The organism is Spirosoma sp. KCTC 42546, assembly GCF_006965485.1.
Classification (GTDB): domain Bacteria; phylum Bacteroidota; class Bacteroidia; order Cytophagales; family Spirosomataceae; genus Spirosoma.
Map to the genome: position 1 here is coordinate 3,632,588 of NZ_CP041360.1, position 57,671 is coordinate 3,690,258.

Annotated in this window: 45 protein-coding genes (1 of these 45 cut by a window edge); 20 read left to right on the forward strand and 25 right to left on the reverse strand. The window is 48.1% G+C overall.

Going from position 1 to position 57,671, the window contains the following annotated elements; translation table 11 throughout:
* Window positions 1-7: 7 nt before the first annotated feature.
* From EXU85_RS14780 to EXU85_RS14790, 3 genes are all read left to right on the forward strand, one after another.
* Window positions 8-1,582: a serine hydrolase gene (locus EXU85_RS14780; protein WP_142772828.1), complete on the forward strand. Its 1,575-nt coding sequence runs from the start codon at window positions 8-10 to the stop codon at window positions 1,580-1,582.
* Between the two features lie 124 nt (window positions 1,583-1,706).
* Entirely contained in the window at window positions 1,707-2,255 is a 549-nt protein-coding gene (locus EXU85_RS14785) for a YceI family protein (protein WP_142772829.1), read from the forward strand.
* 148 nt (window positions 2,256-2,403) lie between these two features.
* A complete protein-coding gene (locus tag EXU85_RS14790; RefSeq protein ID WP_142772830.1) occupies window positions 2,404-4,092 on the forward strand; it encodes an amidohydrolase family protein in 1,689 nt (562 codons plus the stop codon).
* A 77-nt stretch (window positions 4,093-4,169) separates the two neighbouring features.
* Here the strand turns inward: EXU85_RS14790 and EXU85_RS14795 are convergent, their stop codons facing one another.
* The 8 genes from EXU85_RS14795 to EXU85_RS14830 form a co-directional block, all read right to left on the reverse strand.
* A complete protein-coding gene (locus EXU85_RS14795; protein WP_142772831.1) occupies window positions 4,170-6,545 on the reverse strand; it encodes a gliding motility-associated C-terminal domain-containing protein in 2,376 nt (791 codons plus the stop codon).
* 289 nt (window positions 6,546-6,834) lie between these two features.
* Entirely contained in the window at window positions 6,835-8,040 is a 1,206-nt protein-coding gene (locus EXU85_RS14800) for a DUF3570 domain-containing protein (RefSeq protein ID WP_142772832.1), read from the reverse strand.
* A 12-nt stretch (window positions 8,041-8,052) separates the two neighbouring features.
* Window positions 8,053-8,283, reverse strand: a complete 231-nt coding sequence (locus EXU85_RS14805) for a DUF4266 domain-containing protein (protein WP_142772833.1) — start codon at window positions 8,281-8,283, stop codon at window positions 8,053-8,055.
* 22 nt (window positions 8,284-8,305) lie between these two features.
* A complete protein-coding gene (locus tag EXU85_RS14810; RefSeq protein WP_142772834.1) occupies window positions 8,306-9,259 on the reverse strand; it encodes an FAD:protein FMN transferase in 954 nt (317 codons plus the stop codon).
* Window positions 9,256-9,699 carry a thioredoxin family protein gene (locus EXU85_RS14815; protein WP_142772835.1) on the reverse strand — a complete coding sequence of 148 codons (444 nt, stop codon included), beginning with the start codon at window positions 9,697-9,699 and terminating at the stop codon, window positions 9,256-9,258. The genes EXU85_RS14810 and EXU85_RS14815 overlap by 4 nt, the downstream gene beginning before the upstream one ends.
* Window positions 9,700-9,733: 34 nt before the next feature.
* Window positions 9,734-10,261, reverse strand: coding sequence for a Rieske 2Fe-2S domain-containing protein (locus EXU85_RS14820; protein WP_142772836.1), 528 nt, complete (start codon window positions 10,259-10,261; stop codon window positions 9,734-9,736).
* A gap of 497 nt (window positions 10,262-10,758) precedes the next feature.
* Window positions 10,759-11,175, reverse strand: coding sequence for a hypothetical protein (locus tag EXU85_RS14825; RefSeq protein WP_142772837.1), 417 nt, complete (start codon window positions 11,173-11,175; stop codon window positions 10,759-10,761).
* A 20-nt stretch (window positions 11,176-11,195) separates the two neighbouring features.
* Window positions 11,196-11,468 carry a hypothetical protein gene (locus EXU85_RS14830; RefSeq protein ID WP_168207796.1) on the reverse strand — a complete coding sequence of 91 codons (273 nt, stop codon included), beginning with the start codon at window positions 11,466-11,468 and terminating at the stop codon, window positions 11,196-11,198.
* Window positions 11,469-11,882: 414 nt separating this feature from the next.
* On the opposite strand from EXU85_RS14830, the gene EXU85_RS14835 reads away from it, so the two are divergent.
* Window positions 11,883-14,360, forward strand: coding sequence for a glycoside hydrolase N-terminal domain-containing protein (locus tag EXU85_RS14835; protein WP_142772839.1), 2,478 nt, complete (start codon window positions 11,883-11,885; stop codon window positions 14,358-14,360).
* Window positions 14,361-14,447: 87 nt separating this feature from the next.
* Here EXU85_RS14835 and EXU85_RS14840 read toward each other — a convergent pair whose 3' ends face one another.
* The 4 genes from EXU85_RS14840 to EXU85_RS14855 all read right to left on the reverse strand — a co-directional run bounded on the left by EXU85_RS14840 (window position 14,448) and on the right by EXU85_RS14855 (window position 19,070).
* The gene (locus tag EXU85_RS14840; RefSeq protein WP_142772840.1) at window positions 14,448-15,800 is read right to left on the reverse strand and encodes a DUF4270 family protein; all 1,353 of its coding nucleotides are present in this window, start codon (window positions 15,798-15,800) and stop codon (window positions 14,448-14,450) included.
* 11 nt (window positions 15,801-15,811) lie between these two features.
* Complete coding sequence (locus EXU85_RS14845; protein WP_142772841.1) at window positions 15,812-16,162, reverse strand: DUF4907 domain-containing protein; 351 nt, start codon at window positions 16,160-16,162, stop codon at window positions 15,812-15,814.
* 63 nt (window positions 16,163-16,225) lie between these two features.
* Window positions 16,226-17,299 (reverse strand): kelch repeat-containing protein, encoded by a 1,074-nt coding sequence (locus EXU85_RS14850; RefSeq protein ID WP_142772842.1) that lies wholly within the window; start codon window positions 17,297-17,299, stop codon window positions 16,226-16,228.
* 301 nt (window positions 17,300-17,600) lie between these two features.
* On the reverse strand, window positions 17,601-19,070 hold the full coding sequence (locus EXU85_RS14855) for a S41 family peptidase (RefSeq protein WP_142772843.1): 1,470 nt from the start codon (window positions 19,068-19,070) through the stop codon (window positions 17,601-17,603).
* Window positions 19,071-19,404: 334 nt separating this feature from the next.
* Here EXU85_RS14855 and EXU85_RS14860 point away from each other — a divergent pair, with 334 nt between their 5' ends.
* From EXU85_RS14860 to EXU85_RS14880, 5 genes are all read left to right on the forward strand, one after another.
* Window positions 19,405-19,920 carry a gluconate 2-dehydrogenase subunit 3 family protein gene (locus EXU85_RS14860; RefSeq protein ID WP_142776721.1) on the forward strand — a complete coding sequence of 172 codons (516 nt, stop codon included), beginning with the start codon at window positions 19,405-19,407 and terminating at the stop codon, window positions 19,918-19,920.
* 116 nt (window positions 19,921-20,036) lie between these two features.
* The gene (locus EXU85_RS14865) at window positions 20,037-21,749 is read left to right on the forward strand and encodes a GMC oxidoreductase (protein WP_142772844.1); all 1,713 of its coding nucleotides are present in this window, start codon (window positions 20,037-20,039) and stop codon (window positions 21,747-21,749) included.
* Between the two features lie 213 nt (window positions 21,750-21,962).
* A complete protein-coding gene (locus EXU85_RS14870; RefSeq protein WP_142772845.1) occupies window positions 21,963-23,282 on the forward strand; it encodes a sorbosone dehydrogenase family protein in 1,320 nt (439 codons plus the stop codon).
* An 80-nt stretch (window positions 23,283-23,362) separates the two neighbouring features.
* Window positions 23,363-24,088 carry a DUF72 domain-containing protein gene (locus tag EXU85_RS14875; RefSeq protein ID WP_142772846.1) on the forward strand — a complete coding sequence of 242 codons (726 nt, stop codon included), beginning with the start codon at window positions 23,363-23,365 and terminating at the stop codon, window positions 24,086-24,088.
* A 92-nt stretch (window positions 24,089-24,180) separates the two neighbouring features.
* Entirely contained in the window at window positions 24,181-25,071 is an 891-nt protein-coding gene (locus EXU85_RS14880) for a sugar phosphate isomerase/epimerase (protein ID WP_142772847.1), read from the forward strand.
* A 479-nt stretch (window positions 25,072-25,550) separates the two neighbouring features.
* On the opposite strand, the gene EXU85_RS14885 is transcribed toward EXU85_RS14880, so the two are convergent.
* Window positions 25,551-26,834: an acetyl-CoA hydrolase/transferase family protein gene (locus EXU85_RS14885; RefSeq protein WP_142772848.1), complete on the reverse strand. Its 1,284-nt coding sequence runs from the start codon at window positions 26,832-26,834 to the stop codon at window positions 25,551-25,553.
* A 337-nt stretch (window positions 26,835-27,171) separates the two neighbouring features.
* On the opposite strand from EXU85_RS14885, the gene EXU85_RS14890 reads away from it, so the two are divergent.
* Complete coding sequence (locus tag EXU85_RS14890; RefSeq protein ID WP_142772849.1) at window positions 27,172-27,696, forward strand: acetylxylan esterase; 525 nt, start codon at window positions 27,172-27,174, stop codon at window positions 27,694-27,696.
* Here EXU85_RS14890 and EXU85_RS14895 read toward each other — a convergent pair.
* The 5 genes from EXU85_RS14895 to EXU85_RS14915 form a co-directional block, all read right to left on the reverse strand.
* The gene (locus EXU85_RS14895) at window positions 27,693-29,093 is read right to left on the reverse strand and encodes a GH1 family beta-glucosidase (protein ID WP_142772850.1); all 1,401 of its coding nucleotides are present in this window, start codon (window positions 29,091-29,093) and stop codon (window positions 27,693-27,695) included. The genes EXU85_RS14890 and EXU85_RS14895 overlap by 4 nt on opposite strands.
* Before the next feature lie 111 nt (window positions 29,094-29,204).
* Window positions 29,205-29,609 (reverse strand): hypothetical protein, encoded by a 405-nt coding sequence (locus EXU85_RS14900; RefSeq protein WP_142772851.1) that lies wholly within the window; start codon window positions 29,607-29,609, stop codon window positions 29,205-29,207.
* Window positions 29,610-29,916: 307 nt separating this feature from the next.
* Window positions 29,917-30,363, reverse strand: a complete 447-nt coding sequence (locus EXU85_RS14905) for a hypothetical protein (protein ID WP_142772852.1) — start codon at window positions 30,361-30,363, stop codon at window positions 29,917-29,919.
* A 120-nt stretch (window positions 30,364-30,483) separates the two neighbouring features.
* Window positions 30,484-31,497, reverse strand: coding sequence for a bile acid:sodium symporter family protein (locus tag EXU85_RS14910; protein ID WP_142772853.1), 1,014 nt, complete (start codon window positions 31,495-31,497; stop codon window positions 30,484-30,486).
* An 80-nt stretch (window positions 31,498-31,577) separates the two neighbouring features.
* Window positions 31,578-32,408: a helix-turn-helix domain-containing protein gene (locus tag EXU85_RS14915; RefSeq protein WP_142772854.1), complete on the reverse strand. Its 831-nt coding sequence runs from the start codon at window positions 32,406-32,408 to the stop codon at window positions 31,578-31,580.
* Window positions 32,409-32,513: 105 nt separating this feature from the next.
* On the opposite strand from EXU85_RS14915, the gene EXU85_RS14920 reads away from it, so the two are divergent.
* Window positions 32,514-33,422, forward strand: coding sequence for an SDR family oxidoreductase (locus tag EXU85_RS14920; RefSeq protein WP_142772855.1), 909 nt, complete (start codon window positions 32,514-32,516; stop codon window positions 33,420-33,422).
* An 84-nt stretch (window positions 33,423-33,506) separates the two neighbouring features.
* Here the strand turns inward: EXU85_RS14920 and EXU85_RS14925 are convergent, their stop codons facing one another.
* Together EXU85_RS14925 and EXU85_RS14930 are read right to left on the reverse strand one after the other, a co-directional pair.
* Entirely contained in the window at window positions 33,507-34,598 is a 1,092-nt protein-coding gene (locus EXU85_RS14925; RefSeq protein ID WP_246859564.1) for a glutaminyl-peptide cyclotransferase, read from the reverse strand.
* Between the two features lie 22 nt (window positions 34,599-34,620).
* Window positions 34,621-38,058: a methylmalonyl-CoA mutase family protein gene (locus EXU85_RS14930; RefSeq protein WP_142772856.1), complete on the reverse strand. Its 3,438-nt coding sequence runs from the start codon at window positions 38,056-38,058 to the stop codon at window positions 34,621-34,623.
* A 252-nt stretch (window positions 38,059-38,310) separates the two neighbouring features.
* Between EXU85_RS14930 and EXU85_RS14935 the strand changes: the two genes are divergently transcribed.
* Complete coding sequence (locus tag EXU85_RS14935; protein ID WP_142772857.1) at window positions 38,311-39,192, forward strand: TraB/GumN family protein; 882 nt, start codon at window positions 38,311-38,313, stop codon at window positions 39,190-39,192.
* Here EXU85_RS14935 and EXU85_RS14940 read toward each other — a convergent pair whose 3' ends face one another.
* The 3 genes from EXU85_RS14940 to EXU85_RS14950 all read right to left on the reverse strand — a co-directional run bounded on the left by EXU85_RS14940 (window position 39,193) and on the right by EXU85_RS14950 (window position 41,357).
* On the reverse strand, window positions 39,193-39,684 hold the full coding sequence (locus EXU85_RS14940) for a hypothetical protein (RefSeq protein WP_142772858.1): 492 nt from the start codon (window positions 39,682-39,684) through the stop codon (window positions 39,193-39,195). It abuts the gene before it with no gap.
* Between the two features lie 124 nt (window positions 39,685-39,808).
* Window positions 39,809-40,444: an isochorismatase family cysteine hydrolase gene (locus EXU85_RS14945; RefSeq protein ID WP_142772859.1), complete on the reverse strand. Its 636-nt coding sequence runs from the start codon at window positions 40,442-40,444 to the stop codon at window positions 39,809-39,811.
* Window positions 40,445-40,526: 82 nt separating this feature from the next.
* Complete coding sequence (locus EXU85_RS14950; protein ID WP_142772860.1) at window positions 40,527-41,357, reverse strand: hypothetical protein; 831 nt, start codon at window positions 41,355-41,357, stop codon at window positions 40,527-40,529.
* Between the two features lie 296 nt (window positions 41,358-41,653).
* On the opposite strand from EXU85_RS14950, the gene EXU85_RS14955 reads away from it, so the two are divergent.
* The 7 genes from EXU85_RS14955 to EXU85_RS14985 all read left to right on the forward strand — a co-directional run bounded on the left by EXU85_RS14955 (window position 41,654) and on the right by EXU85_RS14985 (window position 53,001).
* Entirely contained in the window at window positions 41,654-42,334 is a 681-nt protein-coding gene (locus tag EXU85_RS14955) for a sigma-70 family RNA polymerase sigma factor (protein WP_246859565.1), read from the forward strand.
* Between the two features lie 25 nt (window positions 42,335-42,359).
* Complete coding sequence (locus tag EXU85_RS14960; RefSeq protein ID WP_142772861.1) at window positions 42,360-43,379, forward strand: FecR family protein; 1,020 nt, start codon at window positions 42,360-42,362, stop codon at window positions 43,377-43,379.
* Window positions 43,376-46,864 carry a TonB-dependent receptor gene (locus EXU85_RS14965; RefSeq protein ID WP_142772862.1) on the forward strand — a complete coding sequence of 1,163 codons (3,489 nt, stop codon included), beginning with the start codon at window positions 43,376-43,378 and terminating at the stop codon, window positions 46,862-46,864. Before EXU85_RS14960 ends, EXU85_RS14965 begins: the two co-directional genes overlap by 4 nt.
* 111 nt (window positions 46,865-46,975) lie before the next feature.
* Window positions 46,976-48,406, forward strand: a complete 1,431-nt coding sequence (locus EXU85_RS14970) for a RagB/SusD family nutrient uptake outer membrane protein (protein ID WP_142772863.1) — start codon at window positions 46,976-46,978, stop codon at window positions 48,404-48,406.
* A 147-nt stretch (window positions 48,407-48,553) separates the two neighbouring features.
* Window positions 48,554-50,560 (forward strand): FAD-dependent oxidoreductase, encoded by a 2,007-nt coding sequence (locus tag EXU85_RS14975; RefSeq protein WP_142772864.1) that lies wholly within the window; start codon window positions 48,554-48,556, stop codon window positions 50,558-50,560.
* A 169-nt stretch (window positions 50,561-50,729) separates the two neighbouring features.
* Entirely contained in the window at window positions 50,730-51,941 is a 1,212-nt protein-coding gene (locus tag EXU85_RS14980) for a pyridoxal phosphate-dependent aminotransferase (protein ID WP_142776724.1), read from the forward strand.
* Between the two features lie 259 nt (window positions 51,942-52,200).
* The gene (locus EXU85_RS14985) at window positions 52,201-53,001 is read left to right on the forward strand and encodes a TIGR00730 family Rossman fold protein (RefSeq protein ID WP_142772865.1); all 801 of its coding nucleotides are present in this window, start codon (window positions 52,201-52,203) and stop codon (window positions 52,999-53,001) included.
* A 103-nt stretch (window positions 53,002-53,104) separates the two neighbouring features.
* Here EXU85_RS14985 and EXU85_RS14990 read toward each other — a convergent pair whose 3' ends face one another.
* A complete protein-coding gene (locus EXU85_RS14990) occupies window positions 53,105-53,680 on the reverse strand; it encodes a DUF2911 domain-containing protein (protein WP_142772866.1) in 576 nt (191 codons plus the stop codon).
* A gap of 169 nt (window positions 53,681-53,849) precedes the next feature.
* Window positions 53,850-56,477, reverse strand: a complete 2,628-nt coding sequence (dnaB, locus tag EXU85_RS14995; protein WP_142772867.1) for a replicative DNA helicase — start codon at window positions 56,475-56,477, stop codon at window positions 53,850-53,852.
* A 360-nt stretch (window positions 56,478-56,837) separates the two neighbouring features.
* On the opposite strand from dnaB, the gene EXU85_RS15000 reads away from it, so the two are divergent.
* Window positions 56,838-57,671 carry the 5' portion of a PhoH family protein gene (locus tag EXU85_RS15000; protein ID WP_142772868.1) on the forward strand. The gene runs 132 nt beyond the window's last position, so 834 of the gene's 966 nt are visible here — the first part of the coding sequence; its start codon is at window positions 56,838-56,840; its stop codon lies off the right edge, out of view.

Sequence of the window (57,671 nt, forward strand, 5' to 3'; positions counted from 1 at the left end):
ACCTGCCATGAAACAGACTATCCTCTTTTTTACGCTGCTTGTCAGTGTCTGTATGAATCAGCCCGTATGGGCACAATCCAAAAAAAAGACGGTTGATCCCGTTGCCCGCTACGATGCCTATGTGCAGCAGGCTGTCCGCGACTGGCAGGTGCCTGGCCTGACGGTTACGGTCGTGAAGGATGGCAAAGTGCTGCTGAAAAAGGGCTACGGGGTCCGAGAAATGGGAGTCACGGGCTCTGTTGATACACAAACCCTTTTTGCCATGGCTTCTACAACCAAGGCCATGACGGCTGCCTGTATTGGTATGCTGGTCGATGAGGGTAAACTTCAATGGGATGACCCCGTTGTCAATTACCTGCCCGATTTTCTTTTTTATGATCCGGCTGTTACGAGGGAGGTACGGGTGCGGGATTTACTGATTCACAACACAGGCGTAGGTAATGCAGATGTGCTTTGGGCAAGCATGCAGATATCCTCCGACGAAATTCTGCATCGGATGCGGCTCATTAAACCGTCGTATTCGCTACGGTCGAGCTTTATTTATCAGAATATTATGTATTTGGCCGCGGGTAAGGTCATCGAAAAAGTAAGCGGGATTCCCTGGGATGTCTTCGTTCGAACCCGAATTTTTGAGCCACTGGGCATGCGCAGAACAAAGGCTCTCTTTAAGGAAGTAGCGGACGAAGTAAATCGGGCAAAACCCCATATTGAGATAAACGATACGATTCGTGCTGTAAACAGTCGGATTGAGGAGGGATTAGTCGATGCGGTTGGACCGGCGGGCTCGATCTGGACTTGCCCGGATGATGTTGCTTCCTGGATGATCTGTATGCTCGATAGTAGCCGATACACAATCGGTGGAACGAGTAAAACTTTATTAAAACCGGCTACCTGGGCCGAGTTGTTCAAACCGCAGACACTGGTGACTGACAGTCAGTTTTACCCGACCCAATACCTGACAAAACCCGTTTGGAAAACCTATGGCCTGGGTTGGTTTCAGCAGGACTACCGCGGGCAACGGGTGAATTTCCATACCGGAAGCCTGACGGGTATGGTTGCCATTCACGGACAATTGCCGGATCAGAAAGTAGCTGTGTATGTGCAGGGAAATCTCGACCATGCCGAACTTCGCCATGCACTCATGTATCGTGCCTTCGATGAGTTTGGACGGCCCGACGCCCGGCTTGGCGTTGACCGCGACTGGAGCACAGAGTTTCGGCAATTGTATGGCGCATTAAAACAACGGGCCAAACAGGCGGAGCGAAAAGTAGATAGCACCCGTGTGCTGAATACAAAACCCTCTCTGCCCTTAACGGCGTACGTAGGTTCGTATGCCGACCCACTGTATGGAAAAGTAGTGGTGACGCAGAAAGACGGGAAACTCTATGCATCCATCAATAACCTGTTGACTGGCTATCTCGAGCACTGGCATTTCGATACCTTCCGAATGGTATTCGATCAGTTCTGGAATGGTAAAGAGCCCCTAAGCTTTATACTTGACATGAAAGGGAAGGTAGCACTAGTAAAGGGCGCTGGAATGGAACTGACTAAAGTTCCGGAAGACGCTCAGAAAGGCAGGTAGGTCTGTCGGGCGAGAGTATCAGTAGGGCTTGAAAAAAATAATTCAAAAATTTGAAACATTTCAGTTAAATTAAATGTATATACATCAAATACGTCAACACGAAATTTTATAAACGACTATAACTATGGCAACTGAAACCGCCACCGCTACTACCTGGGCCATTGACCCTACGCACTCTGAAGTGCAGTTTAAAGTAAAACACCTTGTAATCTCGACCGTAACGGGATCATTTGGGGTCTATGAAGGTCAGGTTGAAACATTCGGTGATGATTTTACCAATGCTAAAATCGCCTTCTCTGCAGACATAAGCAGCATCAGTACGGGCCAGGAACAACGGGATGGTCACCTGAAATCAGCTGATTTCTTTGATGCCGAGAACTTCCCTAAACTGACCTTTGTATCAAACTCGATGACCAAAACCGGTGATGATACCTATACCCTTACCGGCGACCTGACCATTCGTGGTACAACGAAGCCTGTAACCCTAAAGGTTGAACACGGTGGACAGATGCAGGATTTTTATGGTCAGACTAAAGCTGGTTTCGAGCTGGTAGGCACGATCAAGCGTAAAGAGTTTGGTCTGACCTGGGATGGTGTTACCGAAGCGGGTGGCGTTGTTGTAAGTGACGATGTTAAACTGGTCATGAATATTCAATTAACGAAGCAGGCTTAATAGGCTTCTGGGTATATAAGAGAATAAGTAGGTCCGGTACAAGCTATATCCTTTAGCTTGTACCGGACCTACTTATTTTTTGAAGATAACCGATGATCAATCAGTTGTTTTCTGTCAATCACTATATTGGATTGATAAACAACCTGCTATGCGATTTACATATCTTCTTATCTTATTCATGGCCTATACGGGCCAGGTGCTCGCTCAATCGGCCAAACCTACTAACAATAGATTCGATATTCTCATCCGCAATGGACTTATCTACGATGGATCGGGACAACTCCCTAAGCCCGGTGATGTAGGCATTCGTGGAGACCGGGTAGTTGCGATTGGTAATCTCGCTACGGCAAAAGCTAGTTCAGTAATTGATGCGCAGGGTAAAGCGGTAGCTCCGGGTTTCATAAATGTATTGTCGCACACAGGACTTGAGTTTCTGCGGGATGGTCATTCCATGAGCGATACCAAACAGGGAATTACAACCGAGGTTTTTGGCGAAGACTCCTGGGGACCCCTTAGTACGGATACGCAACGGGAGCAGGTTAATCTGTATTTAAAACCATACAACCTGACCTGCGATTGGACAACGCTGGCCGAGTTTTTAACTAAGCTTCAAAAGAAAGGCATTACACCCAACATTGCATCCTACCTCGGGGCTGCCCAGGTTCGTCAGGTTGTATTGGGTGAAGCCGATGTAAAGCCGACTCCTTCCCAGTTAAATCAGATGCGGGCCATTGTTCGCAAGGCAATGGAAGAGGGGGCTTTAGGGATCACAACCGCCCTCATTTATCCGCCTAACTCCTTTGCGGATACGGACGAACTCATTGTGCTTTGCAAAGAAGCGAGTCGCTACGGCGGGCGTTATATTGCCCACATTCGAAGTGAAGGGGATCGGCTCGAAGAAGGCGTCAATGAACTCATTAAGATTGGACGGGAAGCGAACGTGCCGGTTGAATTGTATCATTTCAAGGCGTCTGGACAGCGGAACTGGCCTCGTATGGAGTCGACCATTACGCTGATCAACAAGGCTCGTGAGCAAGGACAGGATATAACCGCCAATATGTACACCTACACGGCGGGTGCCACCGGCCTGACCTCCTGCCTGCCACCTTATTTGTTCAATGGTGGTTTCATGGCTGGCTGGAAACGGCTACAAGATCCGGCTACTCGCCAAAAGTTAGCCGCCGAAGTGCGCCAAAGCGGGAACGATTGGGAAAATATGTTTCAGCTGGCGGGTTCAACCGATAATATTCTGCTGACCGCTTTTGAGGTGGATTCACTGAAAAAGTACAATGGGAAAACACTGGGCCAGCTAGCCGCGATCTGGCGTAAGGACCCCATCGAAACCGTCATGGATCTGATCGTTGCCGACAAAAGCCGGGTTGAGACAACCTACTTCCTGATGTCGGAAGAAAATGTGAAGAAGGGTATTCGTCAGCCATGGGTGTCGTTTGGTTCCGATGCCGCATCTATATCCGAAGATCGGAAAGACAACGGTATTGTTCATCCCCGGACGTTTGGTAATTTTGCCCGTTTACTGGGGAAATACGTTCGGGACGAGCAGGTTATGTCGTTACAAGAGGCCATTCGCCGATTGACGAGTTTACCAGCCACAAATCACAAATTACCCAGTAGAGGGTTTCTTCGTCCAGGCTACTTCGCTGATGTGGTAATCTTCGATCCGGCTACTATTGCAGACAAAGCTACATTTGCCGCCCCGTTCCAGTACGCGGTAGGGGTTCAGCATGTACTGGTTAATGGCAAACAGGTGTTGAAAGATGGCGAACACACAAACGTTTTTCCTGGCAAGGCCATCTGGGGGCCGGGCCGCAAGAAGTAGCTATGTCGTAAACTCTGAACGGTGTACCATACGCCCTATCTCCCAGATAGGGCGTATGGTACACCGTTCAGAGTTTACTAACGTACCAACATCAAACTTCCCCGAATGATCGGCTTCTGGGGTACCGTTCGTAACGTAAAGGCGTACAAACCCGCGGGTAAAGAAGTGCCGTTAAGTGTACCATCGAAGGGATGAGTATACCCCCTGCCGGATGAATAAATTACTTCGCCCCATCGGTTAAAGATGGTCACGATAGCATCCGGGAATGCTTCTATTCCGAAAAGCTCCCAGGTGTCATTCAGGCCATCGCCATTGGGGCTGAACGCATCCGGTACAAAAACTCGGGCGTAAACGGTAACGTGAATGGTGTCTTTGGCTTCGCAGCCCGTGCTATTTTTTACATCGATGGTGTAAGTGATATCGTTCTGAATATCCATCACCGTTGGGTTAGCGGCATTGGCGCTGTCCAGGAATGTAGCCGATGCCCACTGGAACTGATTCGGATTGCCGGTATAGACTGGATCCATCCTAAACGTATTGCCTGTGTACGTCGTCATGGAATCGGCTAGTTGAATCGTTGGAATAGGCGAAACGATGGCAATTCGAGTAGCCACTGTGCCAGCACATTCGGGCGCTGCCTTTACGGTATACGTCAACGGATGATTGCCAATGCCAGCCTGTTTGGGACTAAATTCACTCCCCGTTACACCTGCACCAGCAAACTCGCCACCGGGCGGGCTACCAATAAGTGTATGGACGGGAACATCAGGCCCGCAAACACCCGGAATAGAATCCAGGGTGACTGTTGGTGCAATCAGCTGGGTTAACGTCACGGGAGCCGAGGTGCCTTCACACCCAAAAATGTCAGTCGCAATAACCACATACGTTGCCGCCTGGCTGGCCGTATATTGCGAACTGCTGGTGCCCACCTTTATGTCATCTTTTTGCCAGTTGTAGCTAATACCACCACTGGCATCAAGGCGTAATGAATCTTGCGGACAAATGCGATTGAATCCCGTTGACGACTTGATAACCGCTGTCACGGCAGCTGAACGCGTTATGGTAGCGGTATCTGTATTAGCCTTGCACCCTAGCATTTTGTGGGTTAAAACCGCCCAATAGTTGCCAGGTTGACTAGTTTGAAGCGAGTCGACAGAAAGGTTTCCCGAAAGCAACTGTTTATCGCGATACCACTGATAAACCACATTCGAGTCGCTGGTTGCGTGGAGGGTGACGGTTCCTGTTGTAGCGCACAAATGACCCGTTGACGTTACTTTCGCTTCGTTTCCGATAACCGTAATCGTCAGAATCCCTGAATTACCGACTTTACTACAAACCTGCTTGGGTGAAACGACCAATGTATACTCGCCAGATTGCCGCACGGTGAGGGTTGGATTCGTTGCGCCAGACAGATTGATACCATCGCGACGCCACTGGTAGTTCCAACTGGTATCTACCGTAGCTTGTAGAATAGTTGAATCGCCCTGACAAATGGTTGTTTTAGTTGCTTTGGGCAGGTTCATGATCTGAACGGCCGGATTGGGAGTGGTTTGGGGGGGACAGTCAATAACCAGCAACTGAAAATCACGCCTTACCTCACCAATTTTTATGCCGTTTCGATATTCTTCTACCCGAACCGCAAAGACAAATAAGCCCAATTGATTGGCAGTGACTGATAATTGGCCGGTTTGCGCATCGATACCCAACGAAGGACTACCTGGTATGGCATTGGTTGGTCCAAAGCCAGACAACCAGCTTACATCGGGGTAGGGGCCCGCCGAGACCGCATTCTGTGTATTACCCGTGCCTTTCTGGTTCAGTGGGGTAATCATGGAGTACCTCAGCTCATCACCATCCGGGTCGGTACCACCAAATGGGAATGTGAAAGAGTCTCCTATACAGACATACTCCCCGTTGATCGGCCCGAAGTGAGGGGAGGAGTTCGTGAAAAGTTGCCCGTTCTGCAGAATGGCTGGAAATTCAAGGTAAAATGTAAAACCCGTTTGATCGGGGCTGCTAATGTTATTGATGCCCGCGTTCCGGTTCCGCGTCTGATACGACATGTAGTAGCCTTGCGTATCGTTATAAAGAGTTGGACTGAGTTGAATGTCTGCCTCGTAGGTAAGAACAATGAATTTCAGATTGCGCTGGGCTGCACAGAACTCGTTGGCGTAAATTACCGGCACTCGGGTTCCCGTTTGCCGGACCGTGAAACTCATCATTTGCGTATTATCACGGGTACGAAAGATGCCTAAAACACCGGTAGTAGCCTGATTGGCAGCCCCGCGGGTTCCATCTTCCAGATAATTAGTAACCGTGATGTGGAAATGGCCGGGAACATCGCCGATTGCACGCATTTCTATCTGCCCGCCAACCTGGTGGGTTGCCAACGAAACCAGGGGTGAACCCAGTGCAAACAGCAAGACTAAAAATCGAAATGTAAATAGCCTCATAGACAATCGTTCTAAATCTTCAGATCATACGCTCATTACGACTGTGATGGGGATACATTTACTCATTAAGACTTGATAAATGCCAAAAGGCTTACAAGTTACTAATTACAAAGGGAGTCTGGTAACATTGGTTTTGTGCTGTTCCAGATAAAGTAAAATTCAACTTAAATATACGCACACCTTGCCTAGGAACTTCACGGAATGCTCACTAACAAGTGATTCACTTTGTATCATGAAAAGTAAGCACTCCGTGAAGTAAGCGTCATCTACGCGCTTCGCTCGCTCATGTTTATTTTAGCTTTGCCAGTAGGGTTACGCTGTTGGCTACCATACCGGTACTTCGAATATAATGCCCATACCGAAGCTCGACACTCTGCCAGTGACCAATGCCAAATAACCCACCAGGAGGAGCCATACGGATACCCGTTCCAATGAATTGGCTGGTAAACCCTGAAATATCGTAATCACTGGTGTAGTATTTCTCCGTTGTTTTATGCTGACTGTAAGGAGCAAAATATCGAACGGCCGTTTGGTGGCTAAACCGGTAAAACGGACTTACGGAAACAAACGATGTCAGCTTGATAGGCGTCTCAAGGTTAACCGTATGCGCCTGCATACCCCAATCGTCGAGGTAATAGCGGTAAAACGTACGGATAACAACCCGGTCTCCCATAAAGTAGTGCAGCCGCAGTCCAATAGGCAGTTTCATACGGCTACCGGGTAGCTTTTCGACAGTTTCGGCACCGTCCTGAAAATAAATCCGGTGAAAAGGCGTGCTGAGTAATCCCTGCTGATAGGCGGGTTCTACGGTCAGTAAGACTTGCAGCCGTTTGTTAATTACCTGCGACAGGGACAGGCTAACATTGTACGAGTTTCGGGGCTTATAATCAACTGGATCGGTATCGCCATGAGCACCCGAGCCATACCCTTCGGGCCGAAGTTCGGGCGGTAAAATGGCTTTCCAGGTATCGAAGAAAGCACCCGCTTTCAGGCTAACTTCCCGATTGTTGTCGGCCGATGCTTTCGCAAAATTGACATTAATTCCGTAGGATTTATAATCGTACTCCGTCGAGTAAGACAAGGCGATACCCCGTGTGGTACGAGTGGCGTCGTTGTGTACATTCCAGGCAATTGACGGGTAAATGTGCGTATCACTACGCGAAGCGGAGGAAACGGTCAAGGGATCAATCTGGTCCGATGACGCCGAAGTATAATGGTCAATGTTAAAGTCGAACGTGATTGTATGCCGTCGATTCCGACGGTCGGTGGTTTTGAGCACCAGATCGAGCGATTGGGCAAAATCGGTCAGGTGTTCAGTGCCAATACCTCCCGTTACGGCAGAATTGTTGCCATCCTGTTGGTAGTAACTCGATACTAAATTAATCTCTTCAACTTTGAGTTTCCGTTTTTCGTAGGCAGGTTCAGTTGTCGTCTGGCCATAGCCCGCTCGCCATAAACTTAGCAGTACGCCAACAGATATACAGATTCTTTTCATGGTTCGCGTTTGTTAGTTACAGCCGCAGCCTCCTCCACTTTTTCCACCATTCGCCCCGGCAGCTCCTTCGCGATAGAGATAAAAATTCTGCTCGAATTTTTCTGATTTACGAGCCGATAATTCCATTTCAGCATCGTTGATCCGGCTTTTCTGATACTCTTTTACCGTGGTACAACCTGCCAGACTAAGCAAGACAAGGCCAGCTAACAGAGTTGTTTTGGGAATTGATAGGGTTAAGTTCATCGCTCGGTTTTGTACAAGTTAGTCAGGCTACAACTGGTGTTGTAAGCCGAATATTGGTTGACGTATGAAGCACATCGTTATCATCAATTACGATACAGGCAATGTGCTTCATCTGATTAATGAGGTCAAGCCCTACACGAACTCCCATAACCAGCACGGGAGTTGCTAAAGCATCGGCCAGTTCTGCATTGGGGGCAATGATGGTTACACTTTTTATACCTGATACCGGGTATCCCGTTTTTGGGTCAATTGTATGGGCATATCGCTTGCCGTTAATCAGGGCGTATTTCTCATAGCTGCCCGAGGTAGCCACGGCCATATTGCTGATGGCCAGGTAAGAGAATGCCTGCCGGGTGGCCAGGTTCGGATCGGCAATACCGATGGTCCAGGGCTGGCCGTTGGGCTGCATTCCCCAGGTTGTCAGGTCGCCGGAGGCATTCACTATACCACTTTCTACCCCCCGCTCGCGCAGAACATGTTTCGCTTGTTCGGCAGCATATCCCTTTCCAATACCCCCAAATCCGATTCTCATCCCTTTTTCCTTCAGGAATACCGTATGCTTATCAGCATCGAGTATCACGTTTCGGTAATTGATCAGCCGAATCATACGTTTGGCTGTTTTGGGATCTGGCAATGCGGTCATCGTCGTATCGAAATTCCAGAATCGTTTGTCGATTGAGCCATAGGTGATATCGAAGGCCCCCTGTGTCAGTGCCGATAATCGCAACGAACGTTCAATCAAGGCAAACACCTCCAGGTCAACCTGAACTGGCTGGATGCCCGCATTGGCATTGATCTGATTCGTTTGGCTATCGTCGCTAAAGGTTGTCAAGATTCGTTCAATGCGTCTGATTTCTTCAATGGCTGCATCGAGACAGGTGTTCGCCCAATCAGCATCCGAACTGACAACACTGAGCTCAAAACGGTTGCCCATGAGCCGTTGTACCCGTTGGTGGATACGGAGGGGAGCGGTCATTTTATGATCGACGTGACGGAGTCAATTGTTTCCAAAAAGGAAGATACGGTTAACGATTGTGGGTATCCATCCCATTCTTTCAGCACCTTGCCGTTCGCATCGAGTAAAACCGTGAGCGGAAACTTGCCTTGCTTATTGTATTTCTCCGCCAGTGTTTCATTATGCGCAATTTGACGGGCGTCTAACTGGTTTTTTGACAACCGGGGAAAATCGGCCCGAACGAGCACCAGATGATCTGCTGCATACTGGCTAAATTCTGCCGATTCGAAAATGGTTTTTTTGAGTTTGATGCAGGGCCCGCACCAATCTGAGCCCGAAAAATTCAGGAGAATGAATTTGTGTGATTGGGCTGCTTCTGTTTTCGCCTGATCAAAATTGAGTTCCCAGTTGAGCGGATTGGTCAACAGGCCAATCAGGAGGGCTGTGAGTACTAGTTTCATATTCGTTTAGATTAATTTCTCGTAAAGCAGATTTCTAGCTATAAACAACAAGTGTTTTGCCATCGGTAGCCGTCTTATAAACGGTAAGGCCTTTGCTGCCAAAGCTATTTTTACCCTTACCGGTCAAATCAAAGCGGGCGCCGTGTTGCGTACAATAAAATTCAGTTTTGTTGAAAATAATGGCCTTCTTCGGTTCATGACTGCAGGTTTGTGTTACGGCGATATAGGTACCAGAACTGGATTGTGCAACCACAATACCACTCTGGGCTATATAGCCACCCACTGTTTTGAGGGCCGCAGCTGCTGAAGCGGTGAGGTCGATTGTTAGAAGCCGATTGGTGATTTTAGTTAAGTCTGTGCCGTTCGTCGTTGCGGATGTAGGTGTTGTTGTACTTGACGTTGTTGTGGTCGATGTAGGTGTTGTAGTTGAGGTAGGTGTAGTTGTGCCAGCCAGTGTCAGGGCATCAACTACGGTATCTTCTTCCCGGATGCAGGACGTCATGGCCGCCATCAACGCGGCACCGGTAAAGCCCATCGATTTCAGAAATTCGAAGCGAGTCATAAAACTTTAGTTGGATGGTAAGCAACTGGGTATTTTTAAGCTATACGCTGAGCAATTCGGGAACGTGGCAATAGGTAATTTTTTAACTGCCTTATTAATGACTTTTAATCTGGAAAGGCGTTAATATTGGCCATAACGCCAAATCATTAGTTAACAGTATCGAAAAATTAAGAATTAATTTAAAAAGAAGCGTACAAATTTTTGAAAATTGTTGATACTATGACTTTTGCAATTAGGGCATTTGTACGATCTGAAAAGAGCAGAATTACTTAACGATAAGATGGCTTGAAGTACTTTCAGGAATGCATAGACTACCTATTTCTTTGCCATACGTAAGAATAGCCTCTTCTGTTGCAGATGACAGGTAAAAATGTTCATGTATAAATAAGGCCGGGCTCTGGTTTAATCAAAAACCAGAGCCCGGGAAATACGATGAGGAGTATGGAAATGAACGATTGTTTGTAATCCAGGTTGTTAGGCAGATTATAAAAATTGCTTCAGGATTTTCTCAATAGCCATTCTCGGGCATCCTCGTTCCCGACAAAATAGCGGCTGGCCATTGATCCGTTCTGGTTGCCTGAGGCTCTTAACAACAGGTCGGATCCCAATTTTCCGAATTGATTAAGGTCGTTCAGGATAACCGCTACCCTGGCGTGCTGAGGCATCGTATGTTCAGCGGTAGCCTGGGGTAACCAATGCTGAATGAACCAGTGTAAATCGACTGGATTGAATAAACGTAACTGCCTTAAATCAACCAGCCACCGATTAACTTGATGTCGTTTGGCTAATGCCATAATCGCCAGTGACCCGTCCCGAAAATTTTCGCTGGATGGTAAACCTGACCATGTTTGCTGCAACAGGTGTATACTACAATCAACTTCCACCCTAACATGCTCATTCTGGTAGGTTTTCATAACGATTGTATAAATGGGAGTTAATTGGTTTGTGAGGGGAGCTGGGTGAACTGTTCCCGATAAGCCCGTTGAAGCTCGGCTTCTGCAAACCGATACGCATACATGAACTTGTCATTTTCCTGTTGAATGATCCCCATATCTTCCAGTTGAAGAACATTGTTCCATATCCGCTGCAGACTGCCATAGAAACCATCTTCCGACTGTGCTACTAAAACTTGCAAGGCTGGCTGCACTGGAGCCTGCGATTGATTGGCCAGGTTGTTTATGTGTGTACGCTGCATTGTATGAGCCATTCAGGTTATCCGCTGTTTCACGGTTTAAAAGGTAACGTACAGCTACGGCATCAGCGACGGATTTAAGGCTCTTTTTAGTACTTTTTAACAAGTGAACGTATTCGTTGATTAAGCTTACAGACACGCTAATTGGACCATTTAGAACCAAAAAAGGCCAATTGTTTTTCAAAAAAGGCTCTTTCGACGTCTTTTAACCTATACGGAAAAACAAGATGTTTCGTGGCTGAAGTCAGGTCAGTAAACAATTCTTTCTAGCCCAACAATCAGGGGCAATCGTACCAATCATAAAAATCAGCGTTCTATTGCCGTGATAAAATAGGCTGCTATTGCTTTATAAAATAAACCTGTCCAATAACCCCGAACTTTCAATCGGTTGATGTAGGTGTTGTTGCCGAAATGAATCACTACTTTATTATGAAACAAATTTGCCTGCTTACTTTTTTACTTGTTTTTCCATTCCTTCTGTTTGCTCAATCAAATCTCAAACTATGGTACAACCAGCCTGCTGCGATCTGGACTGAGGCTTTGCCAGTTGGTAATGGACGCATCGGCGCAATGGTCTTCGGACGGGTAGAGGAGGAGCTGATCCAACTCAATGAAAGTACGCTCTGGTCCGGTGGACCCGTGAGTGGACCTGTTAACCCAGAATCACCAACGTATCTGCCGCAGGTTCGGCAGGCGCTGGATCGGGAAGATTACAAAGAAGCTATTGCGCTGGCTAAAAAGATGCAGGGACTGTATACCCAATCGTACATGCCACTGGGCGATCTGGTTTTGAAACAAGAGCTTAAAGGGGCAAAACCCTCCGCTTATTACCGCGATCTGGATATTCAGAAAGCCATTTCTATAACACGCTTTACGGTGAACGGTACCGAATACAAACGGGAAATCTTTAGCTCATCTCCAGACCAGGTCATGGTGATTCGATTGACGGCCAGCAAACCCGGACAGCTTACGTTCGATGCCAGTACAAAAAGTCAGTTGCGTTTCCAGAACGTGCGCAACGGAAGTAGTGAATGGATTATGAAAGGCAAGGCCCCTTCGCAGGTCGACCCCAACTATTACAGTCCCAAAGACCGGGAGCATGTTATGTACGAAGACGTAAGTGGGTGTAAAGGAATGCGCTTTCAGCTACGTATAAAAGCACTGAATAAAGGCGGGACAGTGCAGACCGATACATCCGGTATTCATGTTCGTAATGCATCGGAGGTTGTGCTACTGGTAACGGCAACCACTAGTTTCAACGGCTATGACAAGTGTCCGGATAAGGATGGAAAGGATGAGAATAAACTGGCAGAAGAAATTATCCGCAAAGCAACCGGAACGCCTTTTTTAACCCTGTTAAGTAGTCATATTGCGGACTATCAGTCGTATTTTAATCGGTTTTCGTTTCAGCTTACCGATACAACAACTACGAATGCTAATGCTACGCTACCTTCTGACCTTCGTTTAGAGGGTTATAGTAAGGGCGCTTATGACCCCGGACTGGAAACCTTGTACTGCCAATATGGGCGGTATCTGCTCATTTCCAGTTCTCGGGTGCAGGGTGTTCCAGCCAATTTACAGGGTATCTGGAACAAAGAATTACGCGCTCCCTGGAGTTCCAACTATACCATCAATATCAACACCCAGATGAATTACTGGCCGGTGGAGGTCACTAATCTATCCGAGCTTCATCTACCATTGCTGAGCTTTATAGGTTCACTAGCAAAGAATGGAGTGGGTGTTGCCAGGGAGTTTTACAACATGCACGGCTGGGTAGCTCACCATAACACCGACATCTGGGCCATTGCCAACCCCGTAGGAGACAAAGGGCAGGGCGATCCGAAATGGGCGAACTGGAATCAGGGAGCTGGATGGCTAAGTCAGCACCTTTTCGAGCATTACCGATTTACGGGCGACAAAAAATTCCTGAAAGAAAGCGCGTACCCCATTATGAAAGGGGCTGCACTGTTTTATCTGGATTGGCTTATTGAAGATAAAGAAGGATACTTAATTGTATCACCATCTGTATCGCCGGAGAATGATTTCATTGATGCAAAGGGGCAACACTCCCCTATATCAGTGGCCACAACGATGGACATGTCGATTATGTGGGATTTGTTCACCAACCTGATCGATGCATCTACTGTTTTAAACATCGAGCCTGAATTCCGCCAGCTATTGATCGAGAAACGAAAAAAGTTTTACCCGCTTCACATCGGCCATAAGGGTAACCTCCAGGAGTGGAATAAGGACTGGGAAGATGTAGACCCACAACACCGGCACGTGTCGCATTTATTTGGCTTACATCCTGGTCGACAAATTGCTCCCGTTACGACGCCCAATTTTGCTGCTGCAGCTAAGAAAACACTGGAAATTAGAGGTGATGCCGGAACGGGTTGGAGCCGCGCCTGGAAAATAAACTTTTGGGCGCGACTATTAGATGGGAACCATGCCTATATCCTGCTTCGTGAACTACTGAATTACACCAGTGAAACAGCCACCAATTATTCGAGTAGAGGTGGAGGGGGCACTTATCCAAACTTTTTCGATGCCCATCCTCCCTTTCAGATCGACGGAAACTTTGGTGGTACAGCAGGCATGGCCGAGATGCTGATCCAGAGCCATCTGGACGATATTCATTTGCTGGCGGCTCTGCCCGATGCCTGGAAAGAAGGAAACGTAACAGGGCTAAAAGCTCGGGGTGGCTTTGAAATTGGTATTCGCTGGAAAAACCACCGTCTGACCACGGCCACTATAAAAGCGCTCAATGGTGGTCTCTGTGCAATCAGAACCGCCCGGCCCGTGAAAATAAAGGGTATTCAGGCTGTGTCAAAGCAAACTAATGTAGGCTACATTACTTCGTTCACTACACAAAAAGGGGAAGGCTACGAGATAGTGGGTTTATAAACTGGTTCAACCTTTCGTTTAAACAGCGAGGGGGCAGATTTTTTAAATCTGCCCCCTCGCTGTTTAAATAATAGCCTGGCTATCCGATTACGATCCTGACGTCAGGAATAACTGCACTTTTAATTGATCGTTTGCCTTCTGCTGGTCGCCAATTGTTACCCGCTGGAGCCGATCTAGTAAGGTAAGCGATCTTCCCAGTTGGGTATCTGTCGGAATCGTTACTAGTAGAGGCTGATTGGGAAGTTTGCGCTTGATAATCTGACCGATATAATAAGTTAGATCGAATGTGTAGGAATCAACAAGGGGTAAAGCACCCGGATCAGGGCCAATTCCATATATGGAAGAGGCTTGTAGACCATATTGGGCAATGGCCGATGAGGTTCCTCCGGATCCGCCCGGTAGCGCACTCGGCAAAATATCATTCTGAATGTTAGTAAAAAAGAGTGCCAGATTGGTTGGAGGAGTAGAATTATCCCTCAAGGTTGTTCGAATGGGGCTGATTACCAGCACGGCTTTATTAAGATCGGCAAAACCATCGGGTCTGGCAAACTGATCCAGGTAAGGAATCTCCAGTCGGGTTTGCAGAAAGGCACCAGGAACAATAAATGTCGTGTTATTCGTCAAACGACTACTGACAGCATCCGATCGGTTTTTCAGGGCACTTAATGGGGTACCACTAAGATCATTCGTTAGCTGGGTAAAGTAGCCCGCCGACATTGGGAATAAGAGATTGGACTGTGTTAGGTTGACGTCAGTAGCATGATAATAGAGCCGTAAGCCGCTGGAAGCGGCTACAAAACCAGCAAACGTATTACCCGAAGCATTACAGTTGATAGCAAAGCCAGGTATGAACTCGGCTAATGTCGTTGCATCTACAATATCACCATTGACCAGCTTGTTATAAAATGACTGTGAAATATCGGCAGGCATCCGAAATGATATTTTTCGGGTGAGTGTCAGTGGCTGAGGGAGAACGGTTTTCTGGAAATAGGGCTTACTATCATATGCCACCGAGTTTGTATTGTAATAGGCCTGATAAACCAGAGGCTTGTTCAACGTATGTACACTCACATTAAACGCAGTGGTGGTATCTCCATACACATAAGCATAAGTAAGCTCCAGCACTAACGAGTCTAGTTGTTGGTTGGTTTGTCCTAAAAAAGAATTGCTGGCGTAATTAATGGCCGCAAAGCATCGGGCTGTCATGGTACCGGTTTGTGGGTCCTTCCAGCGACCAACCACTATATTATTATCACCAGAGGTGAGGAATGAATCCGGTCTCATCACCGTCGAGGTTTGTAACGTCAACGTGTCAACAGATTGCACCACCAGTTCCTGAGGATTGATGACCGACTGTCCTACGCTGAGATCGCCCGATTGACAGGAAAATAGCACTATACCGGTCAGCAGTAGCAAACCGGCGTACCAGAGAGTACGCATAATTAACGAATTCAGGGGATTGTTACGCCTAACTGGCGTAAGTCTTCATTTGTCAACGTAGGCATTGCCTCCGTTTGCTGTATTTTCTGAACTACCCAATCGCCAACCCGATGAGCCTGTTCCTGGCTGGGAAAGCCTACTAAACCAGGTTGCCCCGGTATAGTAGGTTGATGAATGACCAGCTTATTGTTATTCAATATATCATAGCCCCAACCACCAGCTGTTTTAATGACCTGAACCTGATAATGTGGCTGCCGTTTATAGACCAGGTAGGTAGTCATAACAGCTAAACTAATCAGGAACAGAATCAGACCCAGCCGGACTAACGATGGCCGGGACTGTAGTTGAGAATTGTTCGTCATGATTGACTGTACTATACGTTTGTTGACCCTGAAAAGAAAGAGTCAGTCAAACATGTATGCAGGTCAGGGAATAACTTGGATAACGGTTGGATCAAAATCCCATAAATCGTCGAAGCGACTCGAGCTGTTTGCCCCCGTTGTAACATATCCCTTGTTGTTAATCGACCAGCCCACCGCATAAGTTCGGGTAGCCCCTTCAAATACACCGCGTGTGGTCCATGTATCAGCACCTGGATCGTATTCCCAGACATCTTTGGTAGATGCGTCACCGCAAGTTATATACCCTTTCCCATTAATAGCGAACCCAACGGCATAGCTACGGGCAATGCTCGTCTGGTCGGTAATGAAGTTGAGTTTTTGCGTCCACAAATCCTGTGCTGGGTCATATACATACCAATCCAACTGATTTGAATTATTGTTGTTACCGGTTCCCACATAAGCCATGTTATTAATAACAAAAGAAACCGCACCAACACGTTTCGAGCCGCCATAGCTGGCTACTTTCGTCCAGGCATTAGCCGTAGGATCGTACGCCCACATATCCTTCAGGTAGTTACCATCGAATCCGCAGGTTACATAGCCTTTGGTGCCAATGGCAAAGGCTGTTGCTGTTTGACGAGCCGTTCCACCAAAATCAGCAACTGCTTTCCAGGTGTTGGTTGTTGGATTATACTGCCAGAAATCCTTTAGTCGGGTAGAATTGGCATCAAGCCCTGTGCCAATATAGCCATTGGTGCCAACAGCAAATCCAACACCTAGATTGCGGGCAACACCTGCAAAATCAGCCTTCTGGGTCCAGGCATTCCGACTCGCGTCATAAGCCCAGAAATCTTTCAGACGGTTATTGCTGACGTCGGTCCCTGTTCCCATGTAAGCAATTGTGCCCACAACGAAACTGGCAGCGCCAAAGCGGGCAGGGCCTTCTAGTTCAGATCGTGAATTCCAGTCGCCCAGAATGTCCACTGTGGTGGAGTTGTTGCAACCAACGAGGAGTCCTGCCCAGCCTATGCCGATCAGACCCAGTATCCAGTTGACGCGTTTGGTCTTCTTGGTAGCGTTAGAGAGAGAAGTCTCAGATGATACAGATTTCGACTGGGAGGACTTAGCCGAAAGAAATCGAAATGGTAAATGAATCATGAAAAACGAGCGTGAACGAACGAATTAAAACGTAAAGTTATAGTAATTTGCGTTAAGAACGATGATTTTGATAGTCTTACCAGTTCGAGCTAGCGAATTGAGAGCCTAACTCAGGCGAAGTCGTGTATCAAATGGGTCGTGCAAAATTACGCCAAAGGGGTGTTACTTACCAACGTGCTAGGCTCATAAAAATTCTTAATTGTTAGTGTGATATAAAGACAGGTAGAATAAAATCGAAACGACTATGAGACAAAGACTCGCTTTGTCTCATAGTCGTTGGAATTCGATTCCTTAAAAAAGCTTAAAATTTAAGACTCTTCAGTTGACGAATCATCGAATGCCCACCTGCCTTGCGTTGAATGGATGATCCAAAAGTTATGAGCGGATTCCCACTTTCCGTTGCCCGACGCCCACTAGCAACACTTCCTGAAATTTGACCGAGGGCAGTTGTCAGCAATGCTTCATTCGTGTCGCCCAGTGGTAATAAATTGATGGGTTCATCGACTTCTATATTGGGGGTGAAGCCCGTTGAATAGTCAGACTGTCCTGCACTATTGTATGATTTGAACACAATAGGCTGCATACCCCATTTAATCTTGCCCGTATCATCCGTAATTGTGATGGAGCCTACGTTTTTACCATAGGTTGTTGAGCCAATGGTTGTTACCGTCATATACGGACGTAAGCCATTGATAATGAGCTCACTGGCAGAGGCTGTCTGGTCGGTGGTGAGCACAAATACACGCGAGAGATTGCTGCCGATATTCTGTGACTTGTCGATGAAGTTCTGCACAAAGAAGCTAGCCCCATATTCCTGTTGCAGTAGGGGTGTAATGGTAGTATTCCATTCTTCCCGGAAGTAGAGTTTGCTGGAGCTAACGCCTTTGCCAATCAGGCTGGCCAGGTTCGCTGACGATGAGGTATAACCGCCTGGATTATAGCGTAAGTCCAGAACCAGTTCATTCACGCCCTGTGCTTTAAAGCTGGCAAATACGGCATCGACCTGCTTGTCATATTCATCGGCAGTGCTTCCATTCGCACCCGGCACAAACTGATTATAGACTAAATAGCCCACTTTTTTGCTACCAACGGTATAGACTGAATCCAGAAATACCGGGTTTTCCTGAAATGTAGTCGCGGTAACGCTAATTGTTTTGTCTGTATCAACCAGCGTTGATCCACTTACACTGGCAAATCCAAATGTAAAGGATGTCCCAGAAAACAACAGATCCGAATAATTGGTGGTGGACAGGGACTGCCCGTTTACTTTCGAGATGATGTCACCCCGTTTTATTCCGGCGAGTGCTGCCGGAGAACCAGGTAATACGTACAGGACCTGGGCGATAACCCCCGTAGAACCCGTTGCCCGTAGGTAAAGATTGTACTCCATACCCGTCGTTGTGGTTTGCCCACTTAATTCCGCCGTTAAGGTATTTGCATCGTTTTCAATCCACGAGAAACGGTCACCAGTAGGGTTAGTGGTGGCGTTGTAGGTATTCAGGATGGAGTCGAAAAATACATCGGGTGCCAGCGTTGTATCTGGGTTTGCTGGAATTTTGTCGTTCCAGTAATACACTTCCCGCATGTTCGATAGAATCCAGGAGTCAATGGTTTGGTTCTCACTGGTTGATACGGATGGTTGTGGCGTAACATCGTCCGTACTTTTTTTACATCCCGCCAGTGTGAGTAGGAAACCAGCTATCAGAAGATACTGAATTGACCAATTTCGGAAGGGATGTAAACGGTTTGTTCCTTTAAATACATAATTCATATCGTTCTTGTTCTATAGAGTTAGTTGAATAAAAAGCTGTCTTACTCTATAATGAATACGCGGCAGAAATACCCTTTGTTGCACAGGTATATGTTCCCGTAGGAATTTAATACCCATTTAATTCAGACCGTTGCTGTTTTGCTGACTGCGGACATTCACGAATGTGCATCCAAATAAAACGGAGTTCCCGAGTTTTATTCGGATGAAAAATTGCTTTCCAGTGGGTATGACTTATATGATAAGTAGTTGCTTTCATGTTGTATCTTTGATAGTAGATTCAATAAAATACTAGTTGTAAATAACACCTGTGGAAAGACGTAATGCCTTAAAAACAATGGCTGGTGCCGTTGGTGGGTTAATTAGCCTGCCTGCCTGGGCCAACGGCTGGACAACCGAAACAGTTGTCTCGAGCCGGCAAATCCTGTCTGGAAGTCAGACTGAGCTTCTGGCTGAGATGGTCGAAACGATTATCCCGGTTACCAGTACACCCGGTGCAAAGGCACTGAATGTTCACCAGTTTGTACAGAAAATGGTGGCAGATTGCTATCCGAAATCCGCACAGGAAAATCTCAGCAAAGGGCTCGACTCATTGAATGATCTGGCCCAGAAATCGTTCGCTAAACCCTTTACCGGGGGAGATACCACTCAACGGACCGCTCTCTTAACCCAATTGTCGCAATCGACCGATTCGGCACAGAAAGATTTTTACTCATTGGTGAAGAACCTCACTATTCGAGGCTATATGAGTTCAGAATACGTGATGACTAACCTCACACACTATGAATTTATTCCGGGACGCTATCATGGCTGTGTTCCGGTACCTGCTAAAACTGTATCTCAAGGAAAATAAAGTTCTGATTTACGGTATTCGGTTTACATCGACTGACGTACAAAATTGGTTTCGCCAGTGCGGTCAGCTACCGTAAACCAAATACGACAAACCGTAAACGACAAAACCAAACTAAAATGTCCTATTTAAACATAGACGCACAAGCCCAAAATACCTACGATGCCATTGTCATTGGCTCAGGCATAAGTGGGGGTTGGGCTGCTAAAGAATTAACGGGTAAAGGCCTTCGTACGCTCGTGCTAGAACGCGGGCGCGATGTTCGGCACGTAACCGATTATCCAACCACAAACAAACAACCCTGGGAGTTTGAGCACCGGAATCAGCTTAGGCAGGAGGTGCGGGAAGCCAATCCAATTATTAGCAAGTGTTACGCCTTTTACGAGGGAACCGAGCAGTTTTTCGTGAAAGATGCCGAACACCCTTACGTTCAGGATAAACCCTTCGACTGGATTCGGGGCTATCAGGTGGGTGGTAAATCACTAATGTGGGCACGGCAGACCCAACGGTGGAGTGACTTCGATTTTGAAGGACCTGCCCGTGATGGGTTTGCGGTTGACTGGCCCATTCGGTACGCTGACATTGCTCCCTGGTATAGTTACGTAGAGCGCTTTGCCGGTATTACGGGCAATAAAGATGGGTTGGCTACATTACCTGATGGCGAGTTTCTGCCGCCCCATGAGTGGAACTGCGTGGAGAAACATTTTCAGCAGAAAGTAGCGGCCAAGTACAAAGACCGGCATGTAATCATGGGTCGGGCAGCTCACCTGACGCAGCCGCAGCCGATCCATTTCCAGCAAGGACGGGCGCAATGCCAGCATCGTACCATTTGTGAGCGGGGTTGTCCGTTTGGTGGCTATTTTAGTAGTAACTCGTCAACCATACCCTGGGCGGCCAAAACGGGGAAAATGACCCTTCGGCCAAACTCGGTTGTGCACTCGATTATATACGATGAGAAGAAAGGCCGGGCTACGGGTGTGCGCGTAATTGATGCGAACACGAAACAGATGCAGGAGTTTTACGCCCGTATCATTTTCCTGAATGCTGCCGCGCTGAACTCAAACCTGGTACTCTTAAACTCAACCTCCAATCGCTTCCCGAATGGCTTGGGCAACGATAGCGGGATACTGGGTAAATATGCTGCCTTCCACAACTATCGGGCGGGTATTTCGGGTGAATACGATGGTAACCTCGACTCGACGACCGATGGCCGACGACCGAACAGCCCGTATATTCCCCGTTTCAGGAACGTGCTGAAGCAGGAAACGAACTTTTTGCGGGGCTACGCATCCGGTTTTTCTGCGGGCCGAATTTCGCGTTCCGACCAAAGTGGCGTAGGTGCTGATTTGAAGGAAAACCTGCTGAATCCGAAACTGGGTGGTTGGTATGTGGGTTCGCACATGATGGGAGAAACGATCCCGAAAGAAACCAACTACCTGGCGCTAGATCCCTCATTGAAAGATCCATTCGGCATTCCCCAGTTGAAAATCTCCATCGCTTACGACGATAACGACGATAAGATGGTGAAAGATTATCAGGAACAACTGACTGAAATGTTTACCGAAGCCGGGTTCAAGAATATCCGCGTACGCGATAGCCATGCTGCACCCGGCCTCGATATTCACGAAATGGGGGGCGTTCGGATGGGGAAAGATCCGAAAACGTCGATGCTCAATAAATGGAATCAACTTCATGCGGTAAAGAATGTATTCGTGACCGATGGGGCCTGCATGACCTCGACCAGCACCCAAAATCCATCGCTAACGTACATGGCTTTAACGGCCCGTGCTGCCGATTATGCCGTTAAGGCAATGAAGAAAGGGTTGGTGTAAACTATTATTTTGACAATCAATAAAGGCCAGTCGTGAGCACGACTGGCCTTTATTGATTGTGGGGCTGGCGTGGGCAATTGCCCGTGTCGTTTAATTTAGCCAGTATTCATTGGTGAATGCCCGCGCCAGCACACCATGAAAGACAGTATTTCTCAAGGTTAGCTAACTTTTGTTGGAAATCGAAAAAATATCAAATCCCAAGTTTACTAAACCATGACTAACTCTTTTTTCAGGATTGCCTGTCTGATGGCTTCACTGGTGGCACTGGATAGCCAGGCCGAAACCCATCACGGCAAGCATCCAAAGGCGCTGGCACGTACGATAAAGAAGGCAGATACACCCTTAGAATTAAAGCTCCCGGCAGGTTTTTCGGGAACTATGGTTGCTCAGGATTTAGGAGCAGCCCGACACATTGCGATCACAAAAACCGGTGATATATATGTAAAACTGGCCAAGCTAAAGGACGGGAAAGGAATCTATCGACTTCGGGATACGGACAAAGATGGACTGATTGACGAGAAAACGGGCTTTGGTGATTACCCAGGAACGGGGATTTTTATCAAAAATGGCTATCTCTATACGTCGTCAAACTCAGGCATCTATCGCTATAAACTCAACGATAGTCAGGAGGTCACGAACCCAGATCAACCCGAACTGCTGGTGTCTGGATTGCGGGAAAAAGATCGGGATAAATCGAAGTCAATAGCCGTTGATAATCAGGGGAATATTTACGTCAATATCGCGTCGGACAATGATGCGTGCCGGGAAGCAGGAACGGGAAAAGGCATGATGCCCTGCCCACTCCTGGATTCGGCTGCGGGCATCTGGCGATTTAAAACCGATGTTGCCAATCAGACCTTTGCGAGTGGTACCCGGTATGCAACCGGCCTTAAAAATGTGGTAGGCCTGGACTGGAATCCGAAAACGAACTCCTTGTTTGTCCTGCAACATGGGCGTGGTAAATTCGATGATTTTTACCCGCAATATTACACCCCACAGCAAAGCGCTGAGTTACCTGCCGAAACCATGTATGAAGTGCATCAGGGCGACGATGCAGGCTGGCCGTATATTTATTACGATCCAATTCAGAAGAAGAAAATTCTGGCCCCTGAATATGGAGGTGATGGCAAAAAAACGGGTAGTGCTAAAACGATCAATCCGGCAGTGGCTTTTCCGGCCCATATGGCCCCAAACGGTTTGTTGTTCTATACAGGTACCGCCTTCCCAGAACGCTATCGGAATGGCGCTTTTGTCGCGTTTCACTCACAAAACCAACCGATTCACAAAGGATATTTAGTAGGATTTGTGCCGTTTAAAAACGGGAAACCAGCAGGCCCCTGGGAGATTTTTGCCGATAACTTTTCGGGTATCGACCTGGAAAAACCATCAGGCCCAGTGCAGCATCGCCCCTGCGGACTGGCTCAGGGCCCCGACGGTTCCATCTACGTGACCGACGATTTAAACGGTACGCTCTTCCGAATTAGCTACAAAAGCGCGTCAAAGGGTCAGAAAATGACGGCTTCGAAAAAGTAATAACAGTCTGGTGCTTTCACAGTTCAACCCTATAAGGTTTTATAGCCTTATAGGGTTGTTTGTTTTTAAGGCAGTTGGATATGAGTATTCATATTGGTACATCGGGTTGGAGTTACGATCACTGGCAAGGCGTTTTATACCCGCACAGTACGCCCGTTCACGACCGGCTTGGCTACTACGTGCAACGCTTCCAGACGGTGGAGCTCAACAGTAGTTTCTACCGATGGCCAAAGCAGTCCACCTTTGCCAGTTGGCGACGGCGCTTACCTGATGGTTTCCAACTGACAGTCAAAGCACCTCGTGGACTCACCCACGCCAAAAAGCTCTATGCGCCTGAAATCTGGATGGAGCGAATCAAAACGTGCTGGCACGAACTGCGCGACAAACGAGCCGTTTTGCTGGTACAGCTATCACCCAATCAGGCCTGTGATTATAATCGGTTAGCCTATTTTCTGGACCAGGTACCTAGCTGGATGCGTGTTGCTGTGGAGTTTCGGCATTCGAGTTGGCAGAGCGAGTCCATTTTTGCCGTATTGGAGCAGCACCAAGTGGCCTATTGCATCATGAGCGGAGCAAAATTGCCCTGTATTCTGCGGGCTACGGCTCCATTTGTGTACGTACGGCTTCATGGCCCCGATACGGAACACCTTTATGGCGGCTCTTATTCAGATACTGATTTGCGCTGGTGGGCGGACCGTATTCAGGAGTGGGCTGGAATGGGGAAAGATGTATTTGTCTATTTCAATAACGACGGTGGTGGCAACGCCGTACGAAATGCGGAAACATTACGTTGGATAGTTGGCTAAAAACTGTCAGAACAGTAAACAAAGCCAGTCCGTATCTTTACACCCAACGCACAGACAGGTCGTCTGTGGCCTGGTAACCGACCTATTGTTTTATGAATTACTCCGAAAAGATTACCCGCCAGCAGTTTCTGAAATTGGGGGCTTTAGCTACGTCGGCAGCTTTATTGCCTCAACTCGATGCCTTTGCAGCCTCACCGAAGAAAGTTGGATTGCAGTTGTACACCCTGCGGGATCTGATGGCAAAAGACCCGGATAGTACGTTGAAAAAAGTGGCCGAAATAGGCTATAAAGAAGTAGAGCTGTTTGGGTATTCGGATGGTAAGTTCTTTGGCAAAACACCTAAAGAGTTTGCTGCCCAGTTAAAAAGCCTGGGTCTGTCGGTTCCCAGTGGTCATTACACAACGGGCAAAACGATGCCCAATGCTAAAGGAACCCTTACCAATGACTGGAAGCGCGCTGTTGACGATGCCGCAACACTCGGTCAGAAATACATGGTTTGCGCCTATTTATTCCCAGACGAACGGAAAAAACTGGATGACTACAAACAGTTTGCCGACCTATTCAACAAATCGGCGGAAGTTGTAAAAGCGGCTGGTATGCAGTTTTGCTACCATAACCACGATTTTGAGTTTAAGGAAATCGATGGAAAACTGCCCTATGATGTGCTGTTAAGCGGTACTGATAAGAACTTAGTGAAACTTGAACTTGATCTGTACTGGGCTACGTTCGCCAATCAGGATCCCGTTGCTTTGTTCAAAAAGCACCCCGGTCGTTTCCCCTTATGGCATATCAAAGACATGGAAAAAACAGCCGAACGGGCGTTTGCGCCAGTGGGTACCGGCTCCATTAACTTCCAGCGTATTTTCGATGCCAAGAAAACCGCAGGTATGACCCATTATTTTGTGGAGCAGGATGTGTGCAAACTTCCACCCCTGGAGTCGATTGCCATCAGCTACAAGAATGTGGAGAAATTGAAGGTGTAACGTTGGTCGGGTCAAGACTTTTTCAACAACTGCCAGATGAAGCGTCGACGCTTCATCTGGCAGTTGTATTTTTGAACCAATGAATTCGTCTAAAATACTACTAACGATCGGCCTGTTTTCAATCGGTTCTTTTGGTCACTGATACATTATGTACTGGCAATTTAAAGCGCCCAACTGGATTCGATCACCTATTCCGTACTTGCTGGCTTTAGGTTGTACCTGGTTGTGGATCAAAGCATCTAAATAAGGCGTAGAAGGATTCAATGGGTCTATGTGGTTGAATCGATTTTTATTTTTTGCCACTGGTGTTATCATTGGCTCCTTTCTCTATCCGTTTCATAATAACCAGCCTTTCACCGATAAAGTAGCCATTCAAATACTGCTGGCTCCAGGCATCATTTTTGTCTCGTTGATCTAATGAATAGCTAGTACCTCTTGAGCATACCAGCGCAAAAACTACTTAGATAAAATAGAATAGTCTATAAACTTCCAAAGCGGGCAAACGCCTGTCGTTCCAATTCTTCCTGATGGTCGGGGTGAGCGATGTTGATGAGGGAGCGGGCGCGCTGACGCAGATTTTGCCCGTACAGATTCGCAACCCCAAATTCAGTTACGATGTAGTGAACGTGCGCACGAGTGGTTGTAACCCCCGCACCTTCTTTTAAAAACGGGACAATTTTACTCTGGCCTTTCGTTGTTGTAGAGGCTAGTGCAAAAATTGGCTTGCCGCCCTCCGATAAGCTGGCTCCCCGTACAAAATCCATCTGGCCACCCACTCCTGAATACTGATAGGTTCCGATGGTGTCGGCGCAAACCTGTCCTGTCAGGTCAATTTCGATGGCTGAATTAATAGCAGTCACCTTTGGATTGCGCCGGATGATGGACGTATCGTTGGTAAAGCTGACCTGCTTCATGGCAACGCCAGGATTGTCGTCAATAAAATCATAGACCCGTTTAGTACCCATCACAAAACAGGAAACAATGCGGTAGGGAAGTATCACTTTATTCTCGCCGGTAATGACCCCCCGCTCTACCAGATCAATAACCCCATCCGAGAACATTTCGGTATGGATACCCAGCCCCCGGTGATGAATGAGTTCGGCCAGGGTAGCATTTGGGATGCCGCCAATGCCGAGTTGGAGAGTAGCCCCATCATCGACAAGACTGGCTACGTTTTGCCCGATTTTACGATCCAGTGCACTGATCTCACCCGGCCGTACTTCATAGATAGGTTCATCAACCTCAATCGCAGCATGCAGCATCGAAACGGGAATGAGCCCGTCCCCATGCGTGCGGGGTACGCGGGGGTTGATTTGTGCAATTACATAGGTGGCAGCATGGATGGCCGCTAATGAAATATCGACCGAAGGGCCCAGCGAACAGAACCCGTGTGCATCTGGGGGAGATACCTGAATCAAGGCCACATCAATCGGCAGGATATTTCGCTGGAACAACAGAGGGATTTCGCTCAGAAAAATGGGGACGTAATCGCCGATGCCCTGATTGAGTTGCTTCCGCATATTGGCACCAATGAAGAACGAGTTCGCGCGGAATGAATGGCGGTATTGTTCATCCAGATAGGGCAGGGGGCCTTCGGTATGCATATGGCAAACCTCCACATTGGAAAGTTCCTGTGCACGGGCCACCATTGCCTTGATGAGTACGTGGGGTGTTTGGGCAACGCTATGGATAAATACGCGGTTGCCCGACTGGATCGCCGAAACGGCTTGCTCTGGACTCGTAATCGGAAGATGAAAGGACATTGAGTAGATTGGATAGCTACGTAACTTGTAAAACCGCAAAAGTAGCCGGTGCAGTATCCCGGCAAATTGATAAGTTTCTGGCTGGTTAACTGAGTTTAATCAGTGTTTTGTACTAAATGGGTAGTTGGTCAATACTAGCTTTGATCCTAGTGTACATTTAATACCATGAGAACCACGTTAACGTTCATCATTATCAGTATTGTTAGCCAGATTGTTTACGGCCAACGCACTGAATTTTCACTGCAGGCTGGTTCGGGTTTATTCTCGTTTTACGGGCCCAGTGCGGTTAATGAAACAAGGCTCGGTATGAGCGGTTCTAGCTACCTGACTAATCCATATGGCCGCAAGAGTGGATTTAGTTATAGTATTGCCGGGCAATTTCAGCATTCAACCAAAAATAACTATCTATACGGCGATAGGCTATGAACAGCTAACGAGTCAAGTGGCTATTACGGCAATTGTTGGCGACTTTGGCTATCCTACACCAGCCAATGGCCAGGGTAACCTACAAAATCAGTATTTAAATCTGAACCCATTTGTCGGAAAGCGATTTGGTAACGAACGGTTTAGTATTGATGCAACTGTCGGCCTGGATATTGCCGTTGGTTTACTCAGTCGTGAGTTTGGTAAAGTCCAGCCAGAATACCCATTTCTACAAATGTCGGATCAGAGACGCCCGATTCCTGACGTCGACTTACGTCCTCGCCTGAACCTGACAGGCTATTACCGGATGTTCGGTTTGAGTGCCGGTTATTCGCATGGGTTATCTAATTATGCCGGGAAGCAATTGAGTACTGATGCCCTCATTTATGCTCACTTCTGGCGTGTGGGAATTGCGTATCGATTCGGGAAGCATACTTAACGGCCGACATTACCCCTGATTTGTACGTTTGTCAACAACTGCTGAAACCAGCGTCCCGATGCTTTTACGATTCGTTGTTGCGTTCTGAAATCGACATATACCAGGCCAAACCGAGGCCGATACCCTTCCGCCCATTCAAAGTTGTCCAGAAACGTCCAGGCAAAATAACCATCAACCGGAAATCCATCCTGTTTAGACCGTAACACCTGTTGCAGGTAATTCTGGTGGTAATTAACCCGGGCAATGTCGTTTACTTCTCCTCGTTCAACCCGATCATAAAAGGCGGCTCCGCTTTCGGTTATGTAGATTTTCTTGATGCCTTCGTACTGCGCAAACTGTTGTATGATCCGGTACATGCTTTCGGGGTAAACTTCCCAGCCCATCTCGGTAATGGTCTGCACATTGCGCCGGAGGGGCGACACATCTTTGGCCCACAGGTACGGCATGAAATAAGATTGCTCCACCACCGCCCGGAAATAGTGTTGTAGGCCAACGAAATCAAAATCGAAGGCGAGCCGTTCCATATCCCCAGGTTTAGCCACTTTTTTCGCAATACCTGCCAGGAAAGGTAGCTCTTTCGTTGGATAACCCAATCCCAGCGCAGGCTCAATAAAGAGCCGGTTCATGAGCGCATCCACGCGGGCGGCTGCCGCCTGATCGCTGGGGGTAAATGGATCGATGGGCGAGCAGGAAAAGGTTGTACCCACCAGCGCATCGGGCACGTTCTGTCTAACGATACGTCCGCCTTCGGCCTGTGCCAGGGCAGTATGATGAATAACCGGGAGCAGATTCCGGAAACTCCGCCGACCGGGTGCGTGCTGACCCGTAAAATAACCCAGTACAGAAAACGCCAGTGGCTCGTTCAGAATAATCCAGTGCTTCACCTTGTGGCCAAAGGATTTGGTACAAACGTCGGCAAAGTCAGCGAACCAGTCCACTATTTTTCGATTGGGCCAGCCCCCTTTCAGTTCAAGCGCATGGGGTAAATCCCAATGGTAGAGCGTGATCCAGGGGGTAATACCCAACTGAAGACAGTGGTCGATAAGTCGGTCATAAAAAGCAATCCCGGCTTCATTGATACGCCCGCCATGCATCGGACCAATGCCCTCGGGCAGAATCCTTGACCACGATATGGAAAAGCGGAAGGCATTGAATCCTAGTTCTTTATGCAGCAGGAGGTCGGATTCGTAGCGGTCGTAGAATTCGCAGGCTACATCGGCTGTTTCGCCGGTTTTGATTTTGCCTTTCTGGCGACTGAAGGTATCCCAAACGCAGGGTGTCCGCCCATCGCGGTCAACAGCGCCTTCAATTTGGTAAGCTGCGGTAGCTGTTCCCCATACAAAATCAGGGCCGAACGAACTGTGGTCAAAAGGTAACGAATCAGGCTGGTTTATCAACTGGTTGAGCGGCTATCTTGAACGCAAAAGTACCGCCTTCCTGAACGCAAAATTCCCCAACCCGATAATTTAACATACCGGATTGGGGAGGCACTTCGTAATCTGGTGGGATTAGCCCCGGCGACCATAAGGGCCAGGTTGATTTCGGTTATACCGATTCGGTTGCTGAGCGGCAAACAGCCTGTCGCGTTGCGATGATGTTAGCACGGCCAGCATATCCTGACGTTTGCGTAACTGGAGTTGACGCAGGGCATCGGGCGTCATACGGGAGGTTGCAAAGATGCGGTCGTAATTATCTTCGATCTTATGCAATTGCTTTTCCTGCCTGCGAGACAAACCGACAATGGCGTCGATACGATCTATTTTAATGTCATCCTGATACTGGTCGCGGTCGTAGCGAGAGCCACCGTATTGAGGAGGGCGATTGTCAAATGGTTTTGAATAAACGCCTTGAGCAAAAGAAACCGTAGTTGCTAAGCTGAATAAGGTGAGGGCGGTTGCAAGTATCTTTTTCATGATCAGTTGTGTTTAGTTGTTTTGTTCGTAACTGATTCTTAGAAGCGAATCGATTACAAGCGTTTAATCAGGGTATAGGCCCATCTGGCTGAATGCCAGTTTTGGGATGTTGAAACCGGTAAAATCAGAACTGAATGCCATAGTTTTTTTCGATACTATGGATACAGTTCAGGACTGAAACCAGGTGGACGTGTATGGCCGCAGACGCGTGGATGTTCCGTAGAATAAAACCTCATTCAGTAAAACGACATACGCCATATCCTGGAGATATGGCGTATGTCGTTTTACTGAATGAGGTCAGGCTGGATTAGCCCCGGCGTCCGTAAGGAACGTTCGGCTGGTTTTTGTTATAACGATTGGTTGGCTGATACTGAGCGGCAAACAGCTGATTTCGTTGTGGTACCGTTAAGACCGCCAGCGTTTCCTGACGTTTACGAGCCAGTAGCTCCCGTTTGATATCGGCTGATTGACGAGGATTGGCCAGAAGTCGGTCGTATACGTTATCAATCTTACGAATGTCTTTCTCCTGCCGACGGGATAAGTTTACCAGCGCATTCAGTTGATCAACGGTTAGATCGCCTTGAAACGGGGTATTGTTGGTATATTGGGGATGCTGGTCGTAGGAAGCATTCCGGGGAGACTGGACCCGACCTGGACGATTGTTGTCGAACGGTTTTGAATAAACACCCTGAGCGAAGGTAACTGTAGTAGCCAGGCTGAACAGGGCAATAGCGGAAATGAGTGTCGTTTTCATAATCAGTAGTTGTTTAGTTGTGCGTTACTGATTCTTAGAAGCGAACCGCTCACCAGCGTTTAATCTGGCTTTATGCCCACTTTACTGAATGCCAGTTTGTACATATTGAACCCGGTAGAATCAGGCCTGAGTGCCGTTTGTTTTTTCGAGCTGTCTGGCCATAGACTGGGCTATAATGCTGGCCACGATCAATTGGAGGGCATGGAAGATCATAATCGGGAGTAGTACAACGCCCGCCATACTTCCTGGAAACAGCACATTTGCCATTACACTCCCCTGCACCAGCGATTTCTTGGAGCCACAGAACAACGCTGTAATGCGGTCCTCGCGATTAAAATTCAGGAACCGGCTGAGAAGGGTAATCATCCCAAAAATTAGAAAGAATAAACCCAGCATCAGTGCGGCCAGCCAGAGCAAATCATCCACAGAAATCTTCTCGAATGAGTGAAGTGCAAATGATTCGCAGAAGGCGGTGTATACGATGAGGAGAATTGTGAACTGATCGAAATACCGAAGCGCTGTTTTGTAACGGGCAGCCAGCCAACCCAATCGCTGATTCAGTAAAAGACCCAATATAACGGGCAGAATAACCTGTAGCGTCAATTTCCAGATTACACCCGCCAGGTCGTATTGTCCGGTCGTCGCGACTACTAAATAGCTCATCCAGAGTGGGGTAATGAATACGCCAATCAGACTTGAAATACTGGCGTTGAAAATAGCCGCCGGAATATTGCCTCCCGCAATTGACACCATCACCACCGCCGACGAAACCGTTGACGGCAGAGCGGCAACATAAAAAATCCCCAGCCATAAGAGCTCCGTATCGGGCGTGAGCAGCAGCGAGCGGGCGACTAATACAACCGCTGGGAATACCACGAATGTAGTGAGATGGATAACCAAATGGAGCCGGTAATTACGTAATCCTTCACGCAACTGGCTAAAATTCAGTTTCAATCCATAAAAGAAAAAAATTAGGGAAACGCCGTAAGTGGCAAGGGAAGATAATGAGAAGAGACCTTTCTGAATACCCGGTTCAGGCCAGAGCTTGGCTAACCCAATCATGCCCAATAAAGCGAGAATAAACCAGTCGAGCCCAACGCGGGTAAGAAGGGAACTTAGAGATGTTTTTGCCATACGTAAACATACTGTGTAGAATAAACTTTTCGACAGGATGAACAGGACGACAATCCTGCCGAAAACTTATCCTATATCATTCAATAAAACTTGCCGGATTTGCTGATACATACGCCACCGGTGGCTATTTGTTTAAGAAACTTGCGTGGGCTGATGCCGAGAAAGTAGGTAAAGTCTTTGATGAGGTGGCTATGGTCATAATAGCCAAAAGTAAGCACAAGATCGTGCCAGTCAATGGTTGTTGGGGGCTGTTGATAAAGAAAGTGAAGCACTTTTTTGAAGCGAAGAAAACGACTAAGCTCTTTAGCTGAATAGCCTAAATACGTCTGAAAATGCGTCTGGATACGCCGGGTGGACACCTGATTTGTTTGAGCTAATAACTTTACGGGGTCCAGCGCCAAGTTTTTAAAATAGTTAACGCTGTCCAGTAGAGACAATGCGCCTGCTTCTGAGGGCTTGACAAACGTAAGCGCATAATCGGTTAATAACTCAAGCCTATCCTCTTGTTTCTGCATACCCGAAAGTTGGCTCCAAAGGTCTTGAAAACAGGATTTATCAAGCAGAATGTCAGGATCATATAACTCACCCGGTTTAAGCTGCTGCATGGGTACGCCCAAAAGACGATAGAAGCCATTGAGCGTAAAGTTCACAACAATAACATCTGCACCCGGCGGCAATGTATACGTCAGCATCTTTTGTAAGGGCCCAAGTACGGCTGTCTGATGAATAGTATGGTGGTTGTCTCCAAGGGAAAACGGTACATCAGGACCAAAATTGACAATCAGCAAAAGCTCATAATTGGGAAGCAACTGCTGCTGAATCGCAGGTTCTGATTTGTCAAGCTGAACACTGTAAAAATGACTAAATACCGTAGCCAGGCGTTCATCGGCTTCTACCAGTTGGCTGTTCATGAATAATGCCGTTTCGTTTTCTTACAATTTTTGGGAGTCGCACTGGTAGACCTTTGTCTTACAAACCAGCCAGAAACCGGCAAACCTTACTAAAAAGACAAACGTATGAATACGACCGCAAATTCCATATCACCGCCCTCCGGTGCGAAAACACCAACCCTACTCATCACCGGCGCAACGGGTAGCATTGGTGCCGAACTCACCAAACTACTAGCCGACCAGGGGGTGCCGTTTCGGGCCATGGTTCGGTCACCTAAAGATGCCCAGATGCTGGCTGCGCTTCCGGGTGCTGACGTTAGTTCAGGAGATTTTAATGACGCTGGCTCGTTAGCTACGGCTTTGCAGGGAATTGAGCGGGCATTTCTGCTAACTAATTCATCGGAACAGGCCGAAAAACAGCAACTTGATTTTGTTGCCGAAGCTCAGCGAGCTGGGGTTCAACATATCGTAAAGCTATCGCAATTTGCGGCTGATGCCAATTCGCCGGTACGTTTCCTGCGTTACCATGCGGTTGTTGAGCTGGCTATCCGGGAATCAGGCATGGCGTTTACGTTCCTGCGCCCAAATCTGTTTATGCAGGGGCTATTAGGTTTTCGATCGTCGATTGTTGAGCAGGGTAACTTCTTTGCTGCTGTTGGTGATGCCACCATCAGCCTTGTCGATGTACGCGATATTGCGGCTGTTGCGGCTGCGGCTCTGGTCGAACCCGGCCATGAAGGAAAAATTTATACGCTAACTGGTCCACAGGCACTAACGCATGCTGAAATAGCGGATGAACTCTCAAAAGCGGTAGGACGTCAGATTACGTTTATTGATGTTCCTCCAGCCGCTATGCGGGCAGCGTTGGCTGGAGTAGGGTTTCCCGACTGGCAAGCCGATGGATTGATTGAAGACTATGCCCACTACAGTCGGAATGAAGCGTCGGCGATTGAGGCTGGGGTAGAAGATGCTACGGGTAAACTCCCCAGAAATTTTGCCGATTTCGCCAGGGATTATGCGTCTTATTTTGTTTAAACACAGAGACACAGTGTACACAGAAACTTAAACCCTATTTTCAATTTCTGTGTACGCTGTGTCTCTGTGTCTAACTTTCTTACGTCAACGCAGTGCCACTAACTGTTTCGACTTCGTTTTGAGCTGGATTTTGTAGAGCGTTGGCCAATTTTTGCCTGTCACATAAAACGCGTTTTCGGCAGGTAGAAAGGCTATGCCATTCAACACATTGGCTTCCGTATCGATGCCAGCGGGCAGAATCCCTTTCATGTCGAGGTCCCCAACAACTTTCCCGGTCTTTATATCAATCTGCACAATCCGATTGGTTTTCCAGACGTTGGCGTACACATAGCCGTTCGCATATTCCAACTCATTGAGGTTCATAACAGGGCCCATGTTGTCGTAAACGGCGAGTTCGCGTTTGCGGTGAAAATCAGACGAGAGAAAAAAGAGCCGGTTGCTGCCGTCACTCAGGATGAGCGTTGAATCGGTGTGGGTCAATCCCCAGCCCTGGGTAGGATAACTAAACGTCTTCTCCAGCGTAAAATCTAGTTTATATTGAAAGCATACGCCCGATGTCCAGGTTAGCTGGTAAATTCGGTCGTTCAGAATAGTGATGCCTTCGCCAAAATATTGATTCGCCAGGGGCACCGATTTTAGAATAGTACCCGTTCGGAAGTCAACCTGCATTAGTTTAGATTGACCGTTGAGGCCGGTACTTTCGTATAAAACACCGTTATGAAACTCAAGTCCCTGGGTGAAACTGCTCGCCTGATGCGGATAGGTCGTTAGTACCGAATAGGCAATAGGACGAGGCTTCGTATCAGACCAGAATTCGATGCCTAGTGTATCTAAATGGATCGTTTTATCAGCCATAACACCCCGGACAATTAACCGGTGCAGCCCTACCAGTTCTGAGGCAGACAGGATGGAAAGCGAATTTGCCGACTTCTGAACAATGGGTGCTGCGTTGGTATCCAGTGAAACAGTAGCCTCATTCAGTGGTTGGCTCAACTGGATCGTAATTGTATCCCCGAGTGTATAGGTCGTTTTTGCCAGTGATGCAATGGGCGGCTTTGGTTCATTGGTTTCAGTCTTAGCCGTTTCCTTTTTTTGTTGACAGCCCAGAGCGAACAACACCATCAACCCACTTAAACCGATACGATAAACACTGCCTCTAATTTGATAATACGTCATTGAGTATAAAAGTCTGATTTCATTACATATTCCGCCGGTAACGGCCGCCCACGGCGTAAAGCGCGTTCGATAACTGACCGAGAGAGCATACTTTAGTTGCTTCCAGTAAGCTCTCAAATAGATTGCCATTGGCCAGGGCCGTTGCCTGCAAATTTGCCAGAGCCAGCTCGGCCTCCGTTTGGTTTCGCTCCTGAAAAGCCCGGCATGATTCCACCGCATAGCGTTTTTCTTCGTCGGTGGAGCGGATCACCTCTGCCGGAACAATGGTTGGTGAACCGGCTGGGTCGAGGAATGTATTGACGCCTACGATGGGTAGATCGCCGTTGTGTTTCAGCGTTTCGTAGTACATCGATTCCTCCTGAATCTTACTACGCTGGTACATCCGCTCCATCGCGCCCAGCACACCACCGCGCTCGTTGATGGCCAGAAATTCCTGATAAACAGCTTCTTCAACCAGGTCCGTCAATTCATCAATGACAAACGCACCCTGCAATGGATTTTCATTTTTTGTCAAACCAAACTCGCGGTTGATAATTAACTGAATGGCCATTGCCCGTCGGACGGATTCTTCGGTAGGCGTGGTGATGGCTTCGTCGTAAGCATTGGTATGCAATGAGTTACAGTTGTCGTAAATCGCCAACAGTGCCTGAAGGGTGGTACGGATATCGTTGAAAGCGATTTCCTGTGCATGCAAACTCCGGCCAGAGGTTTGAATGTGGTATTTAAGCTTCTGCGAGCGGTCGTTGGCTTTGTACTTATGTTTCATTGCCTTTGCCCAGATACGCCGGGCTACACGCCCGAGCACGGTGTACTCCGGGTCCATGCCGTTCGAGAAAAAGAACGATAAATTGGGCGCAAACGAATCGACGGACATTCCCCGACTGAGGTAATACTCAACGAATGTAAACCCATTGGAAAGCGTAAACGCCAGTTGCGAAATCGGATTGGCACCGGCTTCGGCGATGTGATAGCCTGAAATCGAAACTGAATAAAAGTTCTGAACCTGATTATCCGAGAAATACTGCTGAATATCGCCCATCATTTTAAGGGCAAATTCTGTCGAAAAGATACAGGTGTTCTGTGCCTGATCTTCCTTCAAAATATCAGCCTGTACCGTTCCCCGCACTTTTCGTAGGGCTTCGGCTTTTATCTGTTCATACACGTCTTTGGGCAGTACCTTATCTCCTGTGGTGCCCAGCAGCGTCAATCCCAAACCATCGTTGCCATCGGGTAGGGGGGCGTTATAGGCAGGGAGGGAGGAGCTCTGAGCTGAGAACACCCCCGCGACTCCCTGCTCCCCGCTCCCTGCTCCCTGCTTTTTCAACCACTTCTCACATTGCTGGTCGATGGCCGCGTTCAGGAAAAAGCCCAGTAACATGGGTGCAGGGCCGTTGATGGTCATGGAAACGGAAGTAGCCGGATCGCAGAGGTCGAAGCCGGAGTAGAGCTTTTTGGCATCGTCCAGCGTACAAATGCTGACTCCCGAGTTGCCAATCTTACCAAAAATATCGGGTCGAAAAGCGGGGTCCTCCCCATACAGGGTGACCGAATCGAAAGCGGTTGAGAGTCGTTTGGCGGGTAAGCCTTTCGATACATAGTGGAACCGGCGGTTTGTGCGCTCAGGCCCACCCTCACCCGCAAACATACGGGTTGGGTCTTCGCCCTCACGTTTGAGTGGGAATACACCTGCCGCGTAGGGAAATTCACCGGGTACGTTTTCGGTCAGGAGCCAGCGTAGGATGTCGCCCCAGTCGTGGTACCTGGGCAAGCTGACTTTCGGGATTTTTAAGTGAGATAACGTTTCAGAATACAGCGGCTGCCGGATGATTTTGTCGCGCACGTTGAACTCATAGAACTCCGCTGCGTAGCGTTTCTGAACAGCTGGCCATTGCTGCAAGAGGGTACGGCAATCAGGCTGAAGTCGGGCTTCGAGTTCATCATATATGCGTTTTAATTCATCTCCGAGGGGTGACCTGGCTGGTTTGGTGTCGTTAACTCCCCCTTCAGGGGGGCGGGGGGTATTTTTTAGTAATTTCAGTGCGCCGTCAAGCTGATACAGCTGTCGGGCCAACGTTGTTTGATCAGTTACGAACTGGTCAAACCGGCGGCTTTCCTCTACTATCTCAGCCAGGTAACGTATGCGATCGGGTGGAATGATAGTGGTTGCTGTATGGGGCATCGGGCGTGGTGTACGGATTTTGTGCTCCTCGCTGTTCCCTGCTGCCGGCTCCACGCCAACCAATTCCATCAGTTTATCAAATAGGGCGTTCATTCCCTCGTCGTTGAACTGGGCAGCTATTGTCCCCAGAATAGGCAGTTCATCGTCGCGTGTATCCCATTGATTATGATTTCGTCGGTACTGTTTCCGGACATCACGCAACGCATCCAGTGAGCCGCGTTTATCGAACTTATTGATCGCGATGACGTCGGCAAAATCAAGCATGTCTATTTTCTCCAACTGCGTAGCGGCCCCATACTCAGCCGTCATCACGTACAAGGTCTTGTCGGCATGCTCGGTAATCTCCGTATCCGACTGACCAATCCCTGAGGTTTCAACGATGATTAGATCGAACGGAGCTGCTTTACAAACATTAATGGCGTCCTGCACGTGGCGACTCAATGCCAGATTTGACTGTCGGGTTGCCAGTGAGCGCATATATACACGGCCTGGTGCACCGGCATGGGAGCTGATGGCATTCATCCGGATTCGGTCGCCGAGCAAGGCTCCGCCCGTTTTTCGTTTCGAGGGGTCGACCGAGATGATTGCCAGGGTTTTATCTAAATAGGTTCGCAGGAATCGCAGGACTAGCTCATCTACCAGCGATGATTTGCCCGCGCCACCCGTACCCGTAATGCCGAGAACAGGCGTGCTTACTTGGTTGAGACGTGGGGTTGTATACGAATCAGGATGATTTTCGGCGGTTGTAATAAGCCGGGCAATCGTTTTAGCGAGTGATGGATCTGCTTGTAGCCCGGCGTTCGGTACGGCAATCGGCAGCAATTCGTAATCACATTGACGTAATAAATCGTCAATCATGCCTTGTAAACCCATGCTTCTCCCATCGTCAGGCGAATAAATACGTGTGATGCCGTACGCATGAAGTTCGTTGATTTCCGCTGGAAGTATCGTGCCGCCCCCTCCGCCGAAAATCTTGATATGCCCTGCGCCAAGTTCATGCAACAGGTCATGCATATACTTGAAAAACTCCAGGTGGCCTCCCTGATAGCTTGTCACGGCAATGCCCTGCACATCCTCCTGAATGGCACATTCCACAATTTCGGCCACCGACCGGTTATGCCCCAGGTGAATGACCTCTGCGCCCGAAGCCTGCATCAACCGGCGCATCAGGTTAATGGCGGCATCGTGCCCATCGAACAGCGATGCCGCCGTAACGATGCGGATTTTGTGCGTAAATGCCTGCGGTTGCGGAGGGACTGATTTAGGGTGTTGAGCAATCATGGACTGGTTTATTGACTACGGCTTAGGAATAGAAATTAGTCCACCAAAGTTACGAATCGAACTGGATTGCAAACTCGTTCGGGTAAATACACCGTTTGTCCAGCCAACAGCTCACTGAACCGACTAGATTGGCTTAGAAGAGCGTTATTTGGTAGCTTTGGGAACGCTGATTCGTAAGAACGGGTAGGCTTTACCAGGCGTATTTTTAACTCATAATGATCCTAAAAATCTGCGTGCCATACGATAACGAACATGAAAAAAAATATAGCATCTAAAATTGCCCTGGCGGGCCTACTCGCAACGAGTACGTTGACTACACAAGTTCAGGCCCAGGACAAAGCATTACTGTACGAAGTAACAGGCCCCGGATTATCGAAGCCATCGTACCTGTATGGTACCTTTCATCTCATTTGCCCCAACGATCTCCAAATAACCGACGAGATTAAAAAAGCAGTTGGCGATGCCCAGCAGGTGTATCTGGAACTGGATATGGATGATCCTGCCATGATGGCAAGTATGCAGAAGGCAGTGATGATGTCGGGCGGCAAGTCGGTTAAAGAACTACTGTCTGCCGACGATTACACCGTATTAGACAATTACCTCAAGCAGAAAATGGGTATGGGACTGGCGCAAATGGGCATGTTCAAACCCATTGGGATAATGTCGATGATGTACATGACCATGCTGCCTTGTCAACCTGCGTCCTACGATATGACCTTTGCACAAATGGCAGCCGCTGATAAAAAGGAAGTTTTTGGCCTTGAAACCATTGAAGCTGAAATGGCTGCTTTAGATAAAATCCCGCTCACAGAACAGCTAAAAGGGTTGGTTGATATGGCGAAGAATCCCGATGAAGCGAAGAAGGAGTTTGCTGAATTGATCGACACATACAAAGACCATGACCTTGGCAAGCTGATGGGGTCCATGAAAACCAGCAAATTCAGCGGGGGGGATTTTTCGCAGTTTGAAGAGAGTCTACTCGGGGAGCGGAATAGCAATTGGATTCCAGTTATTGAGAAAGCTGCGAAAGAAAAACCCACCTTTTTTGCCTTCGGAGCCGGGCACCTGGGTAACGAAAAAGGAGTTGTGAATCTGCTGCGTAAAAAAGGGTACACCGTGAAGCCGTTGCAGTAACTAATACCGACGATGGGTCAAGGTGAACAGATAACCTGTATAGTTGCCCGACATGCCATTGCCACTCCAGACGGGCTGGCAGGTAACGATGGTGTTGGCTGCCTTTGCCGACGTAAATAACTGACGATCGGTTGTAACAGGGTCAATCTGGTAGCCAAGTTTAATTAATTCGGCCCGTAATGTTTCATACTGTTCTTTTGATTGCACCTGATACGTCAGAATATCCGACCGGCTATTGCGATCATACTGAATGAGCGCCAATGACTGAGATGGATCCTGAATGTACGGCGTCGGCTGGTAGGCGAACAAACAGGTCCAGCCGTTTAATCCCCCCGAACTTTTGTAACAAACAAATCCCTCCCGAAACATACAGGCGTCAAACTTATCGGCAGATGTACTCAGGCATTGAAACAGATCCGGCATGTGCACGCGCTGAGCGAACGAAGTAGAGTGCCAAAGAAAAAAGCCAAGTAACAGAGCTGAGAAGCGCATTGGTTAGGTAACGAATTATTGATAGTGAGGTAAGGTATCATTACCTCACTATCAATAATTCGGCCAGAATCTGACGGTAGTGGCATCCTGGAGCTCAGTTGACCTACTTCCTTCTGTGAACCAGTTACCGCAAAATCACCGATTCTGTATCCGTAGATACATTTTTTGCCAGCCCTGTCAGGTCAAGTTGAGTAGAGGGTGATGTATCGGCCTGAAGAACGCGCTTCATATATGCAAGGGCATCGTAGGAATGAGTTGCTTTGATAGCGGCCACACAGTCGGAGGGTACGCTGAGTGTTAAATCTCGCATAAAGGCATCATTGGCCGAAAAAAGGACGCAGGAGTCGGTACTGATACCCGTCAAGATTAGATGCTTTACCTTCAGATAGGTTAGCAACACGTCCAGCGACGTCTCGTAAAAGGCAGAGTTCTTGGGTTTAAGCACAAAATAATCGTCATGTTCAGGTTTGAGCACTTCGGCCAGATACTGTCCCCGAACGTGATCGGTTAGCACATGGTCAACAACTTCATTGAAGTTCGACCGCCATCGACCAAAATTATCGTTGGTGTAAATGACAGGTATATTGCTGGATTTGGCTCGTTGTTTTAGGGCAGCAATGGTTTCGGCCACACGGCAGGCTGGTTCTAAAAGGGTATCTCCTCCAGGAAACTCCAGATCATTGATCATGTCGATGATCAACAGAGCTACAGGTGATGAATCAGGCACATTTCCATGCAAATTTCCATTTTTAGCGTCCATACGTTACGTTAGATAGAACGGGTTATGTATATCCTTCATAACTATTTCTTCTCCCAGTTAACTCTATTTTCGCCGTCAATTGTTAGTTGGCGGGCTTGGTGGTATACTCCATAAATCGGTAAACTTCCTGCCGTACAAAGTCAAATACCTGGGCTGTCTGGTTACGCAGTTGCTTATACGCCGGGGCTGGCATAACCGGATTCGGTGTATCGGCTAATACCGGATTCGCTACGGCTCCAAGGTTGCTTACATACTGGGCAATACTGAATTCGTAGCCTTTTTCGCTGCCATTAGGGATAATTAATGACGAAAAATCCCAGCCGAGCAGGTTGTTTCGTTTAATGCGTTCTTCGCTGAGTCGCTTTAATTGACCAACGGTACCCTCATAGTCAGCACCTGGATTCCGACGACGAATCCGGTCGATCACCATCAGTTGCGTACCGTCAGGCGCGAATTTTGGTGCGTACGTACCGTCATTGATTTCCCAGATTTCTATTTTAACGACGGGAGCCGTGTTACGGTCACGCCGTTGCAGATCCGCCATTTTCTGTTGGACGCTATCGCCATAAATTCGGGCCATTGCTTCCGGCGATGCGCCTTTTATGGCCATCTCATGGGTTACAATTCGGGTTACATAGTCGTATTCGGTCTGGTTCGGGTTCGACGTGAACTGCTTGACAGTCATGTACCAGCCCTCGAGTTTACCCTCATCAACAGCGGCCTGATTTACTTTTTTCCATTCCCGTTCAACAGGTAACGCATCCTGAATGGTAAGGCCCGGATTCAGTTTGTGATAAATCAGGTACATGTAGGTTTTCTGGGGCGTTTTCGATTGGGCTGATGCGCCTGAACTACACAGAAATAAAAAGCTTAAAACGATACTAGCGTTTCGGAACGTAGACGGGGAAATCATACTAAGAGAATGGAGATTAGGTAGGCTGGTCATTTGATTTACTTGAAAAGGCATTCACGGACGTTGGTTACCTACCTGATGATGATAGAACGCGGATTTTTATGATGATTATGATTGATTTATGATTTTAAAAATGAGATGAAATTAATTGGCCAGTCACTGTTTTGAAAACCATAACCTGATCATAACCATCATGAAAAATCAGCGGGCTATTGCATTTTATAAATAAAAAATAAAAATGGATTGGGGGATTTTTCGGGCGAACTTGTCTTAGTCATACCAGACCCTTCTACTCGATGCCCGCTAACGTGATTTCTTTTCGCCCTCATACCGATCCAACACCCGTTGGGCCAACCCCGTTGCCTCGTAGTGATACCGACGCTCCTATACCTATGTCGCCGGATGGTGAACTGTTTATCCGAAATGCGTTTGCCACAGACCCACGAGTAGGGTGTGAGCTGCTCTTTCGTCAGTATTTTGCGCCCTTATGCAGCCATGCCATTCGGTTTGTTTACAACCGGCAGGCGGCAGAGGACCTGGTAGCCGATCTATTTTACACCTTTTATACCAGGGAACTGTACAAACAAATCACCGGCTCGTATCGGGCGTATCTCTATCAGGCGGTTCGAAATCGGTCCTATAACAGCCTGCGCTGGGAATTAAGTCGGCAGGAAACGTTGCCGGATGACCTTGATCGGCCTGATCTGGAAACTACCCAACCCGACCGGCTTCTGCAACAGGATGAACTCTACAGGGCCTTGGAACTGGCGGTTCAGCAGTTGCCTACCCAACGACAACGCGTGTTTTTGCTCAGCCGGTTTGAAGGTAAATCGTATAAAGAGATTGCCCTGGAAATGGGGCTGGCCCCTAAAACAGTGGAGAATCATCTGCTAAAGGCTACTTCTACGGTTCGGCAACTCCTCCGGCAACAAAAGCTGATTAGCTGGGGCCTATTGGTAGTCATGGCCTTTTCCTAAAACTCAACGATAAATCCACCATTTTATGGAACCACCTAAAGAACTGGTATTTAGCTACTTTGCTGGACGGGCTACGTCCGTTCAGCAGAAAGTTATTGGCGAATGGCTCAGTCAACCCGGTAGCCGCGAAATTTATTTTCAATGGCTCGATGAATGGGAACGAAGCTTTCCCCAATACACGCCCGATGTCACGAAGAATCTGGACCGCTTCCGTCAGCGAATCGATACACCAACGGACCTCCCCTTACAATCACAACGACTGCTGTTGACTAAGCCAGACCGGAACTGGTATAGGGGTCGTTGGCTCGTGGCCGCTACGGTTGCACTGGCTTTCCTCACCAGCGGCTGGTTTTTCCGGGACTCAGTCCTGTATTATACCGTGGCGACCGGCCCACACCAGCTTCGGTCGCTCAAATTGCCCGACGGCTCGCTGGTTTCGCTGAATAGCCGCTCAACGTTGCGGGTACCCCGTGTTGGGTATGGCTGGCTTTCCCGACGCGTTGCCTTAACGGGAGATGCCGTGTTTGATGTACAGCATTTGCCTAGTAATCAGACATTTGTTGTTCAGGCTATGGATGGACTGGATGTGGAAGTACTGGGCACCGAATTTTCCGTTCGGAGTGGAGTTGAGCGTGCAGAAGTGGTACTCAAGCGAGGTCGTGTTAACCTGCATTATGCCACCGATAATCAACCTGTTCAGGACTTGCTCATGAAGCCCGGCGATCGGGTCACGCTCGATGGACGAGGGTCTTTACAACTCCAGACCCAACCCGACACGACTCAGTTTGCCCAATGGCGGTATCGGTTGTTTAGTTTCAACAATACGCCCCTGCGGGAAGTCGCCAGCCAAATTCAGTATGTATTTGGCGTTAACGTTCAACTCACCGACCCAGCATTGGCCCGACGGACCCTGACCGGTACTATTCGCGCAGGCTCTTCCGATGAACTGGCAGATGCCCTGGCCGAACTCCTTGAACTACGAGTTAGCCATCGTGGTCAGAACCTTATTTTTTCAACTGCTTCCGAACCCCAACTCACTCAATGAGAAAACCAGTACCACTCACACTGATAACCGGTTGGTTACTCAGCGTCGGTTACGGACATACCGTAGCGCAAACCCTGGCTTTTGCCCGAACAACTCAACAAGCGCTTACTACGCAGCCGGGCAAGACCAAAAGTCTTAGTATGGCAAATCAGCCGCTCAAACAGACCCTGTTACAACTGAAAGAACATTACGGCGTCGATATTTTATTTGAAGAATCCGTAGTAGCGCGCCACCTAAGTCCGCTTGAACCGCTTGATTTGAATGCCCGCCTGGAAACGAATCTAAACGCATTACTTAAGCCCAATGGGTTGAAATTCAAGAAGCTGCGCTCGGGAGCTTATTTGATTTTAGCGCCTAAAAACAGCGATAGAGCTATTATTAGCCTGCCCGACTTACCACCCCAAACAACGGCGGGTCCCGTTCAGTTATCCGGCTTGACTAATCTGTCGGCCGCCCAGTTGACAGAGCAAGTGCCAACAGATATCCGGGTATCAGGACGCGTAACGGGCGAAACCGGAGAGGCACTGCCGGGGGTGAGCGTGGTAGTGAAAGGCTCGCCGAGGGGGACAACAACCGATGCACAAGGGCGCTATCAGCTCACTATACCAAACGACCGTATCGACGGCTCAGGCATAACACTGGTGTTTAGCTTCGTAGGCTATACCAGCCAGGAGAAAGTTATCCGTAACCAATCGACTCTTGATATTCAACTCCTGCCCGACACCAAATCGCTGAATGAGGTGGTTGTGGTAGGCTATGGACAGGTGAAAAAGAGTGACCTGACGGGTTCAGTTGCTACAGTGCCCGTGGAGGAGATTCGTAAAGTAGCCGTTACTTCACTCGATCAGGCACTACAAGGCCGGGCTGCCGGGGTACAGATTACCCAGAACTCGGGGGCTCCGGGGGGTACAACAAGCATCCGGATTCGGGGTGGCAATTCCATTCAGGGAGATAACGAACCCTTGTATGTGATTGATGGCATCCCGTTTAAAAATGATGGCGCCAACAGCGGGTCAAATTTTAACGTCCTGAGTACCCTCAATCCAAGTGATATTGAGTCTATTTCGGTCCTGAAAGATGCGTCGTCTACGGCCATCTATGGGTCAAGAGGTGCCAACGGTGTGGTAATCATTACAACCAAACGCGGGAAGGCGGGCAAATCGACCATCAATTTCGAAACCTACTACGGTGTTCAGCAGGTACGCCGGAAATACCCGGTGCTTAACGCACGGGAGTACGCTCAGTTTGTGAACGATGCCAATACAAACGAGGGCCGTCCGGCGGTATATACGCAGGCACAGGTCGATGCATTTGGCGTTGGCACCGACTGGCAGGATGAGATTTTTCGGCAGGCACCCATTGCCAACTACCAATTGTCGATGAGTGGGGGCGATGAAAAAACCCAATATTCCATTGGGGGGGGGTATTTCAAACAGAACGGCATTATTGTCAATTCCGATTTTGACCGGTACTCGTTCCGGATCAATCTGGATCGGAAGCTGACCAATAAAATTAAAATTGGGAATAGCCTGACCGTCAACCGGACCGTTACGAATCAGGCCCGTTCGGATGGGGATTTAGGGAGTGCAGGTCTGGTTACGATGGCGGCTTTACAATTTCCCTCGATCTTGCCGGTACGGAATCCGGACGGCACCTATCTGCTAACCGATCCGGCGCTCACCTTCACGGCCGACAACCCCGTTGCACTAGCCCGTGATAATAAAAACCGCACAACGGCTTATCGTATTTTTGGCAGTGTCTTCGGCGATTATCAGATCATTGATGGCTTGAACTTGCGGGTGTCGCTGGGCATAGATGCGATACTGCAAAAACAGGATTCTTACCTACCTCGCTCGGTATCAAGTGGGTTGGCGCAGGGCGGAGCCGCGTCGATCTATAATTCCCAGGCAACGACCTGGCTGAATGAGAACCTGTTGACCTATTCGCGAACCTTCAATACGGTCCATAACATAAGTGCCTTGCTGGGCTATACGCAGCAGGCCAACCGGACGGAAAGTAGCCGGGCGCAGTCTCGTAATTTCGTGAACGATAACCTGGGATCAGGTAACCTGGCGTCTGGTTCGGTACCGCTCATTCCCGAATCGGGTATTGGCACCTGGGGGCTTCAATCGTATCTGGCCCGCATTAATTACGGCTACAAGGATAAATATTTGCTGACAGCCTCGTTCCGGGCGGATGGTTCCTCTCGCTTTGGGTCCAACAAACAGAATGGCTATTTCCCATCGGCGGCCCTGGCCTGGCGGGTTTCGGAAGAAGCGTTTTTAAAGAACAACCGCGTTATCAACGACCTGAAACTTCGGGCTACGTATGGATCGACGGGTAATCAGGATGGTATTGGCAACTACCCGGCCTATTCGCTGCTGGGAACTCAGAATTACGTTTTTGGTAATACCGTGTCAACTGGGCTGGGACCAAACCAGATTGCGAACCCGGATTTATCGTGGGAAACAACAACCCAGGCCGACATGGGTGTGGATGTGGGATTCCTCAATAACCGTATCACACTGACCGCCGATGTATACCTGAAACGTACGAAAGACCTGCTCCTGAATGTGACCCTGCCGAGCACATCAGGGTATTCAAGCGCCATTAAAAACCTGGGCAAGGTGGAGAATAAAGGGGTTGAACTGAGTATTTCGTCGCGTAACATTGATGGCGCATTCAAATGGACAACGGATGTAAATTTTGCCCTCAACCGCAATAAAGTGCTGGATATTGGCGGTGCACCACAGATTTTTGCCGGCAACGTAGCCAACATCGGCCAGAACCTTAACTCCGGTATCATTCGGGTAGGGGAGCCATTGGGGTCATTCTTTGGCTACGTGACGAACGGGCTCTATCAAACGACCGATGAACTTACCGCGCTTGCTGATCCACAGGCCAAAAAGCCCGGCGATCGTAAATACCTAGACCTGAACGGCGATAAGAAAATAGACGATAACGATCGGACGATCATTGGTCGGGCGCAACCCAAATTCATTGGCGGTATCAGCAATACATTTTCGTACAAAGGAGTCGAGTTGACCGCCTTTTTTCAGGGCGTGTACGGCAATAATATTCTGAATGCGAACCGCTATGAACTGGAATACCTGAACGCCACTACAAACCAGGACCGGGATGTGTTGAACCGCTGGACGCCCACCAATACCAATACGGACATCCCACGAGCGTCTACCACCCGCCCTGCCAACCGCGTGTCAACCCGGCAGATTGAGGATGGGTCGTATCTCCGCCTGAAGAACATTCAGTTGGCCTACAATCTGCCCGCGTCGGTTCTCAAAAGCCTGAAAATCCAATCGGTTCGGGTGTATGCAACGGCGCAAAACTTCCTGACCTGGACCAGCTATTCGGGCTACGACCCGGAAGTGAACCGGTTTGGTCAGGATAGCCGGAGTCAGGGATTCGATTACGCCAGCTACCCAGCAGCTAAAACGCTTCTATTTGGCCTGAACGTGGGTTTTTAAACAAATGGACAATGTGTAATGCAAAATGTACAATGATCAATTACCGGGCTATTTGTGATTTTTACATTATACATTGTTCATTATCCATTTTACATTATTCATAATTGGACAATGAAAAAGATAGTATTCCTCCTTTGCCTGATTAGCGCCATGACCTCCTGTGAGGTGTTGAATCAAACACCAGAATCGAGTTTTACACCCGCTAATTTTTACAAGAATGCCGATGATGCCAAAGCGGCTGTAAGTGCAATCTATGATCCTCTGAACAACGCCAATATGTATGGGCAGGTGATGTGGATTTTGCAGGACCAGGCCACCGACGATGCCGAATGGGGTAACGGTCGCTCGACGGCTAATCAGCCCAAGAACGATCTCGATAAATATACGTTTACACCGGCTACCTCTACGTTTCAGTCGCTCTGGTCAACGGTTTACTCAGCCATTAATCGGGCCAATACGGTCATTGCGCGTGTACCGGGCATAGCCATGGACAACGATCTGAAAGCGCGCTATATAGCTGAGGCTAAGTTCATGCGTGGGTTCTATTACTTCACACTGGTTCGATTGTTTGGGGGCGTGCCATTGATAACAGCCGAAACGACATCGTTGAATAATCTGACTGTAGCCAGGGCATCTGTGGATGACGTGTACAAACTGATCGTTCAGGACTTTACGGAAGCCGAAACCGTTTTGCCAACGACCTATTCTACTGCCGACAGAGGACGGGCAACTAAGGGGGCTGCAAAAGCCTTTCTGACCAAAGTATACCTGACACGCCAGGACTGGGCTAATGCATCGGCTAAAGCCAAAGAAGTGATTGCGCTGGGTGTATACGACCTTTGGGCGAATTTTGCGGATGCGTTTCTGATCGCCAACAAAAATGGTAAAGAAGGGGTTTTTGAAATGCAGGCGTTGAGTGGTGGCTTCAATGAAGGAAGTTGGATGCAGGGGTATATGCGGCCCAACTTCGATCGGGTGAATGGGGTAGCTGGTTTCGGAGATGATCCTGCTACCGACAATCTGTATAAGGCCTACCGTGCTGATGATAAACGCCGAAATGTAACGCTTAAGCTCTATTCTGCATCGAGTACACCCGCGGCTCCTGCCAGCGTTTTGTTCCCCTGCTACGTTTACAAATACTTAGATCCTAGTGCTACCGGTAACAACGACGGTGGAAATAACTATCCCATCATTCGGTACGCCGATGTTCTGCTCATGTATGCCGAAGCACTGAACGAGCAAACACCGAATAATACGGACGCCTATTCAACTATCAACCGGATTCGGAACCGGGCGGGTTTGCCAAATCTGACTGCCAACCTGAGTCAGGCTCAGTTTCGGGATAGTTTATTGCTGGAACGACGGCTGGAACTGGCCTTCGAAGGGCATCGCTGGTATGATCTGGCGCGTACCAAACGATTGATCAGCGCCATGAAAGAGCAGAATCCAACGATCGCCGTCGACGAACATCATTATCTGTTCCCAATTCCTCAAACCGAACGGGATGTCAACCCCTTGTTGACCCAGAATCCGGGTTATTAGTAATCGCAAAAGATAGTGAACACAGAGCCGCAGAGAACACAAAGGATACGATTCTAATTGATTGAGGAAGTATAATTTCTCCGTTCAATTGAAAAATTCTTTGTGTTCTCTGCGGCTCTGTGTTCAATAAACCCTTTCAAATCATGTATGAAAAAACTACTAATTCTCTTTGTCTGCATTCCATTAGTAGCTAGAACTGTAGTTGCCCAGAATTCCCCGGTTACCGTTGATATCTGTGTGTATGGTGGTTCATCGGCGGGAGTTATTGCAGCTTATACAGCGAAGAAAATGGGGAAATCTGTGATCCTGATTGAGCCCGGACGGCACCTGGGTGGCCTGACTACGGGCGGACTGGGCTATACAGACATTGGAAATAAATACGCCATTTCGGGTATTGCCCGGGATTACTACCGGCGGATCGGCAAGCACTACGGTAAGTTTGAACAGTGGATTTTTGAGCCCCATGTTGCGGAAGATCTGTTTAAAGATTACGTTAAACGGGCAGATGTTAACGTCTTGTATGCCTACCGACTCGTGTCGGCAACGAAGCAAAACGGATCGATTCAAAGCATAACCCTGGAGCCCTCGTCGGGGAGTGGAGGGAATCGGGTGATCAAGGCTAAAATGTTTCTCGACTGTACCTACGAAGGGGACCTGATGGCCAAGGCGGGCGTTAGCTATACCGTTGGCCGCGAAGACAACAAGCTGTACGGGGAAACCTACAACGGTGTTCAACTGCTCGACAAGCATCAATTTGCCGATGGGGTAGACCCCTATAAAATTCCCGGCAAACCCGAGAGCGGTTTATGCTGGGGTATTAGTCCGGCGGCTTTGCAGCCCATCGGTAGCGGAAATAAACAGGTTCAGACCTATAATTTCCGTATCTGTTTGACCAGCAATCCGGCCAACATGATCCCGATCACGAAGCCAGAAGGCTACGATTCAACCCACTATGAATTGTTGTTGCGGGCTATAGAGAAAAACCCCAAGCTGGCGTTTAACACCATCCTGAAGCCTGACTGGATGCCGAATCAGAAAACGGATATCAATAATAATGGCCCGTTTTCGACCGACATGATCGGCATGAATTATGACTTTCCCGAAGGCAGTTACCAGCGTAGGGCCGACATTCAGCGGCAGCATGAATTGTATAACAAAGGCTTACTCTATTTTATCGGCCATGATCCACGGATGCGCCCTGATATTCAGGTTGAAATGCGCAAACTAGGCTACCCTAAAGACGAATACACAGACAGCGGGAACTGGTCAACCCAAATGTATGTGCGGGAAGCCCGGCGTATGATTGGCTATTATGTGATGACCCAGGCCAACTGTCAGGGGCGCAACGTAGTGACAGACGGTGTGGGAATGGCTGCGTACACAATGGATTCACACAATTGCCAGCGGATCGTGATCGAGAAGAACGGACTAAAAATGGTTAAAAACGAGGGCGATGTTCAGGTAGGCGGTTTCCCTCCATATCCGATCTCATACCGATGCCTGATTCCGAAAGAAAACGAATGTAAAAACCTGCTCGTACCGGTTTGCCTCTCAGCCACGCATATTGCGTATGGATCTATCCGTATGGAACCCGTATTTATGGTACTGGCCCAGTCGTCGGCGGTGGCAGCGAGCATGGCCATTGATGGAAAAACATCGGTACAGGCCATTGATGTGAAGAAGCTCCAGGCGGAATTAAAAACCAACCCTTTGGCGGATGGCAGTACGCCTGAAATTCTGGTGGATAACGATGATACAGCCCATACAACCCGTACGGGTGACTGGACTCGCGACAACAACCCCAAAGGCGCTTACGGGCCAAGTTATTTTACCGCGAAAGCTGCTGATGGAGAGGTGAAAACAGTTCAGTTTAGCCCTGCCGTAACAAAAGCAGGGGACTACAATATCTATATTTATTTTCCGAAGCTTATGGGGGCATCAGGTAAAACAACCATTACCGTTTCGGATGGTAAACAACGCAAAGACGTAACTATCCGTGAGGCTGATATCCGGGTCGAAGGCCAGACATCGGGTGAGTGGGTGCCACTCGGTTCGTTTACGCTAACGCCGGGTCAGAAAAGCTATGTTGAGGTATCAACGAAAGAGGCCGACGGAGTTGTAGTGGCCGACGCCGTGTTATTCGTGCCTAACTAACGGTTTCTATCTGAAATTGCGTGCTGCTTTGGTGTCGGTTACTACTAACCGACACCAAAGCAGCACGCAATTTTTTCTGTACAGGCAGTATACCTAAACTTGTCAGACAGTTCCGTACTTTTGCGGCATGGAATTAGCGTGCATAGACGAAGTAGTAGAAGTGCCTGGTATGGAAATACTTAAAAGCGATCGGCTTACCCATCTGAAATATGACATTCGGGGCCCTATTTACGAGAAATCACTTGAACTCGAAAGTCAGGGTTACAAAATCATCAGCCTGAACATTGGCAATCCTGCCACCTTCGGTTTCGACGCCCCCGACGAAATTGTCCACGATATAATTCTGAACATCCGCAATGCGCAGGGCTATTCCGACTCGCGGGGGCTATTTGCGGCCCGTAAGGCGGTCATGCACCATACCCAGAATATTGGTCTCCCAGGTATCGAAATCAACGATATTTACATTGGTAACGGGGTAAGTGAGTTGATTATGCTCTCCATGCAGGCGCTCCTCAATGAAGGGGATGAAGTGCTGGTTCCATCACCCGATTACCCACTCTGGACGGCTTCTGTAGCGTTTTGTGGAGGCAAGCCTGTTCACTATGTCTGCGACGAAGCGTCCGATTGGAACCCCGATCTGGTTGATCTGGAACAAAAAATTACACCCCGCACTCGGGCTATCGTTGTCATAAACCCGAATAATCCAACGGGTGCTGTGTACGACAAAGCCGTATTGGAAGGAATCGCCCGTATTGCCGAGCGGCATAAACTGATCGTTTTTTCGGATGAGATTTACGACCGGATTCTATACAATGGAGCTGTCCATTTTCCAATCTCCAAGATGATTAATGATACGCTCTGCATCACCATGGGCGGATTGTCGAAAAATTACCGGGCGGCTGGTTTTCGGGGCGGTTGGATGATTCTGAGCGGTGCTCGAAAACGAGCCAAGTCCTACATTGAAGGGCTGACCCTGTTAGCCAGTATGCGGTTGTGTGCGAACGTGCCTACACAATATGCTATTCAAACGGCTTTGGGAGGCTATCAGAGTATTAATGATCTGGTGGTTCCAACGGGTCGTTTATACAAACAGATGATGCTCGCTTATGAGCGGATGACGGCCATTCCGGGCGTTAGCTGCGTAAAGCCCAGAGGTGCTTTGTACATTTTTCCGAAAATTGATCTGAGCCAGTTCCGCCTGGAAGATGATGATGATTTTGTGCTGAATCTGTTGACAGAGCAAAAAGTGCTCGTTGTGTCGGGAAATGGCTTCAATTACAAACAAAATGATCACTTCCGAATTGTTTGTCTGCCAACAATCGATGAGTTGACCGTAGCCATGGATCGGATCGAGTACTTCCTGGAAACCAGGCGCAAGTAAGCGGCTATACAGGTATAGTTACACACAAAAGGGCTCGACTAGTCGAGCCCTTTTGTGTGCCATGTCATTGCAGTTGGGAGGCTAAAGGGCATTCATAAATGCATGAAACGATTTTGTTGACAAAGCTGTTAATAGATTCCTTCTCAGTAATAAATCTCGTTGGCATGGCTGACAACGAAATTTTTAATTAGTTTAGGAGACTGGTATATCTTAAAATAAGTGAGTACGATTCGCGCCCACTGCCTTTTTTAGTACATAAATGGACGAAACGAAAGAGAATGTTCATCGCTCTGAAACGCAGAGCACCGAACGAATTGCCAATGATTTACCCAAGCGCGACGAGTTACTGCTAACACCCGACGAACAACGCATTAAAGAAGCCTTTCAGGATCACGACTGGAATGAGATAAAAACTGCAGACTCCTGGGTCATCTTTAAGGTGATGGCTGAGTTTGTCGAAGGCTTTGATAAATTAGCTAAGATTGGACCCTGCGTGTCCATTTTCGGTTCAGCCCGTACCAAGCCTGACAACCCATACTACAAAATGACCGAAGAAATAGCGGCCAAACTGGTTCGGCATGGGTATGGTGTTATTACGGGCGGTGGTCCCGGCATAATGGAAGCTGGGAACAAAGGTGCCTTTGAACAGGGTGGAAAATCGGTTGGACTAAATATAAAACTGCCCTTTGAACAGCATAGCAATATTTATATCGACCCCGATAAGAGTATCAACTTCGACTTCTTTTTTGTTCGGAAGGTGATGTTTGTCAAATATGCACAGGGCTTTGTTGTTATGCCTGGCGGCATGGGCACACTGGATGAGTTGTTCGAAGCGATGACCCTGATTCAGACCCGAAAAATTGCTCGTTTTCCAATCGTATTGGTAGGGAAGTCATACTGGCAGGGGCTAATCGACTGGATTACTAATGTCATGCTGGAAGAGCAACATAATATTAATGCAGAAGATATGAAGTTGATCAGTATTGTTGATACGCCCACGGAGGCTGTCAAAGTCATTGACGAGTTCTACAATAAATACCTACTGAAGCCCAACTTCTGATAAATGTTATTGAACACAGAGCCACGGAGAACACAGAGATACAATTGATAATTCTCTGTGTTCTCCGTGGCTCTGTGTTCAATAAAGCAATGTGTTTAATACCCTAGAATGCAACTGGTACTTCAACCAGCGTATTGTCCCAGGCAATGATCATAATTGATTCCTTGACGTTATCGCCCGCCTTTTTGAACTGGATCGTTAGGTTTTCAACCAGCTCGTCTGATTTTTTAACCGGGGTTGTCACGCGCAACACGTCCAGGTTCTCTTTATAACTATAGGCACCCCATTGATCTAAGTCACTGTTGAAGATAAGCGTCCATTCGGTTTCAGTAGGAATCGCGTAAAGCGAATAGACCCCTGCTTTGATCTTTTTACCCTGAACGGTGGCGTCCGTAAAAAACTTCACCTCCGTAGCTTCATTAGCGCCTACCCGCCACACTTTCCCATATGGGGTTAGTTTGCCAAATACCTCTCGTCCATTCTTAGCCGGTCGGCTATACGTTACGCGGGCAAACACCTTATCGCCGACTTTAGCTGGGGCAAACTTGCGATCATGGGCAAAATCGTCCGGATAATAGGCCATGTCCATCGGACTTTTGTCGAGGCCTCTCAATTTTTGGGCTTCGGTAGTGGTACTGAAACAGATAAGCAGGTAGGCGAGTACACCAATTAATTTCATGTTTGTGAGATGGTAAGTGAGAAGAGAAAATGATGAATAGCTTGAAATGAGCAAACTAAAAATAGTTTAACCACAGAGGCACAGAGAGCACAGCGTTTTACCTGTAACAATATAAGTACATTAAAACTCTGTGCTCTCTGTGCCTCTGTGGTTAAAAAAACTCAGATTCTTAAAACGGAGTTTCCTGACTTGGATCGGCATTGCCGAAGTTTGTCATCGTGTTAGCTTTGCTTTTGAAAACACTTCCAGCCGACGGTGGAGCCTCAAAACTGCTTAGCCCATTCACATCAGGAGCAAAACCCTGCGCCTGAACCGGCTCGAAGTAGGAATCAAGGTCGCAGAACTTGGTGAACTTGCCGATGAATTTAAGCTGGACCGTATCAAGGGAGCCACTCCGGTTTTTAGCGATAATTACTTCCCCAATACCCACCGTCGAGTTGCCATTTTCGTCCTGCGTAATATTGTAGTATTCAGGACGATACAGGAAGCAAACCATGTCGGCATCTTGCTCAATAGATCCCGATTCACGAAGGTCGGAAAGTTGTGGTTTCTTATCACCTCCCCGGGTTTCAACGGCCCGGCTCAACTGCGAAAGGGCAATAACCGGTACGTTCAGTTCTTTCGCCAGATTCTTGAGTGCCCGCGAAATGGAGGCAATTTCCTGCTCACGGTTACCACCCATTCGGCCCGATGAATCGCCGGACATGAGCTGAAGATAGTCAATCACGACCATCTGAATATCGTGCTGCGCTTTAAGGCGTCGGCATTTTGCCCGTAGTTCCAGAATGGATAGGGCAGGGGTATCGTCAATAAAAATGGGAGCCTCAGTCAGTCGTTGAATCTTGTGGTGCAACTGCGTCCATTCATGCGGAGCCAGCGTACCCTTCCTGATTTTCTCCGAATCAATTTCCGCTTCGGCCGAGATCAGACGATTCACCAACTGCACCGACGACATTTCCAGCGAGAAAATCGCTACGGGCTTTCCGTGGTCAACAGCCGCGTTTCGGAGGGCCGAAACGACGAAAGCCGTGTTATGCGTCACGGTCATGTCCTCAAGTAGAAACAAGCGATTACCGTCGATTGAGAAACCGTAGTAGTCATCAACCTTATCGTACTCAACCTGAATGCCGGTTACGCGCCAGTCGGCCCTTGCTTTAAGTGGACGAGCTTTTTTGCGCTCAATACGTACCGGAATTGAATCCAGGTTACCAAAGATGCGGAGTCGATAGACTGTTGACGCATAGCCAATCTTGGCAATCGTAGCTTGTTTTTCCTTTAATGAGCAGCGAAAACCAAGGGTATCGCAAAGATATTTTAACTGCTCAGCCAGTTCCTTATTCTTCTGGGTAATCTCGTAGCAATTGAATTCTTCCTGATAATGACCATCGCTATCAACAAGTCCGGCCAGCAGTTTTAATCTGTTTTCTGTCGAATTGATGAGGTATCTATGCGGAATATGCTTGTTTTCAATGATGGAGAGGCCACGTAATTGTTCTTGTATATTGAATCTGGCCGGACGCTGTCCATATTGGGCACCTCCACGCTGGCCAGACGTAATCGCATAATTAGCTGTCCGGTTGGGTTGCTGATATGTGACCATTTTCAGGCCAAGATCATCGGCGTAGGTTTGCAGGTAATCAACAACTTCGCTATCTACATTTGTAATACGAGAGCTATAGGCATGCCCATCTCCGAGCCATAACCCTACAAAGTAGGGATCGAGTGGAACGGTTTGCTCAGGAAACTCAACCGCAACTTTATAGCCTTTATAGTTGGTTTTAAACTTATCGGATTTCGTCAGGTAATCACGAACCGTGATGTTAAGCACATCTCCTTTTGTATGTCCGCCTTCGTTTCGGCTCCGTTTCAGTGATAAGATATGACTTTCATTTACCCGATAATCGATGCCTTTATTCTGTTTTACCCAGTACATTCGTTCCTGACCACGGGCAATAGAGAGCACTCGCCGGGGCGTTGAGTCGTCGCCCATCAGCAGGTCGCCTTCACGAACATCTTCAACTTTACGAAGCGAGCCATCGAACATGACAACTTTGGTGCCTTTGCCCAGGCACTTGCCCATCGCTGGCCTGGCTGCCAAAATGATCAGTTCCGTAGGTTGCCAGCCCGATGTAACACGGTCGAGATTAGTGAAACCCGATGGTACACCCGTTAAGCCTTCCTGATTTTTTTTGGTTTCGAGTTCATTAAGCGCCATCCGAACAATGGTACTCATGTCCGCATAGTTCTTCTTGATGTTCGATTCCGAAATCTTGAAGAGCGATTGTTCGGTACGGTCCAGGAGTTCGAATACGTCAGTAGTATCCTCGTAGGCATCGCGCAAAATCGTCGATGACATGGCAATCAGCGCCCGTTTAAGGGCCTGCTCCGATACGATACGGGCATGGTACTCGATGTTGGCCGCCGAGTTAACCCGGAACGTAAGTTCGGCCACAAAACCACCTCCACCAATGAGTTCAATCTCACCAGTTTTACGAAGCTGATTCGTAACCGTTAATAAGTCGATTGGATCCGAGTTGCCGAACAGGGTCAGAATAGCCTGATAAATGCGCTGGTGGGCCTCTTTATAAAACGTCTCAGGCTTCAGAATATCGACAACCGATGATAGGGCGTCTTTTTCGATCATTAACGCACCCAGGACTGCTTCTTCCAGATCTAATGCCTGCGGTGGAAGCTTACCGAGACCCGTGTCGAGCCAATGATTTCCGGCTTGTTGCCGACCTCCGGCGAAAGCCGATGGTTTACGAAGGTGTTGATTTGGACGGGCGTTGTTCTCCATGACTTACTGCAAGTTTACGCAATCATCCTCGCAAAAGGCAACTTCGGTTAAGCCAACGTATAGACCTCGACTGTACCAAAACGTTCGTAACATTCTGGTAATGTTGATGCTATAACGCCAAAAAAATTTTCGTTTTTTTAAGCAACGGTTGTGGGCGGGATTTGCGTACATGATACAGAAACTAAGCAGCGAACTGTATGTCAGCAAGATAAGTATTTATAACCAGTAAATATGGGTTTTGTACAAAAAAGTAGTACCCGGTAGGAAAATACGAGCAGCGAATAATTTTTTGATAAAACGTGTTGTAGAAGCAAAGAAATCGCTTACTTTTCGGAAATCACACGTAAACCTATTCATCGTTTGGTCGAAAAAGTCATTACCCTCGACAATGTATCGCTCATCGACTTTCTGGGCGTAGAAAACCACAATATTAAAGAAGTGGCAGCTGCGTTTCCCATGAGCAAAATTATTTCACGCGGCAACGAAATCCGAATCAAAGGGACAACACCCGAGATTAGCCGCATCAGCGACATTCTGGAATCGCTGATGGAACACTATCAGAAGTATGGTAAAATAACCCAGGAAAATATCCAGAACTACATCAGCCATAGTGGGCAGCCCGTTAATGGTGGTAGCACAGCTCCACCCGTTATACCCAATGATGATGAAGTACTGGTTTATGGTAATCGGGGCGTTGTGGTTCGGGCCAGAACCGATAATCAGAAACGGCTTGTTGAGGCTGCCGAAACACATGATCTGGTGTTTGCCATTGGGCCAGCGGGTACGGGTAAAACCTACACAGCGGTTGCCATTGCGGTACGGGCGTTAAAAAACAAAGAAGTCAAGAAAATTATAATTACGCGTCCGGCGGTTGAAGCAGGGGAGAATCTGGGCTTTTTGCCGGGTGATCTGAAAGAAAAAATTGATCCGTACCTAAGGCCTATTTATGACGCGCTCGACGATATGATTCCGGCTGAAAAGCTTAAGTTTTATACCGAAAATCGGATCATTGAGATAGCACCACTGGCGTATATGCGGGGACGGACCCTGAACAATGCCTTTATTCTGCTCGACGAAGCGCAAAATACGACGCCGATGCAGATGAAAATGTTTCTGACCCGGATGGGGCCAACCTCAAAGGCAATCATTACGGGCGACCGGTCGCAGATTGATTTACCCAACCGGCAAAAGTCC

Excerpts from the sequence above, each read along its gene's own strand:
- EXU85_RS14955 (WP_246859565.1), top strand. The coding sequence starts at position 41,654 with ATGCCCGCTAACGTGATTTCTTTTCGCCCTCATACCGATCCAACACCC.
- EXU85_RS14785 (WP_142772829.1), top strand. The coding sequence starts at position 1,707 with ATGGCAACTGAAACCGCCACCGCTACTACCTGGGCCATTGACCCTACG.
- EXU85_RS14900 (WP_142772851.1), bottom strand. The coding sequence starts at position 29,609 with ATGAAAAAGATACTTGCAACCGCCCTCACCTTATTCAGCTTAGCAACT.
- EXU85_RS14925 (WP_246859564.1), bottom strand. The coding sequence starts at position 34,598 with ATGACGTATTATCAAATTAGAGGCAGTGTTTATCGTATCGGTTTAAGT.
- EXU85_RS14980 (WP_142776724.1), top strand. The coding sequence starts at position 50,730 with ATGGAAATACTTAAAAGCGATCGGCTTACCCATCTGAAATATGACATT.
- EXU85_RS14885 (WP_142772848.1), bottom strand. The coding sequence starts at position 26,834 with ATGTCCTTTCATCTTCCGATTACGAGTCCAGAGCAAGCCGTTTCGGCG.
- EXU85_RS14960 (WP_142772861.1), top strand. The coding sequence starts at position 42,360 with ATGGAACCACCTAAAGAACTGGTATTTAGCTACTTTGCTGGACGGGCT.
- EXU85_RS14910 (WP_142772853.1), bottom strand. The coding sequence starts at position 31,497 with ATGGCAAAAACATCTCTAAGTTCCCTTCTTACCCGCGTTGGGCTCGAC.
- EXU85_RS14920 (WP_142772855.1), top strand. The coding sequence starts at position 32,514 with ATGAATACGACCGCAAATTCCATATCACCGCCCTCCGGTGCGAAAACA.
- EXU85_RS14825 (WP_142772837.1), bottom strand. The coding sequence starts at position 11,175 with ATGAAAACCTACCAGAATGAGCATGTTAGGGTGGAAGTTGATTGTAGT.
- EXU85_RS14860 (WP_142776721.1), top strand. The coding sequence starts at position 19,405 with ATGGCTGGTGCCGTTGGTGGGTTAATTAGCCTGCCTGCCTGGGCCAAC.
- EXU85_RS14820 (WP_142772836.1), bottom strand. The coding sequence starts at position 10,261 with ATGACTCGCTTCGAATTTCTGAAATCGATGGGCTTTACCGGTGCCGCG.
- EXU85_RS14945 (WP_142772859.1), bottom strand. The coding sequence starts at position 40,444 with ATGGACGCTAAAAATGGAAATTTGCATGGAAATGTGCCTGATTCATCA.
- EXU85_RS14870 (WP_142772845.1), top strand. The coding sequence starts at position 21,963 with ATGACTAACTCTTTTTTCAGGATTGCCTGTCTGATGGCTTCACTGGTG.
- EXU85_RS14815 (WP_142772835.1), bottom strand. The coding sequence starts at position 9,699 with ATGAAACTAGTACTCACAGCCCTCCTGATTGGCCTGTTGACCAATCCG.
- EXU85_RS14880 (WP_142772847.1), top strand. The coding sequence starts at position 24,181 with ATGAATTACTCCGAAAAGATTACCCGCCAGCAGTTTCTGAAATTGGGG.
- EXU85_RS14855 (WP_142772843.1), bottom strand. The coding sequence starts at position 19,070 with ATGAATTATGTATTTAAAGGAACAAACCGTTTACATCCCTTCCGAAAT.
- EXU85_RS14875 (WP_142772846.1), top strand. The coding sequence starts at position 23,363 with ATGAGTATTCATATTGGTACATCGGGTTGGAGTTACGATCACTGGCAA.
- EXU85_RS14830 (WP_168207796.1), bottom strand. The coding sequence starts at position 11,468 with ATGGCTCATACAATGCAGCGTACACACATAAACAACCTGGCCAATCAA.
- EXU85_RS14865 (WP_142772844.1), top strand. The coding sequence starts at position 20,037 with ATGTCCTATTTAAACATAGACGCACAAGCCCAAAATACCTACGATGCC.
- EXU85_RS14930 (WP_142772856.1), bottom strand. The coding sequence starts at position 38,058 with ATGATTGCTCAACACCCTAAATCAGTCCCTCCGCAACCGCAGGCATTT.
- EXU85_RS14990 (WP_142772866.1), bottom strand. The coding sequence starts at position 53,680 with ATGAAATTAATTGGTGTACTCGCCTACCTGCTTATCTGTTTCAGTACC.
- EXU85_RS14780 (WP_142772828.1), top strand. The coding sequence starts at position 8 with ATGAAACAGACTATCCTCTTTTTTACGCTGCTTGTCAGTGTCTGTATG.
- EXU85_RS14950 (WP_142772860.1), bottom strand. The coding sequence starts at position 41,357 with ATGATTTCCCCGTCTACGTTCCGAAACGCTAGTATCGTTTTAAGCTTT.
- EXU85_RS14915 (WP_142772854.1), bottom strand. The coding sequence starts at position 32,408 with ATGAACAGCCAACTGGTAGAAGCCGATGAACGCCTGGCTACGGTATTT.
- EXU85_RS14850 (WP_142772842.1), bottom strand. The coding sequence starts at position 17,299 with ATGATTCATTTACCATTTCGATTTCTTTCGGCTAAGTCCTCCCAGTCG.
- EXU85_RS14800 (WP_142772832.1), bottom strand. The coding sequence starts at position 8,040 with ATGAAAAGAATCTGTATATCTGTTGGCGTACTGCTAAGTTTATGGCGA.
- EXU85_RS14790 (WP_142772830.1), top strand. The coding sequence starts at position 2,404 with ATGCGATTTACATATCTTCTTATCTTATTCATGGCCTATACGGGCCAG.
- EXU85_RS14905 (WP_142772852.1), bottom strand. The coding sequence starts at position 30,363 with ATGAAAACGACACTCATTTCCGCTATTGCCCTGTTCAGCCTGGCTACT.
- EXU85_RS14975 (WP_142772864.1), top strand. The coding sequence starts at position 48,554 with ATGAAAAAACTACTAATTCTCTTTGTCTGCATTCCATTAGTAGCTAGA.
- EXU85_RS14805 (WP_142772833.1), bottom strand. The coding sequence starts at position 8,283 with ATGAACTTAACCCTATCAATTCCCAAAACAACTCTGTTAGCTGGCCTT.
- EXU85_RS14835 (WP_142772839.1), top strand. The coding sequence starts at position 11,883 with ATGAAACAAATTTGCCTGCTTACTTTTTTACTTGTTTTTCCATTCCTT.
- EXU85_RS14970 (WP_142772863.1), top strand. The coding sequence starts at position 46,976 with ATGAAAAAGATAGTATTCCTCCTTTGCCTGATTAGCGCCATGACCTCC.
- EXU85_RS14845 (WP_142772841.1), bottom strand. The coding sequence starts at position 16,162 with ATGACGAACAATTCTCAACTACAGTCCCGGCCATCGTTAGTCCGGCTG.
- EXU85_RS14890 (WP_142772849.1), top strand. The coding sequence starts at position 27,172 with ATGGCCGCAAGAGTGGATTTAGTTATAGTATTGCCGGGCAATTTCAGC.
- EXU85_RS14940 (WP_142772858.1), bottom strand. The coding sequence starts at position 39,684 with ATGCGCTTCTCAGCTCTGTTACTTGGCTTTTTTCTTTGGCACTCTACT.
- EXU85_RS14985 (WP_142772865.1), top strand. The coding sequence starts at position 52,201 with ATGGACGAAACGAAAGAGAATGTTCATCGCTCTGAAACGCAGAGCACC.
- EXU85_RS14965 (WP_142772862.1), top strand. The coding sequence starts at position 43,376 with ATGAGAAAACCAGTACCACTCACACTGATAACCGGTTGGTTACTCAGC.
- EXU85_RS14795 (WP_142772831.1), bottom strand. The coding sequence starts at position 6,545 with ATGAGGCTATTTACATTTCGATTTTTAGTCTTGCTGTTTGCACTGGGT.
- EXU85_RS14935 (WP_142772857.1), top strand. The coding sequence starts at position 38,311 with ATGAAAAAAAATATAGCATCTAAAATTGCCCTGGCGGGCCTACTCGCA.
- EXU85_RS14810 (WP_142772834.1), bottom strand. The coding sequence starts at position 9,259 with ATGACCGCTCCCCTCCGTATCCACCAACGGGTACAACGGCTCATGGGC.
- dnaB (WP_142772867.1), bottom strand. The coding sequence starts at position 56,477 with ATGGAGAACAACGCCCGTCCAAATCAACACCTTCGTAAACCATCGGCT.
- EXU85_RS14840 (WP_142772840.1), bottom strand. The coding sequence starts at position 15,800 with ATGCGTACTCTCTGGTACGCCGGTTTGCTACTGCTGACCGGTATAGTG.